The organism is Nakamurella endophytica (genome assembly GCF_014646215.1).
Classification (GTDB): domain Bacteria; phylum Actinomycetota; class Actinomycetes; order Mycobacteriales; family Nakamurellaceae; genus Nakamurella; species Nakamurella endophytica.
Window position 1 is genome coordinate 1 of the sequence record NZ_BMNA01000004.1, and the last position, 57,671, is coordinate 57,671.

At 76.2% G+C, this 57,671-nt stretch carries 51 protein-coding genes and 1 pseudogene (1 of these 52 running past the window's edge); 16 read left to right on the forward strand and 36 right to left on the reverse strand.

Annotation, left to right across the window (positions count from 1 at the left end):
- Positions 1-187 precede the first annotated feature (187 nt).
- The 5 genes from IEY37_RS10595 to infC all read right to left on the reverse strand — a co-directional run bounded on the left by IEY37_RS10595 (position 188) and on the right by infC (position 3,943).
- Positions 188-1,060: a peptidoglycan-binding domain-containing protein gene (locus tag IEY37_RS10595; protein WP_373298328.1), complete on the reverse strand. Its 873-nt coding sequence runs from the start codon at positions 1,058-1,060 to the stop codon at positions 188-190.
- A 517-nt stretch (positions 1,061-1,577) separates the two neighbouring features.
- Positions 1,578-2,459, reverse strand: a complete 882-nt coding sequence (locus IEY37_RS10600; RefSeq protein WP_188942267.1) for a TrmH family RNA methyltransferase — start codon at positions 2,457-2,459, stop codon at positions 1,578-1,580.
- Positions 2,456-2,836 (reverse strand): 50S ribosomal protein L20, encoded by a 381-nt coding sequence (gene rplT, locus IEY37_RS10605; RefSeq protein ID WP_188941556.1) that lies wholly within the window; start codon positions 2,834-2,836, stop codon positions 2,456-2,458. Before rplT ends, IEY37_RS10600 begins: the two co-directional genes overlap by 4 nt.
- 132 nt (positions 2,837-2,968) lie before the next feature.
- Positions 2,969-3,163 carry a 50S ribosomal protein L35 gene (gene rpmI, locus IEY37_RS10610; protein ID WP_188941557.1) on the reverse strand — a complete coding sequence of 65 codons (195 nt, stop codon included), beginning with the start codon at positions 3,161-3,163 and terminating at the stop codon, positions 2,969-2,971.
- Between the two features lie 177 nt (positions 3,164-3,340).
- Positions 3,341-3,943: a translation initiation factor IF-3 gene (infC, locus tag IEY37_RS10615; RefSeq protein WP_229674279.1), complete on the reverse strand. Its 603-nt coding sequence runs from the start codon at positions 3,941-3,943 to the stop codon at positions 3,341-3,343.
- Positions 3,944-4,264: 321 nt separating this feature from the next.
- Here infC and IEY37_RS10620 point away from each other — a divergent pair, with 321 nt between their 5' ends.
- A complete protein-coding gene (locus IEY37_RS10620; RefSeq protein WP_229674280.1) occupies positions 4,265-4,669 on the forward strand; it encodes a DUF1844 domain-containing protein in 405 nt (134 codons plus the stop codon).
- A 132-nt stretch (positions 4,670-4,801) separates the two neighbouring features.
- On the opposite strand, the gene IEY37_RS10625 is transcribed toward IEY37_RS10620, so the two are convergent.
- From IEY37_RS10625 to IEY37_RS10655, 7 genes and pseudogenes are all read right to left on the reverse strand, one after another.
- The gene (locus IEY37_RS10625) at positions 4,802-5,524 is read right to left on the reverse strand and encodes a PH domain-containing protein (RefSeq protein WP_229674281.1); all 723 of its coding nucleotides are present in this window, start codon (positions 5,522-5,524) and stop codon (positions 4,802-4,804) included.
- Positions 5,521-6,021: a 6,7-dimethyl-8-ribityllumazine synthase gene (gene ribH, locus IEY37_RS10630; RefSeq protein ID WP_188941558.1), complete on the reverse strand. Its 501-nt coding sequence runs from the start codon at positions 6,019-6,021 to the stop codon at positions 5,521-5,523. The genes IEY37_RS10625 and ribH overlap by 4 nt, the downstream gene beginning before the upstream one ends.
- 180 nt (positions 6,022-6,201) lie before the next feature.
- Positions 6,202-7,527 (reverse strand): bifunctional 3,4-dihydroxy-2-butanone-4-phosphate synthase/GTP cyclohydrolase II, encoded by a 1,326-nt coding sequence (locus tag IEY37_RS10635; protein ID WP_188941559.1) that lies wholly within the window; start codon positions 7,525-7,527, stop codon positions 6,202-6,204.
- Positions 7,524-8,273 (reverse strand): riboflavin synthase, encoded by a 750-nt coding sequence (locus IEY37_RS10640; protein ID WP_229674282.1) that lies wholly within the window; start codon positions 8,271-8,273, stop codon positions 7,524-7,526. The genes IEY37_RS10635 and IEY37_RS10640 overlap by 4 nt, the downstream gene beginning before the upstream one ends.
- A 296-nt stretch (positions 8,274-8,569) precedes the next feature.
- Positions 8,570-9,292: a ribulose-phosphate 3-epimerase gene (gene rpe / locus IEY37_RS10645; RefSeq protein WP_188942275.1), complete on the reverse strand. Its 723-nt coding sequence runs from the start codon at positions 9,290-9,292 to the stop codon at positions 8,570-8,572.
- Positions 9,293-9,462: 170 nt separating this feature from the next.
- Positions 9,463-11,043: an RsmB/NOP family class I SAM-dependent RNA methyltransferase gene (locus tag IEY37_RS10650; protein ID WP_188942277.1), complete on the reverse strand. Its 1,581-nt coding sequence runs from the start codon at positions 11,041-11,043 to the stop codon at positions 9,463-9,465.
- Between the two features lie 173 nt (positions 11,044-11,216).
- A pseudogene (locus IEY37_RS10655) lies at positions 11,217-12,134 on the reverse strand (methionyl-tRNA formyltransferase); the annotation flags it as partial.
- Positions 12,135-12,384: 250 nt separating this feature from the next.
- Between IEY37_RS10655 and IEY37_RS10660 the strand changes: the two are divergent.
- Positions 12,385-12,999: a GNAT family N-acetyltransferase gene (locus tag IEY37_RS10660; RefSeq protein WP_229674285.1), complete on the forward strand. Its 615-nt coding sequence runs from the start codon at positions 12,385-12,387 to the stop codon at positions 12,997-12,999.
- Positions 13,000-13,024: 25 nt separating this feature from the next.
- Here IEY37_RS10660 and IEY37_RS10665 read toward each other — a convergent pair whose 3' ends face one another.
- The 11 genes from IEY37_RS10665 to IEY37_RS10715 form a co-directional block, all read right to left on the reverse strand.
- Entirely contained in the window at positions 13,025-15,175 is a 2,151-nt protein-coding gene (locus IEY37_RS10665) for a primosomal protein N' family DNA-binding protein (protein ID WP_229674286.1), read from the reverse strand.
- 57 nt (positions 15,176-15,232) lie between these two features.
- Positions 15,233-16,444: a methionine adenosyltransferase gene (gene metK / locus IEY37_RS10670; protein ID WP_188941561.1), complete on the reverse strand. Its 1,212-nt coding sequence runs from the start codon at positions 16,442-16,444 to the stop codon at positions 15,233-15,235.
- Positions 16,445-16,668: 224 nt separating this feature from the next.
- Entirely contained in the window at positions 16,669-16,929 is a 261-nt protein-coding gene (gene rpoZ, locus IEY37_RS10675) for a DNA-directed RNA polymerase subunit omega (RefSeq protein WP_188942281.1), read from the reverse strand.
- A 168-nt stretch (positions 16,930-17,097) separates the two neighbouring features.
- Positions 17,098-17,823, reverse strand: a complete 726-nt coding sequence (gene gmk, locus IEY37_RS10680) for a guanylate kinase (RefSeq protein WP_188941562.1) — start codon at positions 17,821-17,823, stop codon at positions 17,098-17,100.
- Positions 17,824-17,845: 22 nt separating this feature from the next.
- Entirely contained in the window at positions 17,846-18,160 is a 315-nt protein-coding gene (mihF, locus tag IEY37_RS10685; RefSeq protein ID WP_188941563.1) for an integration host factor, actinobacterial type, read from the reverse strand.
- 286 nt (positions 18,161-18,446) lie between these two features.
- The gene (locus IEY37_RS10690) at positions 18,447-19,787 is read right to left on the reverse strand and encodes an acetyl-CoA carboxylase biotin carboxylase subunit (protein ID WP_188941564.1); all 1,341 of its coding nucleotides are present in this window, start codon (positions 19,785-19,787) and stop codon (positions 18,447-18,449) included.
- 203 nt (positions 19,788-19,990) lie between these two features.
- Entirely contained in the window at positions 19,991-21,193 is a 1,203-nt protein-coding gene (gene manA / locus IEY37_RS10695) for a mannose-6-phosphate isomerase, class I (RefSeq protein WP_188942283.1), read from the reverse strand.
- Positions 21,194-21,205: 12 nt separating this feature from the next.
- Entirely contained in the window at positions 21,206-22,489 is a 1,284-nt protein-coding gene (locus tag IEY37_RS10700; protein ID WP_188941565.1) for a hypothetical protein, read from the reverse strand.
- Entirely contained in the window at positions 22,486-22,749 is a 264-nt protein-coding gene (locus IEY37_RS10705; RefSeq protein WP_188941566.1) for a Trm112 family protein, read from the reverse strand. The genes IEY37_RS10700 and IEY37_RS10705 overlap by 4 nt, the downstream gene beginning before the upstream one ends.
- Before the next feature lie 248 nt (positions 22,750-22,997).
- Positions 22,998-24,452, reverse strand: a complete 1,455-nt coding sequence (locus IEY37_RS10710; RefSeq protein ID WP_188941567.1) for a phosphomannomutase/phosphoglucomutase — start codon at positions 24,450-24,452, stop codon at positions 22,998-23,000.
- Positions 24,453-24,924: 472 nt separating this feature from the next.
- Positions 24,925-25,284: a DUF3499 domain-containing protein gene (locus tag IEY37_RS10715; protein ID WP_188941568.1), complete on the reverse strand. Its 360-nt coding sequence runs from the start codon at positions 25,282-25,284 to the stop codon at positions 24,925-24,927.
- Between the two features lie 70 nt (positions 25,285-25,354).
- Between IEY37_RS10715 and IEY37_RS10720 the strand changes: the two genes are divergently transcribed.
- Positions 25,355-25,834, forward strand: coding sequence for a metallopeptidase family protein (locus IEY37_RS10720; RefSeq protein ID WP_188941569.1), 480 nt, complete (start codon positions 25,355-25,357; stop codon positions 25,832-25,834).
- Between the two features lie 50 nt (positions 25,835-25,884).
- Here the strand turns inward: IEY37_RS10720 and IEY37_RS22795 are convergent, their stop codons facing one another.
- Positions 25,885-26,316: a WhiB family transcriptional regulator gene (locus IEY37_RS22795; protein ID WP_373298307.1), complete on the reverse strand. Its 432-nt coding sequence runs from the start codon at positions 26,314-26,316 to the stop codon at positions 25,885-25,887.
- Positions 26,317-26,745: 429 nt separating this feature from the next.
- On the opposite strand from IEY37_RS22795, the gene IEY37_RS10730 reads away from it, so the two are divergent.
- The 5 genes from IEY37_RS10730 (at position 26,746) to IEY37_RS10750 (ending at position 32,879) form a co-directional block, all read left to right on the forward strand.
- Positions 26,746-27,510 (forward strand): site-2 protease family protein, encoded by a 765-nt coding sequence (locus IEY37_RS10730; protein WP_188941571.1) that lies wholly within the window; start codon positions 26,746-26,748, stop codon positions 27,508-27,510.
- A 235-nt stretch (positions 27,511-27,745) separates the two neighbouring features.
- Complete coding sequence (locus tag IEY37_RS10735) at positions 27,746-28,840, forward strand: 2-phospho-L-lactate transferase CofD family protein (protein ID WP_188941572.1); 1,095 nt, start codon at positions 27,746-27,748, stop codon at positions 28,838-28,840.
- Positions 28,827-30,212 carry a coenzyme F420-0:L-glutamate ligase gene (locus tag IEY37_RS10740; protein ID WP_229674287.1) on the forward strand — a complete coding sequence of 462 codons (1,386 nt, stop codon included), beginning with the start codon at positions 28,827-28,829 and terminating at the stop codon, positions 30,210-30,212. Before IEY37_RS10735 ends, IEY37_RS10740 begins: the two co-directional genes overlap by 14 nt.
- Before the next feature lie 19 nt (positions 30,213-30,231).
- A complete protein-coding gene (locus IEY37_RS10745) occupies positions 30,232-30,786 on the forward strand; it encodes an NUDIX hydrolase (RefSeq protein WP_188941573.1) in 555 nt (184 codons plus the stop codon).
- 113 nt (positions 30,787-30,899) lie between these two features.
- A complete protein-coding gene (locus tag IEY37_RS10750) occupies positions 30,900-32,879 on the forward strand; it encodes a DUF2142 domain-containing protein (protein WP_188941574.1) in 1,980 nt (659 codons plus the stop codon).
- Positions 32,880-32,895: 16 nt separating this feature from the next.
- Here IEY37_RS10750 and manB read toward each other — a convergent pair whose 3' ends face one another.
- Positions 32,896-34,014, reverse strand: a complete 1,119-nt coding sequence (gene manB / locus IEY37_RS10755; protein WP_188941575.1) for a mannose-1-phosphate guanylyltransferase — start codon at positions 34,012-34,014, stop codon at positions 32,896-32,898.
- Between the two features lie 638 nt (positions 34,015-34,652).
- Complete coding sequence (gene rfbA, locus IEY37_RS10760) at positions 34,653-35,534, reverse strand: glucose-1-phosphate thymidylyltransferase RfbA (RefSeq protein WP_188941576.1); 882 nt, start codon at positions 35,532-35,534, stop codon at positions 34,653-34,655.
- 343 nt (positions 35,535-35,877) lie between these two features.
- Here rfbA and IEY37_RS10765 point away from each other — a divergent pair, with 343 nt between their 5' ends.
- Positions 35,878-36,063 (forward strand): hypothetical protein, encoded by a 186-nt coding sequence (locus IEY37_RS10765; RefSeq protein ID WP_188941577.1) that lies wholly within the window; start codon positions 35,878-35,880, stop codon positions 36,061-36,063.
- A 207-nt stretch (positions 36,064-36,270) separates the two neighbouring features.
- On the opposite strand, the gene IEY37_RS10770 is transcribed toward IEY37_RS10765, so the two are convergent.
- The 3 genes from IEY37_RS10770 to IEY37_RS10780 all read right to left on the reverse strand — a co-directional run bounded on the left by IEY37_RS10770 (position 36,271) and on the right by IEY37_RS10780 (position 39,157).
- Positions 36,271-37,407 (reverse strand): glycosyltransferase, encoded by a 1,137-nt coding sequence (locus IEY37_RS10770; protein ID WP_188941578.1) that lies wholly within the window; start codon positions 37,405-37,407, stop codon positions 36,271-36,273.
- A complete protein-coding gene (locus IEY37_RS10775) occupies positions 37,400-38,530 on the reverse strand; it encodes a glycosyltransferase family 4 protein (protein WP_188942287.1) in 1,131 nt (376 codons plus the stop codon). Before IEY37_RS10775 ends, IEY37_RS10770 begins: the two co-directional genes overlap by 8 nt.
- 186 nt (positions 38,531-38,716) lie before the next feature.
- Positions 38,717-39,157, reverse strand: a complete 441-nt coding sequence (locus IEY37_RS10780) for a YciI family protein (protein WP_188941579.1) — start codon at positions 39,155-39,157, stop codon at positions 38,717-38,719.
- 229 nt (positions 39,158-39,386) lie between these two features.
- On the opposite strand from IEY37_RS10780, the gene IEY37_RS10785 reads away from it, so the two are divergent.
- A complete protein-coding gene (locus IEY37_RS10785; protein WP_188941580.1) occupies positions 39,387-42,566 on the forward strand; it encodes a hypothetical protein in 3,180 nt (1,059 codons plus the stop codon).
- 76 nt (positions 42,567-42,642) lie between these two features.
- Here IEY37_RS10785 and IEY37_RS10790 read toward each other — a convergent pair whose 3' ends face one another.
- Genes IEY37_RS10790 through IEY37_RS10810 form a run of 5 tightly spaced genes read right to left on the reverse strand, consistent with a single transcriptional unit; the run spans position 42,643 to position 48,734 of the window.
- A complete protein-coding gene (locus IEY37_RS10790) occupies positions 42,643-43,821 on the reverse strand; it encodes a glycosyltransferase family 4 protein (protein ID WP_188941581.1) in 1,179 nt (392 codons plus the stop codon).
- A gap of 9 nt (positions 43,822-43,830) precedes the next feature.
- Entirely contained in the window at positions 43,831-45,549 is a 1,719-nt protein-coding gene (locus tag IEY37_RS10795; RefSeq protein ID WP_188941582.1) for a glycosyltransferase family 2 protein, read from the reverse strand.
- A complete protein-coding gene (locus IEY37_RS10800; protein ID WP_188941583.1) occupies positions 45,546-46,772 on the reverse strand; it encodes a class I SAM-dependent methyltransferase in 1,227 nt (408 codons plus the stop codon). The genes IEY37_RS10795 and IEY37_RS10800 overlap by 4 nt, the downstream gene beginning before the upstream one ends.
- 55 nt (positions 46,773-46,827) lie before the next feature.
- Positions 46,828-48,423 (reverse strand): glycosyltransferase family 2 protein, encoded by a 1,596-nt coding sequence (locus tag IEY37_RS10805; protein ID WP_188941584.1) that lies wholly within the window; start codon positions 48,421-48,423, stop codon positions 46,828-46,830.
- Entirely contained in the window at positions 48,420-48,734 is a 315-nt protein-coding gene (locus IEY37_RS10810; RefSeq protein WP_188941585.1) for a hypothetical protein, read from the reverse strand. Before IEY37_RS10810 ends, IEY37_RS10805 begins: the two co-directional genes overlap by 4 nt.
- 314 nt (positions 48,735-49,048) lie before the next feature.
- On the opposite strand from IEY37_RS10810, the gene IEY37_RS10815 reads away from it, so the two are divergent.
- The 5 genes from IEY37_RS10815 to IEY37_RS10835 all read left to right on the forward strand — a co-directional run bounded on the left by IEY37_RS10815 (position 49,049) and on the right by IEY37_RS10835 (position 56,678).
- Positions 49,049-49,936 carry an ABC transporter permease gene (locus tag IEY37_RS10815; protein ID WP_188941586.1) on the forward strand — a complete coding sequence of 296 codons (888 nt, stop codon included), beginning with the start codon at positions 49,049-49,051 and terminating at the stop codon, positions 49,934-49,936.
- Positions 49,933-51,237: an ABC transporter ATP-binding protein gene (locus IEY37_RS10820; RefSeq protein WP_229674289.1), complete on the forward strand. Its 1,305-nt coding sequence runs from the start codon at positions 49,933-49,935 to the stop codon at positions 51,235-51,237. The genes IEY37_RS10815 and IEY37_RS10820 overlap by 4 nt, the downstream gene beginning before the upstream one ends.
- Positions 51,234-52,676 (forward strand): glycosyltransferase family 4 protein, encoded by a 1,443-nt coding sequence (locus tag IEY37_RS10825; protein WP_188941587.1) that lies wholly within the window; start codon positions 51,234-51,236, stop codon positions 52,674-52,676. The genes IEY37_RS10820 and IEY37_RS10825 overlap by 4 nt, the downstream gene beginning before the upstream one ends.
- Before the next feature lie 145 nt (positions 52,677-52,821).
- Positions 52,822-55,560, forward strand: coding sequence for a glycosyltransferase (locus IEY37_RS10830; protein WP_188941588.1), 2,739 nt, complete (start codon positions 52,822-52,824; stop codon positions 55,558-55,560).
- Positions 55,561-55,598: 38 nt separating this feature from the next.
- Positions 55,599-56,678: a glycosyltransferase family 2 protein gene (locus IEY37_RS10835; RefSeq protein WP_188941589.1), complete on the forward strand. Its 1,080-nt coding sequence runs from the start codon at positions 55,599-55,601 to the stop codon at positions 56,676-56,678.
- A gap of 71 nt (positions 56,679-56,749) precedes the next feature.
- On the opposite strand, the gene IEY37_RS10840 is transcribed toward IEY37_RS10835, so the two are convergent.
- A complete protein-coding gene (locus tag IEY37_RS10840; protein WP_188941590.1) occupies positions 56,750-56,953 on the reverse strand; it encodes a hypothetical protein in 204 nt (67 codons plus the stop codon).
- A gap of 197 nt (positions 56,954-57,150) precedes the next feature.
- Positions 57,151-57,579: a hypothetical protein gene (locus IEY37_RS10845; protein ID WP_188941591.1), complete on the reverse strand. Its 429-nt coding sequence runs from the start codon at positions 57,577-57,579 to the stop codon at positions 57,151-57,153.
- Here IEY37_RS10845 and IEY37_RS10850 point away from each other — a divergent pair.
- Positions 57,563-57,671, forward strand: partial view of a hypothetical protein gene (locus IEY37_RS10850; protein ID WP_188941592.1) — the beginning only. 311 nt of this gene lie beyond the right edge of the window; 109 of the gene's 420 nt are visible here — the first part of the coding sequence; its start codon is at positions 57,563-57,565; its stop codon lies off the right edge, out of view. The genes IEY37_RS10845 and IEY37_RS10850 overlap by 17 nt on opposite strands.

Here is a 57,671-nt window from a genome sequence, read left to right on the forward strand (position 1 = left end):
CCACCGGCGCCACCACACCGGCCACCACCGCACCGGCCACCAACCCGGCCCCGGCCCACCGGCGCCATCGGGACGGTCCGCCCGGTGGGGCGGCAGGTCGGGCGGCCGGTCGGACGGGGCGCTCGGTGCGGATCACGGGTGTCTCCTCGATCTGGTGATGGCTGGATGTCCGCGGGACGGCTGCAGGTCAGCGGCGCCGGTACTCCTCCCAGGTCCGGATCGGGATGCGTGGGCCGTCGTCGGCGGCGTGGTCCGCCAGCCCGTCCAGACCCAGGTAGTAGTCGCCGACCTGGTGCTGCGCGGCAGCGGAGAGATCGGTGTCGCTGATGGCGACGGCGTGGATGTGCCACGGCCAGTCCCCCTGGCGCGGGTTCCGCAGCCACGCCGCGAAGCCGACCCGGCGCAGCGCGGTGACGACGGCCGTCCGCGTGGCGGCCGACATGCCCGACACCGACACGTCGACCACGCCGCCACCGTCGTGGGTGCCGGCCGACGTCGGGTCCCCGCCGGGGTTGCACGAGCCCTGCGAGAGCACCAGCGAGCGTCCGGCCAGCTGCTCGGCGGCGGCAAGCATCGCCCGGGTGCGGGTGTCGACGACCGGGCCGCTGCCCGCCCAGTGCACGCGGCCGCCGGGCCGCAGCGGACGGGTCACGGCGTAGCGGCGGGCGCCGAGCGCGGTGAGGGACGCGATGCCCGGCAATCCTGTCGCCGCGAGGCCCCGGTAGCCCAGCGAGCGCTGGTAGGCGGCGTAGGCGGCGATCGTCGTGGTGCCGAAGTAGCCGTCGACCCACCGGGCGGCGAGCAGGCCGCGCGCCGCGAGCGCGCGCTCGACGAGCAGGACGCCCGCCCGGGCGCCGGCCGTGCGGGTGTCGTCGGGACGCCGGGGGTCGATCTGCGCGGCCTTGACGACCGCTTCCATGTCCACCGCGGGCAGGGCCGCCGGCACGGACGCGGCGGCCGGGGCCGGTCGTCCCTGGGCCACCGGGGTGGCGGCGCCGGCGGAGAGCGCCGTCGGCACCGCCAGCACCGCAGCGGTGAGCACGGCGGTGAGGGTCCGGATGAGCCGCACCGATCCTCCTCGGATCGACCGGGACGGCGGTCGTCGCCGGCGGCGGACCGGCCAGGTGTCGTCCACCGCGAGGGCAACCGTCGGCCGGTGCGGTGTTGTCCGGTAGCGGCCGCCGCCACCGGACAACACCGGACTGTCCGGCAGGGCTGTGAGCTGCACGAACAGCGGGGACGTCCGGCGGCCTGCCGTGTCCGACGGGCGTCCGGAGGCAGGGTCCGGACAGCATCCGCCGGCGGTCCCGGGGCCTTAGGGGCACCCGGGACGGCGTGAGGAGGGCGGAGCGGTGGACCGCGACGGTGTCAGGGGCGCGCAGCGGAGGACCGCGTCAGCGGGACGCAGCGGTGCGCCGGGCCGGCGTCAGCAGGACGCAGCGGGGAGCCGGGCCGACGTCAGGGGGACGCAGCGGGGAGCCGGGACCGCGTCAGCGGGGCACAGCAGTGGCCGCGTCGGGACTACACAGCGGTGCGCCGGGGTGCGCCCGGAGGACAGAGCACCGCGCCGGGCGGCGTCAGGAAGACAGAGCACCGCGCCGGCCCCGGTGGGCTCTCGCGCTGGCGTACAGGCAGACCGCGGCGGCGGTCGCCAGGTTCAGCGACTCGGCACGGCCGTAGATCGGGACCGCGACGCGCTCGTCGGCGCCGTCGGCGAGGTCGGCCGGCAGGCCGTGGGCCTCGGAGCCGAACAGCCACGCGGTGGGCAGGTCGAGCACGCCGCCGTCCTGGGCCTCGTCCAGGTCGACGGTCGCCGCGCCGGTGGTCGCCAGCACGGACAGCCCGGCCCCGGACAGCAGCGGGAGCAGCTCGACGACGTCCGGCACCCGGGCGACGGGCAGGTGGAACAGGCTGCCGGTGGACGCCCGGACGGCCTTGGGGTTGTACGGGTCGACGGCGTCACCCGCGAACAGCACGGCGTCCGCGCCCGCGGCGTCCGCCAGCCGGATGACCACGCCGGCGTTGCCGGGGTCGTTGGTGTCGACCAGCACGGCGACCAGCCGGGGGCCGGCGGCCAGCACCTCGGCCGCGGTCACGCCGGGCACGGTGCAGCGGGCCACCAGGCCCTGCGGGTGCACCGTGTCCGAGAGCGCCGCGGCCGCCCGCTCCGTCACCTCGGTGACCTCGATACCGGCGGCGTAGGCCGCCCGCACCAGGCCGACGTTGCGACCGGCAGCGGCCGCGGTCAGGTACAGCTCGCGGACGGTGCCGGGTGTCCGCCGCTCGGCGTCGACGGCCTCGCGGACGGCTTGCGCGCCCTCGGCGAGGAACTCGCCGGCCTGCTCACGACGGGACCGGCGGAGCAGCCGGTGCGCCGACTGGATCCGGCCGGCCCGCTCGGTGAGTGCACCGAGCGGGCTCTCGCCCGACCCGTCGGCCCCGGTGTCCTGGGAGGTCAGGCCGCGTCCGACTTGGACTCGGCCGGCAGGGCCGCCCGCGCGACCTCGACCAGCGCGGCGAACGCCGCGTCGTCGTGCACGGCGAGCTCGGCCAGCACCTTGCGGTCCACCTCGACGCCGGCGGCCTTGAGGCCCTGCACGAAGCGGTTGTAGGTCAGCCCGTGGTTGCGGGCCGCCGCGTTGATGCGGGTGATCCAGAGCTGGCGGAAGTCGTTCTTTCGCTTGCGCCGGTCGTTGTAGGCGTAGTTCAGGGAGTGGAGCACCTGCTCCTTGGCCTTGCGGTACAGCCGCGAGCGCTGCCCGCGGTAGCCGCTGGCGTGCTCCAGGACGGTACGGCGCTTCTTCTGCGCGTTGACGGCTCTCTTGACGCGTGCCATCGGGACACCTTGTCCTTCACTGTGGGGCGCCGGGCGGGCGCCGCGGGACCTTGCCGGTCCGGTCGGTCGGTGGGGGCGGTGCGGACGGTGGCCGCACCGCCGGGTCGCCGGGCTGGTGCCCGGCGGTCCGGGTCAGATGCCCAGCAGCCGCTTGATGCGGGGGGCGTCGACCGCGGCGATGCCCTTGACGCCGTCGATGCGGCGGGTCTGGCGCGACGACTTCTTCTCCAGGTTGTGCCGCTTGCCGGAGCCGGCGTGGACCAGCTTGCCGCTGCCGGTCACCTTGACCCGCTTGGAGATCCCGGAATGCGTCTTGTTCTTGGGCATGACTCCCTCTATCCCTGCTCGTCCGGTGCGCGCCGTGGCGCGCGTACTCACGGTCGCCCGTCGGGCACACCGAATCCTGTGACCACCGGCGGGGCCGGCGGTCGAGCCCGCCACCGTCCGGTGGCGGGCAGCACGACGCGCCCGGCCGACCTGGTCGGCCGGGCGACGCCGTCCGGGTCAGCCCGCGGCTGCGGTGACCGCCGGACGGGCGCGCTGCTGCTTGTGCGGCGCCAACACCATGATCATGTTGCGGCCGTCCTGCTTGGGTGCCGACTCGATCACGCCCAGCTCCGCGACGTCCTGCGCGAGCCGTTGCAGGAGCCGGAAGCCCAGCTCGGGACGCGACTGCTCGCGCCCGCGGAACATGATCGTGACCTTCACCTTGTCCCCGGCCTGGAGGAACCGCACGACGTGACCCTTCTTGGTCTCGTAGTCGTGCGGGTCGATCTTCGGCCGGAGCTTCATCTCCTTGATGACCGTCAGGACCTGGTTCCGCCGTGCCTCGCGGGCCTTCTGCGCGCTCTCGTACTTGAACTTGCCGTAGTCCATGAGCTTGCAGACCGGCGGGCGGGCGTCGGGCGCCACCTCGACGAGGTCGAGGTCGGCCTCCTGGGCACGGCGCAGGGCCTCGCCCGTCGAGACGATGCCGATCTGCTCGCCGGCCGCCCCGACGAGGCGGACCTCCGGAACGCGGATCCTGTCGTTGATGCGTGGCTCGACGCTGATTGAGTCCTCCTGGAGCCTGGTTCGGATGCTGTCTGCTGCGCTGCGGTACTGCACGTGGTGCGGGTGCTGCAGGCACCCGGCGGACGGCACTCCGCCGGGCCCGGGGCCACCCGCGTCACGCCCGACGGCGCCAACGCAGAAAGGTCCCGCTGCGAGGCAGGCGGGACCCGAGGGACGACCGGTCGGCGCCGTACGGCGCGCAGCACCGACGCATGTCGGTGAACCGGACCCGGCCGCCTGGTACTGCAGGGCTGCTCGGGTGGGAGTCGGGCTCCACTTGCCGCCCGGACCATCCCCGCCGGCAGGCGGCAGAGGTTCGACCCGGGCTGATCCCCGCTCGCGCAGGGATCGGTCGCACCTGACAGTCTACACAGGGTGAGCACCTCTCGGCCCCCGTCCGACCTGCCCGGCGACAGCGACCCCGGCGACGCACCTACCGTCGCACCCACCGGCGCCGCCGGTCCGGCCGACGCCGCGGCACCTCGCGAGCTGGTGGACATCCCGGCCGTCGAGGTGATCAGCCGGGCGGCCGTCCTGCTGATGTCGGCCGCCGCCGAGCAGCTCGGCCTGGCCTCGGACGACCCGCAGGACCCGGCGCACCGCGACCTCGACGAGGCCCGCCGCCTGATCACCGCGCTGGCCGGCCTGGTCCGCGCGTCGGCGCCGGACCTCGGCCCGCACGCCGCGGCCTTCCGCGACGGGCTGGACGCCCTGCAGCGCGCGTTCCGCGAGTACTCCGTGGTGCCGGACGACCCGGGACAGGGTCCCGGCGAGGCCTGATCTCCGGCCCCGCAGTGCGGTGAGGCCGGTGCCGGATCCGGCCGGACGACCGGGCGCGCGACCGGCTGCTGGCCGGACGCCGGTGCGACGGGCGGGCCGGACCTCGGGAGGACGGGCGGCCGGCCGCCGGCGTCAGCCGCGACGCCGCTGCTTGCCCGCCGCCTGCTTCTCCCGGTCGATGATCTCCAGCCGGCCCAGCGGGCGGTCCGTCGGCGGCTCGGTGAGCACCGGCACCGGCGCGGGCACCGGCGTACCGAGCCGGGCGTGCCAGGTCCGGACCGCCCGCAGCGAGGCCACCGCCCGGTCCCGGTCCAGCGCCTGGATGGCCATGACGGGGTGCGTCTCGTCGTCGGGCAACGCCAGCTGCGCCCAGTTGGCGCCTTCGGAGAACGCCACCCGCTGCACCAGCGGCCACGGGTAGAAGTTCTCCCCCAGGATGTTGCGGACGCGCAGTCCGGAGCGCTCCACCTGCAACCGCGGCCGGCCCATCAGCAGCACGCCGGCGCCGACCAGGATGCCGATCCCGATCAGTGCCACCTGGTCCGAGGTGCGGAACGAGACCCCGTCCTCGGAGCTCTTGAGCAACAGGCCGACGACGATCATCGCGGCCACGATCAGGGTCGAGGACACGGTGGCGTAGATCCGCATCCGGTGCGGGCGGACGGTGAGCAGGACACCGTCCGCCACGTCGGATGCCACGTCGGATGCCGCGTCCGGCCCGTCCGCCGGTCCGGCGGCCCCGGCCGTGCGCTCCCGCTCCCCCGCCGGTCGGTGCCCTGCCGGATCCACCCCCTCGGCGGCCGGGTCGACCGAGTGCCGGCCGTCGGCGGGTCCGTCCGGAACGGGGCCGGTCATCGCCCGAACCCGAGCGTCGCGGCCGGGGTGCGCAGGTCGCGCAGCACCAGTGCGGTGACCAGGGCGGCCGCCGCGGCCTCCGCACCCTTGTCCTCCGCGGCGCCGGGACCGCCGCTGCGGTCCACGGCCTGCTCGTAGGTGTCGCAGGTCAGCACGCCGTTGCCGACCGGCGTCCCGGAGTCCAGCGACACCCGGGTCAGCCCGGCGGTGACCGAGTCGCACACGTACTCGAAGTGCGGGGTGCCGCCACGGACGACCACGCCCAGCGCCACCACGGCGTCGTGGTCGGTGGCCAGCTGCTGCGCCACCACCGGCAGCTCGACGCTGCCCGGCACCCGCACCACCGTCGGCGGCCTCGTCCCCGCCTCGGCGCACAGCGCCACCGCCCGCTCGACCAGCCGGTCGGTGATCTCCGCGTGCCAGCTGGTGCCGACGATGCCGACCCGCAGGCCGGCCGCGTCGGGCGCCGCCAGCGCCGGACGGCCCTCGCCGCTCATGTCCGTCTCCTCTCGGTCACCATTCGCTCCCTCACGGTCGCTTCCTCACGGCTGCTTGCTCACGGCTGCTCCGTCACGGTCGCTCCGTCACGGCTGCTCCGTCGCCGTCCATCGGGTCGGGGTCGCCCGGCCACCGGCGCCGCGGTGCCGGAGCGCCCCCGCGCCGGCCGGCCGGGCACCTCAGGCGTGCCCGTAGCCCTCCAGCGCCGGCTCGGACCCCAGCTCGTCGATGACGTGCCCCATCCGGTCACGCTTGGTCGTCAGGTACCGCAGGTTCTCCGGGTTCACCGAGACCGCCAGCGGCACCCGGCCGACGATCTGCAGGCCGTAGCCCTCCAGCCCGGCCCGCTTGGCCGGGTTGTTGGTCAGCAGCCGCATGGACTTGATGCCCAGGTCGGCGAGGACCTGCGCACCGGTGCCGTACTCGCGCGCGTCCGCGGGCAGACCGAGCAGGAGGTTGGCGTCGACCGTGTCGACCCCCTCGTCCTGCAACTCGTAGGCCCGCAACTTGTCCAGCAGGCCGATCCCGCGGCCCTCGTGCCCGCGGATGTAGAGCACCACGCCGCGGCCCTGCGCGACGACGGCGTCCAGGGCGGCGTGCAGCTGCGGCCCGCAGTCGCAGCGCAGCGAGCCGAGCACGTCGCCGGTCAGGCACTCCGAGTGCACCCGGACCAGCACGTCGACGCCGTCGCCGATGTCGCCGTGCACCAGGGCGATCAGCTCCCGCCCGGTGATCTCGCTGACGTAACCCACCGCGCGGAAATCGCCCTGGGGCAACGGGAGTCGCGCCGACGCCACCCGGCGGACCTGCACCTCGCGGGCGCGCCGGTAGGCGACCAGGTCCGCGATCGAGATCAACGCCAGCCCGTGGTCGTCGGCGAACACCCGCAGCTCGTCGGTCCGCGCCATGCCCAGCGGGTCCTTCTCGCTGACGATCTCGCACAGCACGCCGACCGGCGACAGGCCGGCCATCCGCGCCAGGTCCACGGCCGCCTCCGTGTGCCCGGGCCGCACCAGCACGCCGCCCTCGCGGGCGCGCAGCGGCACCACGTGCCCCGGCCGGGAGAAGTCACCGGGCACCGACGCCGGGTCGGCGAGCTTGCGGATGGTGTGCGCGCGGTCGGCCGCGGAGATGCCGGTGCTGACGCCCTCCTTGGCGTCGACGGTGACCGTGTACGCGGTCCCCCGACGGTCCTGGTTGGTGTGGTACATCGGCGGCAGGTTGAGCCGATCCGCCTCGGACTCGGTGATCGGCACGCAGACGTAGCCCGAGGTGTACCGGACCATGAAGGCGATGAGCTCGGGCGTCGCCAGCTCCGCGGCGAAGATCAGGTCGCCCTCGTTCTCGCGGTCCTCGTCGTCGACCACGACGACGGCCCGGCCGGCGGCGATCTCCGCCAGCGCGTAGTCCACGGTGTCGAAGCCGGCCGCCGTGCGGGGACGGCGGGCCGCCTCGTCGACACCGTCGACGGGTCCGGCGGGCGGGACGGCGGTGGCGTCGCTCACCGGGCACCTGCCACGGCGACCCCTGCCGGGTCCGAGGCCGGGACGCCGGCGGGGGCGGCACCGCCGCCGGGGGCGGCACCAGCGCCAGGGGCGGCACCGACACCGGGGGCGGCACCGACTCCGAGAGCGGCCGAGCGGGCCAGCAGCCGTTCCACGTACTTGGCCATCACGTCCACCTCGATGTTGACCTCCGTGCCGGGATCGGCCAGGCCCAGCGTGGTGAGCGCCCTCGTCTCCGGGATGATGCCGAGGGTGAACTCCGCGGCGCCGGCCGGCCCGCCGGTGTCCTCGACGTCGATCACGGTCAGCGAGACGCCGTCCACCGCCACCGCGCCCTTGCCGGCGACGTAGGGGGCGAGCGCGGCGGGCACCCGGACGCGGAACTCGTCGTAGCCGCGGTGCGGGGTGCGGGCCACGACGGTGCCGACCCCGTCGACGTGGCCCTGCACGACATGCCCGCCGAGCCGGCCGTCCGCCCGGACGGACCGCTCCAGGTTGACCCGGCGCCCGGGCGTCCAGGACCGCGCGCTGGTGCGCTGCAGCGTCTCCCGCATGACGTCCGCCGTGAAGGTCCCGCCGGCCGCGTCGACGACGGTCAGGCAGACCCCGGACACCGCGATGGAGTCGCCGTGGTGGACGTCCGAGGTGACCAGTGGCCCGCGCACGACGACGCGGGCGTCGCCGCCGTCCGGGGCCACGTCCAGGGCGAGCACCTCGCCCAACTCCTCCACGATGCCGGTGAACATCCGCCCTGTCCGACCCTTCGCCGTGGGGCCGCCGCGCGCCGACCGGCCCGCGGGCCCCTGCCCTGCCCGCCGGCCACACGGCCGTGGCGGGTCCCTGCGTCCATAGTCCTCCACCCGGGGGACCCGCGGGCCACCCCGGGCGCCCGCCGGGGGCGTGATGCCCGTCCCCTGTGCCTCACGGCCGGGATCTGCTCGCGGTCGGCCACCCGGTCCCTCGTCCGACGCGCCGCGACGCGCCCCGACGGGAGGTCGCGTGGCCGGTCCGGGTCCGGGTCCGCGGCGGGACGGCGCGCCGGTCAGCCGGCCGACGCGTCCCCGTCCGGGGATCCACCGGACGGATCCACGGCGTCCGCCGGGTCGTCGGACACCGGGCGCGCCGCCTCGGCCCGCCGGCGCAGGTCCGCGACGGCCGCCGCCCGGTCGGGACTGCCGTAGACGGCGGAGCCGGCGACGAAGCAGTCGGCGCCGGCCTCTGCCGCCTGAACGACGGTGTCCGCATTGATCCCGCCGTCGACCTGCACGACCACCCGCAGGTGGCCGGTCTGCACCATGCGGCGGGCCCGGCGCACCTTGTCCAGGGTGTGCGCCAGGAACTCCTGGCCGCCGAACCCGGGCTCCACGGTCATCACCAGCAGGGTGTCGTAGCTGGGCAGCACGTCGACCCAGTCGTCCAGCTCGGTGTCCGGCTTGAGGGACAGTCCGGCCGTGGCGCCGGCGGCGCGCAGGTCGACCGCCATGGTGACCGGGTCCCGGACCGCCTCCGCGTGGACGGTGACGTTGTACGCGCCCGCCTCGGCGTAGCCGACGGCCCAGCGGTCCGGGTCGTCGATCATCAGGTGGCAGTCGAGCGGGATGTCGGTGGCCGCGTGCAGCGACTGCACCACCGGCAGCCCCAGGGTGAGGTTCGGGACGAAGTGGTTGTCCATGACGTCGACGTGCAGCCAGTCCGCACCGCGGACGGCCGCCGCCTCGTCGGCCAGCCGCGCGAAGTCGGCGGACAGGATGCTCGGCGCGATCAACACGGTCACCGGGCCAGCCTAGAGCGGCACCCCCGGGCCGCCGTCGCCCCCGCCGGACCGGCGGGCGGCCGCCGCGGGGGCCGGGCGCCGGTCCGCCGCGGCGCCGGACGGGCGGCCGCGGCGACATCGCAAGGGGTGGCCCGCGGCCCGGGCGGCGACCCGGCTCGGCGTCAGCCGGTCCGGCGCAACACGGCCAGGAACATGGCGTCCGTGCCATGGCGGTGCGGCCACAGCTGCACCGTCGGGCCCTCGCCCAGGTCTGGGACGCCGGGCAGCAGCGGCCGGGCGTCGACGAGCTCGAGCCCGGCCGGGCGCCGGGCCACCACGCCCTCGGTCTCGGACAGGTGCGGCGAGCAGGTGACGTACGCGACGACGCCGCCGGGCCGCACCAGGCGGGCCGCGGAGGACAGCAGTTCGCGCTGCAGCCGCACCAGCGGCGCGACGTCGGCCGGGGACCGGCGCCACCGGGCCTCCGGACGGCGGCGCAGCGCGCCGAGCCCGGTGCACGGCGCGTCCAGCAGCACCCGGTCGAACCCCGCCGCGGGCAGCCCGGGGTCGCGGCCGTCCGCGGTGTGCACGGTCACCGGCAGTCCGGCCGTGGCACGGCGGACCAGCTCGGCGCGGTGCGGCGCCACCTCCACGGCATCCAGCCGGCCGCCGCGCTCCGCCGCGATCGCCCCCAGCAGGGCCGACTTGCCGCCGGGCCCGGCGGCCAGGTCCAGCCAGCGCAGGTCCGGCCCGCCGTCAAGGTCTGCGGCGGCGAGGGCCAGGGCCACCAGCTGCGAGCCCTCGTCCTGGACACCGGCCCGGCCGTCGACGACCGGAGCCATCCGTCCCGGGTCGCCGCCCTCGCCGAGCACGACGCAGGTCGGCGCCCAGCGGCCCGGCGTCCCCCCGGCGAGCCGGGCCAGCTCGTCGCGGTCGACGCGGCCGGGACGGGCAGCCAGGTGCACGGCGGGACTGAGGTTGTCGGCCGCGAGCGCGAGCTCGAGCTCGGCCGCGGCGGCCCCGCCGAGCGAGTCGCCCAGCGCGGCGGCGATCCACCGGGGGTGCGCGGTGCGCAGCGCCAGCCGCTCCACGGGATCGGTGCCGGGTGGCGCGAGCAGGTCGAGCCAGGCGTCCAGGTCGTGGGCGCTCACCCGCCGCAGCACCGCGTTGACGAACCCGGCAGCGGACGGCCGGGCCCCGGCCCGCACCAGGTCGACGGTGGTGGACAGGGCGGCGTGCGGCGGGACCCGGGTGTGCAGGAGCTGGAAGGCGCCCATCCGCAGGGCGTCCAGGACCGGGCCGTCGAGCTCGTCCGGAGGCCGGTCGCTGCACCGGGCCAGCACGGCGTCCAGCTGGCCGGCCATCCGGGACGTGCCGTACGCCAGGGCCGTCGCCAGCGCGGCGTCGCGCTGGTCGAGCCCGGCGTCGGCGATCAGGTCGGGCAGCACCAGGTTGGCGTAGGCGCCGCGGTCGCGGACGGCGGCCAGCAGCGCCAGGACGGTGCGGCGGGCCGGGTCGTCGACGGGCGGGCGGGACGTCTGCGGGCGGCGGGGTGGACCGGTCCGCCCCGTCGCGCCGTCCGCCCGGCCCGCGCCCCGACCGCCGCGCCCGTCGCCCCGGCCACCGCCCGCGCCGCGCCGGCCGCCTCGTCCACCGGGTCCGCCGTGCCCACCAGGTCCGCCCTGTCCACCGCCGCCGGGGCCACCCCGGCCGCCCCGGTCGCCACGGTTACCACGGTCGCCACGGTCGCCGGACGGCGGCACGTGCGCGGGGCTCACCGGCCACCCGCCGGACCGTCGGTGGGGACGGCACTCGGGGCCGGCCCGCTGCCGGTCCCGGTGCCGATACCGGTGCCGGTGCCGGTCTCCGCGGCGCTGACGGCGCCAGCGCCGCGGACCGCCGTCGGGTCCGCCGGACCCTCGTCGTCCCCGCGGCCGAGCACCGTGCCGGGTTCCGGGCGGACACCGCGGGCCCAGTCCGCGGCCGGCATGCTGCGCCGCCCCGGCGCCAGCACGGACCCCAGCTCCACCGCCGTCGTGCCGGTGCCGGCCAGCACCCGGCGGCGTTCCACCCGCAGCTCGCCCGGCGCCAACCCCGTCACGTCCGTCGGCAGCACCGGGCCGAGGACCAGCCGGCCCCACGCGGACCCGGTCCAGGCGCCGGGTTCCGGGGTGACCGACCGGACGGCGCGGTCGACGGCGAACGCGGGTTCGGCCCAGCGCACCCGGGCGTCGGTCAGGGCGATCTTCGGTGCCAGGCTGACGCCGTCGGCCGGTTGCGGGACGGGCCGCGCCGACCCGTCGGCCAGCGCGTCCAGGGTGGCGACCAGCAGCGCGGCGCCGGAGACGGCCAGCCGGCCGAGCAGGTCGCCGGCGGTGTCCCGGGGCCCGACCGGCTCCGTCACCGTGCCGTAGACAGGGCCGGTGTCCAGGCCCTCCTCGAGCCGGAAGGTGCTCGCCCCGGTGATCGGGTCACCGGCGCGGACCGCGGCCTGCACCGGGGCGGCGCCGCGCCAGGCCGGCAGCAACGAGAAGTGCAGGTTGACCCAGCCGTGCCGCGGCACGTCCAGCACCGGGCGCGGCAGGATCGCGCCGTAGGCGACCACCGCCGCGGCGTCCGGCGCCAACCCGGCCAGCTCGTCGCGGAAGGCGGCGGTGCGGGCGGACGCGGGCTGCAGCAGCGGCAGCCCGGCGTCGGCGGCCACCCGGGCGACCGGCGACGGCACGGTGCGGCGGCCCCGGCCGGTGGGCGCGTCGGGACGGGTGACGACGGCGACCACCTCGTGCCCGGACGCCAGCAGTGCCCGCAGCGACGGGACCGCGGGATCCGGCGTGCCGGCGAAGACGATGCGCAGAGCGACCTCCCTGGGATGCCGCAGCAGTCTACGAACCCGCGCGGGTGCCGAGCCGGCGGCGGCCCCGACGCGCGGGCTCGACCGGGCACCGTCGGACACCGCCGGCCGCCGCCGGCCGCCGCCGGCCGCCGCCGGGCACCGCCGGGCACCGCCGGGCACCGCCGGGCACCCCCGCTGTACCCGGCGCCGAGGGATCGTCATCATGTCCGGTGCCCGCGGGGACCGCCCGCCCCCTCGACTGGAGGTCGACGTGACAGCTCAAGCCCCGGACGGACGCCCGCTGGTCGGCCGGTACGTCCGGCTCGACCGGACGACGCTCGCCGACGCGCCCGCCCTGTTCCAGGCGCTCGACGACGAGCGCGTCTACAGCGGCAACTACCTGGGCGGCCCGGCCGGCCGGCCGCGGTCCGCCGAGGACATGGCCGGCGTCGTCGGGGCGGCGCTGTCCAGCCGCGGCCGGACGCCGTACACGGTGCGGCTGCTGGCCGACAACGACTGGGGCGCCAGAGGTGCCGTCGTCGGCACGACCAGCCTCGGCGACCTGCACCTGGAGGACGAGCGCACCCACCTGGGCTGGACGGCGTACACCCCGGACGCCTGGGGGACGTTCGTCAACCCGGAGTGCAAGCTCCTGCTGCTGGGCCACTGCTTCGACGACTGCGGGTTCGGCCGGGTGAAGATCCAGACGGACTCGGTCAACGCGCGGTCCCGGGCGGCGATCGAGCGGCTGGGTGCGGTGTACGAGGGCACCCTGCGCCGCCACCGCCGCCGGGCCGACGGCACCTGGCGGGACACCGTCGTCTACTCGGTCCTGGGCACGGAGTGGCCCGGGGTCCGCGACGGCCTGCTGGAACGGCTCGGCTGACCGCCGGGCCGGGTGGGCGGCCGGGTCAGAACAGCGCGTCCGGGTCGACCTGGACCCGCAGGGCCACCGCGTCCCGGCGGGCGGACCGGTCCGCCGCCAGCGCGGCCAGTGCGGCGGTGAGTCCCTTGCGGTCGGCCTGCGGCACCCGCACCAGCAGCCGCGCCGCGGACGGCTCCGGGGTCCCGCGGACGCGGCCGGGCAGATCGGCCAGCGGCACCGGGCCGAGCAGCTCGGGCGGCCGGGCGGCGGCGCGGGCGGCCAGCTCCAGCAGCTCGTGGGCGGCGGCCTGCACCGCGGACTCCGGTCCCTCGACCGACGCCATGGCCACCGCCGGCGGGAAGCCGAGCTCGGCCCGGGCGTCGAGCTCGGCGTCGGCGTGGCCGGCCGGGTCCCAGCGGATCAACGCCTGCACCGCTGGCAGCGACGTGTCGGCACCGACCACCACCCGGCCGCCGGCGGCGGCGGGGCGGACCAGCGCGGCCGCGCCCATCCACCGGCGCAGCGCCTCCTCGGCCGCCCGCAGGTCCGGCCGGCCCAGCAGCAGGCCGCCGTCGAGCAGCAGCGCGGCGCCGTAGCCCGCGGGCGCCGCGGGCTCCGTCCCGGGCGTCGCCACGACCAGCGCCGGCCCGTCGGGCACCACGGGCCGCTCCTCGTCCCCGGACGAGGTGAGCACCGGGACGCCCGGAAACGCTCGGCCGAGTTCCTCGGCGGTGCGCCGCGCACCGACGGTGGTGGTCCGCAGCCGGTCACCACCGCAGGCGCCGCACACCACGTGGGCGTCGCTGACACCGCACCAGCGGCAGCTGGGCGGCCGGTCCCGGCCGGAGACGGCCAGCGGCCCGTGGCAGCGGCGGCACCTGCTCGGCCGCAGGCACCGGGCACAGGCCAGCCCCGGCAGGTAGCCCTGTCGCGGCACCTGCACCAGCGCCGGGGCGCCGGCGTCGAAGGCGCGCCGGGCGGCGTCGAACGCGGCCGGGCTCAGCCGCGCGCGGGCCGCCGCCGACTCGGCGCCCGCCGCGTACCGGTCACCGGCGGCCTCGATGCGCGGCGCGGCCTCCCGCAGCACGGCGCGCGGGGCCACCACCTCCCTGGCCCAGCCGGAGCGCACCAGCAGGGCCGCCTCCGCGGTCCTGGCCCAGCCGCCGAGCAGCAACGGCACCCGCTGCAGGGACGAACGGAGCATCAGGACCTCGCGGGCGTGCGGGTACGGCGCCCTGGGCTCGGCGTAGAGGTCGTCGCCGTCGTCGAAGAGCGCGACCAACCCCAGGTCGGCCACCGGCGCGAAGGCGGCCGCACGGGTGCCGGCCACCACCCGGACGGCCCCGCGGCGGACCGCCAGGAACCGCCGGTACCGCTCCGGTGGTCCGAGGTCCGCGGACAGCGAGGTGTGGCTCCCGGCGGGCAACCGCTCCGCCAGCGCGGTTCCCAGCAGCTCGAGGTCGGTCGCGTCCGGGACGAGCAGCAGGGCCCCGCGGCCGGCGGCGTGCGCCGCGGCGGCGGCGTCGGCGAACCGGGCGGCCCAGTCCTCCCCCGGCAGGGCCTGCCACACGGCGCGCGCGGGACGCCCGACCCGTACCGACGCCAGGAAGGCCGGGCCCGCGGCGTACCGCGCCCAACCGCCGGGTTCCCGGTCGGCAGTCGGCGCCGCAGCGTCCGAGGTGTCGGGGTCCGGGCCGGGCCGGGCGGACTCGACGCGGGCGTGCCGGGGCGGGACAGCCAGCCGCAGCACGTCGGCGAGGGTGCCGGCGTACCGGTCCGCGACCGCCCTGGCCAGCGTGCGGATCTCGGGCGCCAGCACCGATTCGGCGGACACGACACGCTCGAGGAAGCCGAGCCGGCCGGCGTGGTCGGACCGGTCGGACCGGTCCAGCAGGAAGCCGTCCACCAGCCGGCCCGCGAACCGGACCCGCACCCGGGCGCCGGGCACCGCGTCCAGGTCCTGGTCCCGGTCGACCAGGTAGTCGAACGGCCGGTCCAGGTGCGACAGCGACACGTCGACGGCCACCCGGGCGACGGGCAGGGTGGCCGCGGCCTCCCGCGCCGCCGGCGGGGTCCGCCGCCCGGTGGCCGCGCGCCGCGTCGGGGTGGCCGCTGCCTGCACGCTCGCTGCCGGGACGCCCGCTGCCGCGGCGGCGCCCGGGGCGGCGGGCGCGGCGGTGCTGCGGGCGACGGTCACCCGTCGTGGATACCAGAGGGCACCGTCAGTGCCCGGGCGCCGGGGCGCCGGTGCAGGTCAGACGCCGATCAGGCTCTTCAGCGCCTCGACCCGGTCGAGCTGCTCCCACGGCAGCTGGACGTCGGTGCGGCCGAAGTGGCCGTAGGCGGCCGTCGGTCCGTAGATCGGCCGCAGCAGGTCCAGGTCACGGATGATCGCGCCCGGCCGCAGGTCGAAGACCTGGCGGATGGCGTCGGCGATCTTGTCCGGGTCGACCTGCTCGGTGCCGAAGGTCTCCACGAACAGGCCCACCGGGGCGACGTGGCCGATGGCGTAGGCCACCTGGACCTCGATGCGCTCGGCCAGCCCGGCGGCGACGGCGTTCTTGGCGACCCAGCGCATGGCATAGGCCGCCGACCGGTCCACCTTCGACGGGTCCTTGCCGGAGAAAGCGCCGCCGCCGTGCCGGGCCATCCCGCCGTAGGTGTCCACGATGATCTTGCGGCCGGTCAGGCCGGCGTCGCCCATCGGGCCGCCGATCACGAACCGGCCGGTCGGGTTGACCAGCAGGTTGTAGTCGCCGGTGTCCAGCCGGCCGTCCAGCTCGGCCAGCACCGGCTCGACGACCTGCTGCCGCACGTCGACGGCCAACAGGTTGACCAGGTCGACGTCCTCGGCGTGCTGGCTGGAGACCACCACGGTGTCCAGCCGGACGGCCCGGTCACCGACGTACTCGATGGTCACCTGGGTCTTGCCGTCCGGACGCAGGTAGGGCACCGCTCCCGCCTTGCGGACCTCGGTGAGCCGGCGGGCCAGCCGGTGGGCCAGCGCGATCGGCAGCGGCATCAGCTCGGGGGTGTCCGAGCAGGCGTAGCCGAACATCAGGCCCTGGTCACCGGCGCCCTGGCTGGCCACCGGGTCGTCCGCCGGGGCCTCGACCTCGCCGGTGCGGGTCTCGTAGCCCACGTCGACGCCCTGGGCGATGTCCGGCGACTGCGCGCCGATCGCCACGTTGACCCCGCAGGACGCACCGTCGAAACCCTTGGCCGACGAGTCGTAGCCGATGGACAGCACCTTGTCGCGGACGATCTTGGGGATGTCGGCGTAGGCGGACGTGGTGACCTCGCCGGCGACGTGCACCTGACCCGTGGTGACCATCGTCTCCACCGCGACGCGGCTGGCCGGGTCCTGGCGCAGCAGCTCGTCGAGGATGGAGTCGCTGATCGCGTCGCAGATCTTGTCCGGGTGTCCCTCGGTGACGGACTCGGAGGTGAACAGGCGGGAAGTCACGACGGGGGCTCCTAGGGATGTTCAGGTCGTCGGCGGCCGGCCGCTGCCCCACCGCGCGCCCGCTGAGGGTACGCGGTGGCCAGCGGCGCACCTCGGCGCCACGACGGGACGGGTCCGGACGGCGTCCCGCGCCTCCCGGACCGTGTCCCGGACGGCAGGGGACGGCGCAGGACGGCACGGGGGCGGCACGGGCGGTCAGCGCCGCGGCGTCCCGCCCGGTGGGCTCACTCGCCCTCGGTGTGCTCCAGCAGGCCGGCGTTGATCTCCCGGAGGGCGATCGACAGCGGCTTCTCCTTCGGCAGCGGGTCGACCAGCGGGCCGACGTACTCGAGCAGGCCCTCGCCGAGCTGGGCGTAGTAGTCGTTGATCTGGCGGGCGCGCTTGGCGGCGTAGATCGAGAGCCCGTACTTGGAGCTGGTGCGGGCCAGCAGCTCGTCGATCGGCGGGTAGGTGATCCCGGCGGCGGCGATCTGCGACGGGGTCATGGAGGCCGACGCGGCGGGCAGGTCGGCGGCCGCGGTGGCGTCGGTGCCGCTGACGGCGGCGGGGATGGCTTCGGTCACGGGGTACTCCTGTTGTCTGGTGGGGTACTCCCCACGGCTGTCGTCCACAGTCCTCCGTACAGCCGGCCCCGTGCGCGCCCGACCGTGCTGTCAGGACGTGGCGGGGGGGCGGCTGCCGTGGCCGCCCGTCGACGCGCCGTCGACGACGGCGGCGTCCGATCCGGCGGCCGGGTGCGGACCAGCCATCAACGATACCAATCCGCGGGCGGCGGCAGGCACGTCCGTGTTCACCACGGTGTGGTCGAACTCCCGCTCGGCGGCGATCTCGTCGCGGGCGGCGGCGAGCCGGGCCTCCGTCGCGGCCGGATCCTCGGTGCCGCGCCCGGTCAGCCGGCGTTCCAGTTCGGCGAACGAGGGCGGCGCCAGGAACACCAGCACGGCGGCGGCACCCAGGTCGGGGTGCCGGCGGACCTGCCGGGCGCCCTGCACGTCGATCTCCAGCAGCACGTCCTCGCCGGCGGCCAGCCGCTCCTCGACAGGGCCGCGGGGGGTGCCGTACCAGTGGCCGGCGAACCGGGCGTACTCGAGCAGGTCGTGCGCCGCGACCATCTCGCGGAACCGGTCCTCGGTGAGGAACAGGTAGTTGACCCCGTCCCGCTCACCCGGCCGGCGCGACCGCGTGGTCACCGAGACCGAGTACCACAGGCCGGGCAGCTCCCGCCGGAGGTGGGCCAGCACGGTGCTCTTGCCGACCCCGGACGGGCCGGAGAGGACGAACAGCCGGCCGCGCCGGCCGTCCGTCTCCGGACAGGCGGCCCGGTCGGCGGGTCCGGGGCCGGGCGGCGCGCCGGCGTCGGCCCCGGGACTGGGGTTCACCGGCGGCGCGGTCCCGGCGTCCTCAGGACCCGAACTCGGCCAGCAGGGCCTGCCGCTGGCGCTCGCCGAGCCCGCGGACGCGGCGGCTCGGCGCGATCTCGAACTGCTCCATCAGCGCCGCGGCGCGGACCTTGCCCACCCCCGGCAGGGACTCGAGCAGCGCCGAGACCTTGAGCTTGGCCAGCGCCTCGTCCGTCTCCGCGTCGGCCAGGACCTGCTGCAGCGTGGTGCCACCGCGCTTGAGCCGCTCCTTGAGGTCGGCCCGCACCCGGCGCGCAGCGGCCGCCTTCTCCAGGGCCGCCGCCCGCTGCTCGTCGGTCAACTGGGGCAGTGCCACGTCGGTGCCTCACTTCTCGTCGTATGTCGATGCGCAGTCGTCGTCGTGCGGCGCTGTTCGGGTACCCGAGCGCCGGCGGGCCAACCGTGCCGCCCGCTGCCGAACCCGCCCCCGCTGCCGGCGCGCGCCGCGCGGGATCCGGTCGGGGCGGTGGACGTAGCGAACCTACCTAGCGCTCCTGCGGGGAGCAAACACCGACCCGGCTCCGCTGCTGGTCGCCGGCCGCCGCCCCGCCGACCGTGACCAGCACCGACGGCAGCGGCCGCGGCCGGCACACCGGCTCCGGTCAGCGGGCACGCATCCGGGCCACCAGCGCGGTGTCGTAGTCACCGGAGACGAACTCCGGGTTGTCCAGCAGCTCGGCGTGGAAGGCCAGGTTCGACTTCGGACCGGTGATCACGAAGTCCCGCACCGCGCGCCGGGCCAGCTCCAGCGCTGCCGGACGGTCGGCCGCGTGCACCACCAGCTTGGCCATCAACGAGTCGTAGGCCGGGGTGACGGTGGTGCCGGCGGCGTACCCGGAGTCCACCCGGACGCCTGCGCCGGACGGCTCGACCCACTCGGTGATCGCGCCGGGTCCGGGCAGGAACCGCTTGGGGTCCTCGGCGTTGATCCGCAGCTCCACGGCGTGGCCCTGCGGGCGCACGTCCGGGTCGAAGCCCGGGTCCTCTCCGGCGGCGATGCGCAGCTGCGCGGCCACCAGGTCGATGCCCAGCACCGCCTCGGTGATCGGGTGCTCGACCTGCAGCCGGGTGTTCATCTCCAGGAAGTAGAAGTCGCGGGTGGCCGGGTCGAGCAGGAACTCGACGGTGCCGGCTCCGCGGTAGTCGACGGCCTCGCCGGCCCGGCGGGCGGCCGCCAGCATCCGGTCGCGCAGCTCCTCGTCGAGAGCCGGCGACGGGGTCTCCTCCGCGACCTTCTGGTTGCGCCGCTGCACCGAGCAGTCGCGCTCCCCGAGCGCCAGCACCCGCCCGTCGGCCAGGCCGAGGATCTGCACCTCGACGTGGCGGACCCGCGGGAAGTACCGCTCGACGAAGACCGCCGGGTCGCCGAAGAGCCGCCCGGCGAACGCGGTCACCTTCTCGTACTCGGCGGCCATGGCGTCGGGCCCGTCGACGACGGTCATCCCCATGCCGCCGCCGCCCGCCGCGGCCTTGATCATCACCGGGTAGCCGATGCCGTCCGCCGCGGCCCTGGCGGCCTCCGCGGAGGTGACCGGGTCGGTGGTGCCCGGGGCGACCGGCACGCCCGCGTCCGACATCAGGTTCCGGGCGGCGATCTTGTCACCCATGGCGGTGATGGCCTCCGGGGACGGGCCCACCCACACCAGCCCGGCGTCGACCACGGCACGGGCGAACGCGGCGTTCTCGGACAGGAACCCGTACCCGGGGTGGACGGCCGCGGCGCCGGTGCGCCGCGCCGCGTCCAGCACCGCGTCGGCGTTCCGGTAGGACCGTGCCGGGTCGGCCGGCCCGAGCAGGACAGCCTCGTCGGCCTCCCGGACGAACGGCAGGTCGGCGTCCACCTCGGAGTGCACCGCGATGGTGCGCAGTCCCAGGTCGCGGGCGGTGCGCAGTACCCGGCGGGCGATCTCGCCCCGGTTGGCCACCAGCAGGGAGTCGAACATCGGTGGGGCAGGTCCCTTCGCAGTCACGGTGCGGCGCGGACCGGCGCGCCGGAACGGCAGGTCCGTCGCACCGGTGCGCACCGGGACCGGGACGGCCGTCGGGGGACGGCCGGTCGCCGCCGGGCGTGCCCATCCTGCCCGGCCCCGTCGGCACCGGCCCGGCGGGGCACGCCGGGCGGCTCAGCGTGCCGGACCGGCAGCGCTCAGGGAGCCAGGCCGTCCATGGCGCGGTAGGCCACCCCGGTGCCGTGCACCGTGACGCCGCGGTCCGCGGCGGGCACCCAGACCGACCGGCCCCGCGGGACGGTGAGCGCCGCCCCGTCCGCCGCGACCAGCTCGGCCGTGCCCTCGGTGACCAGCAGGATCTGCGGGCCGTCGTGGTCGAGCCGGTAGGGACGGTCGGACAGCTCCAGCCGGGACAGCCGGAACTCGGGGACCGGCGTGGTGTAGACCAGCTCGCCGTCCGGCCCGGCGTCGCCCCCGAGCACCGGGACGTCCCCGGCGGTGAAGTCGAGGACCCGCATCAGCTCGGGCACGTCGACGTGCTTGGGGGTCAGGCCGCCGCGCAGCACGTTGTCCGAGTTGGCCATGATCTCGACTCCGACGCCCTCCAGGTAGGCGTGCAGGTTGCCGGCGTCCAGGTACAGCGCCTGGCCGGGCTGCAGCGTCACCCGGTTCAGCAGCAGCGACGCCAGCACCCCGGGGTCGCCGGGATAGCGCTCGCCCAGCTCCAGCGCGGTGCGGTACTCGGCGGCGAACCGGGAGCCGGCGCGGACCCGCGCCACGCAGGCCTGGAGCACCGCCGCCAGCAACGGGTCGAGCAGCGAGGCCGGCACGGTGACGATCGACGAGAACAGCGCCCGGACGCCGTCCCGGTCCGGCTGCCCGGACAGCAGCGACAGGTAGTGGTCCAGTTGCGGCACGGCCAGTTCGGTCAGCAGCTCGACGGTGACCGCCGGGTCGCGGAATCCGCACAGCGCATGGAACTCGGTCAGCGCGCAGACCAGCTCGGGCTTGTGCCAGGAGTCCTTGTAGTTGCGGTCCGGCGAGTCCAGCGGGACGCCGAGCCGCTCCTCGAGCTCGAAGCCGTGCGCCGCCTGCGCCGGGGACGGGTGCGCCTGCAGGGACAGCGGCTCCGCAGCCGCCAGCACCTTGAGCAGGAACGGCAGCCGGGCGCCGAACTTGGCGGCCACGGCGCTGCCGAGCATGGCCTCCGGGTCGCGGTCGACGGCGTCGGCCAGCGTGACGGTGCCGTCCGACCCGAAACCCTCCAGCACGGACGGGTCGCCGGGGTGCGCACCCATCCACAGCTCGGCCTCCGGGTGCGGGGCCGGCGTCGGCCGTCCCAGCAGCTCGGAGATGGCCGTGCGCGACCCCCACGCGTACGGCCGCACCTGGTTCCTCATCAACCACACGGGTCAGTCACCTCTCTCGCCGCGCGGTGGCGCGACCGTCGCGGGACGGACCGCCCAGTGGGCGGTTCCCCGGCGTCCCAGTCCTTGCGGGTAGTCCCCGGGCAGCGGCGCCGCGGTGGCCAGACCGAGGTAGACCGCGGCGAACGTCAGCTGCAGTCCGGCGGCCAGCACGGCGGCCAGCGCGTCCGGCCGCGCCGGCCGCTCCGCCCGGTACAGGTCCGGCTCTTCCCCGGGCCCGGGGCCGCCGCGAGCGGGGCCCCGGAGCGTTCCGGGCGGCGGTGGCGGCGGGACGGGCTCCCAGCCGGTGCCGGCGTCGGTCGCGACCGGCTCCGCGGCCGCCGCCGGGCCGTCCACGTGCATCGCGGAGGGCAGTGCCCGGCGCAGCGCCGACAGCCGGCCGGCGTCCCGGGAGGGCAGCACCGGGTCGACCGTGGACACCAGCACGGGCCGGGCCGGGACCGCGGCGGCCGGGTCGTCGAACGGGTCGGCGAACAGGTCCCGGGTGCCGGCGGCCCGGGTCAGCACCGCCGGCGACGTCTCCGCGGACGCCGACGGCAGCACCGCGGCGGGCACGCCGGCGACCTCGCCGAACACCGCCGCCGCGTGCTGCGCCAGGGCGTCGGCGAGCGGATCGGCGCCGACCAAGAGCGGCACGCCGTCCAGCAGGTATTCCGCCAGGTTGACCGCGGGGTTCAGGAACGTCTCGGCCGCCGGGTGCACGGTGACGGCGACCCGGTCGAGCAGGTCGGCCAGGTCCGCCGGCTGGCCGTGCGGTAGCAGCCCGCTCGCCGCGGCCACCCCGGTGACCAGCGCCCACCGGCCCGGCGCCGCCAGGGCCTCGGGCACGGCCATCGCCGGCGGCAGCAGGGCGGCGCCGGCGGCCAGGGCCACCGGCCCGTCGGCGGACGCCCGCACCACGGTGCGGGCGCCGCGGTGCAGCGCGGTCGCGGCGGCCAGCGCGGCCCGCTCGTCGTCAGGGCGGCCGGCGAGCACCACCACGAGATCCAGGGGCCCGACCCAGGCGGGCACGTCCGGCAGGCCGAGGACCGGCGTGCGGGCCGCCTCGCCGGCCAGCGCCGCCAGCACCGCGGCGTCCGTGCCGGCGGTCGGGCCGACCAGCACCAGGGCGCGCGGCCGGTCCACCGGGCCCAGCTCGCGGACCTGCTCGGCGACGGACCGCACCTGCGCCCCCGCCGTCCCGGCCGCGGCGAGCAGGGCGGCGGCGTCGGCCGCCTCGACCGCGGCGCGGTCGCGCAGCAGGTCCGCGCCGGTGGGCACGCCGGTCACGGCTCGGTCGCCGGCACGGTGGGCGTGGGCGGCACGGTGGGCGGCACGGTGGGCGGCACGGTGGCTGTCTCGTCACCGCCGACGGCCTCGTCCAGCAGCAGCACCGGGATGCCGTCCCGGACGGGGAAGCGGCGCCCACACAGCGTGCAGGTGAGCGCGTCGGCCTCCGGGTCGTCCGGGGTGCCGACCACCAGCGGGGCGTGGTGGTCCGCAGGGCAGGCCAGCACATCCACCAGCACCGGGTCCAACCGCACTGCCACGGCGCGCTCCTCTCCACGGTCGACCGGACCGGATCCGGTCCGCCTGTCAGGTCTCACTGTGCCGCCCGGGGACGGCGTCCTGCCACCGGCACCCCGGCGGCTGCTGCAGACGACGATGTCGGCGACACCGCCCGACCGCACCGCCCGACCCGTCCGGCAGCGGGCGCGCGTCCCCCCCACAGTGCCCCGAGCGCGCCGGCCCGAGCGCGCCGTGCGCGACATCGGCGGCAACAGCGACGTCAGCGGCGTCAGCTCCGCAGTAGTGCCAGGATCTCGTCCCGCAGCTGCGCCATGGCCGGCTCGGTGGCCGCCTCGACGTTGAGCCGCAGCAGCGGCTCGGTGTTGCTGGGGCGGACGTTGAACCACGAGCCGTCCGGCAGCTGCACGGTGATGCCGTCCATGTCGTCGGTGGTGGCGTCGTGGGCCTGCGCCCAGTCGTGCACCGCGGCGATCCGGCCGGGGACGTCGGCGACCTCCGAGTTGATCTCACCGGAGGCGGCGTAGCGGCTGTAGCCGGCGGCCAGCTCGGACAGCGGCACCTGCGCGGCACCCAGCGCCGCCAGCACGTGCATGGCCGCGAGCATGCCGGTGTCGGCGCGGAAGAAGTCCTCGAAGTAGTAGTGGGCGGAGTGCTCGCCACCGAAGACGGCACCCGTCCTGGCCATCTCCGCCTTGATGAAGGAGTGACCCACGCGGGTGCGGACCGCGGTCCCGCCGGCCTCGGTCACCATCTCCGGCACCACCCGGCTGGTGATGAGGTTGTAGAGGATCGTCGAGCCCGGCTTGCGGGCCAGCTCGCGGGTGGCCACCAGCGCGGTCACCGCGCTCGGCGACACCGGCTCGCCGCGCTCGTCGACCACGAAGCAGCGGTCGGCGTCGCCGTCGAAGGCCAGACCGATGTCGGCGCCCACCCGGCGCACCTCGGCCTGCAGGTCGACCAGGTTGGCCGGCTCCAGCGGGTTGGCCTCGTGGTTGGGGAAGGTGCCGTCCAGCTCGAAGTAGAGCGGATCGACCTGGAGCGGCAGGCCCTGGAAGACCTCGGGGACGGTGTACCCGGCCATGCCGTTGCCGGCGTCGACCACCACGTGCAGCGGCCGGATGCCGGTCAGGTCGACGAGGGTGCGCAGGTAGTCGGCGTACTCGGCGAGCACGTTCCGCTCGCTGACCGTGCCGGGGGTGGCGGCCCGGGGCAGCTGGGCGGCGCCGTCCAGCACGGCCTGCGCGTCGTCCCGCATCCGGTCCAGACCGGTGGCCAGGCTGATCGGCACGGCGCCGGCCCGGCACAGCTTGATGCCGTTGTAGCGGGCCGGGTTGTGCGAGGCGGTGAACATGGCGCCCGGCAGGCCGAGGTGGCCGGAGGCGAAGTAGAGCATGTCGGTCGAGCCGAGCCCGGCCATCACGACGTCCACGCCGGCCGCGGTGACCCCGTCGGCGAACGCCGACGACAGCTCCGGGGACGAGTCCCGCATGTCGTGGGCGATGACGACGGACAGCCGCTCGCCGGGATCGCCGGTCTCGCCGCCGGCCTCACCGAGCAGCAGCGTGGCGAAGGCGCCGCCGAGCGCGCGGGCGACGCCCACGGTGAGTTCGACGCCGACGACGCCGCGGACGTCGTACGCCTTGACGAAGCGGCTCAGGTCGATGCGGGGGGCGTCCGGGCCCGTCCCGCTGTCGACGGCCGGCTGGGCGGTGGCCTGCTGCATGGAGGGTCTCCTGGGGTCGCGCGGGCGACGACCTCCGGTCCGCCGTGGCCTGGCCGACCGGAGACCGGCGGGAAGGTCCTGGGCAGACTACCGGCGCCGGGTGGCCGTGACGGGTGGCGAAGACGACACTGCACCACCCGGAGGTGGAGTGTCAGCCGTCGGAGCGGCGACCGACCGGGGGCTGACCGGGGAGCGCGCGGGTCGGGCGGGTGAACGAGCGGGTGCCGCCCACCCGGCGGGGAGAGCAGGGTCACCGCGAGACAGGCGTCACAGGCGGCGGCGCCGACGGCTGGCTCGCCGATGCGGGTGCGGTGGGCCGAAAGAACCGGCCCGTACCGGCCGGCCGGGCAGGGACGGGCGGCGGCTCCGTGCCGTCCGCGGTTCCTCGAGCACGACCGGCAGGGATCGGGCCAGGACCTCGAGGCCGGATGCTCCGGCCGGATCCCCCGGATCCCGAGGCCGGATGGCGAGGTCAGACCTCGGGGAAGCGCAGCACCCGCAGATGCCCGCGGCGGCCGGTCGGCGCGGCGGAGCGGTCCGCCGCGGGCGCCGAGCGGTCGGGGCGGCCGGCTTCGCGAACGGCGTCGGCCAGGGCCTCGAGGTCGTCCGAGCCGCGACCGGGCTCGGGCAGGTCGGCGTCGGGCCGGACCACCTCCCACCCCTTGGGCGCGGTGAGCCGCAACGCGTGGCGGGCGCACAGGTCGTACGAGTGCGGCTCCGCGGCCGTGGCCAGCGGGCCGACGACGGCCGTCGAATCGGCATAGGCGTAGGTCAGTGTCGCGACAGCGGGCTCGAGACACCCCGTCCTCGAGCACTTCCGCGTTCTGGCCACGAGCGGAAGATAGAGCACCGTGGCGTCGCGCCGGGAACGGCACGCCGACGCTCGTAGACTCGGCCGCCTGATGAGCGACCCGCACACCCTCTCGACCGCCCGGGACGGCGGCGCTCCGCGGCGCCGCCGCCGCGACCGCCACGGGCGGGGACTGCGCTGGCCGCTGCTGCCGGCGGACCTGCCGGGCGCGCGCAGCCGGGCCGAGCAGTTCGACGACGCGGTGATCGACGCGACCGCCGACCTCGAGGAGCGGTGGCCGCGGGAGATGAAGGAGATCGACTTCGCGGTCGACGACGTGCCGCCGCTGCCCGCCGGGGAGGTACTGCCGTCGTCGGACGTGGTGCTCGACGGTGGCGTGCCGCTCACCCGTTTCGTGCCACCGGGAGTGGACGGCCGGGGGCGGGCCACCAGGGCCCGGATCGTGATCTACCGCCGGCCGCTCGAGGTCAGGGCCGAGGACGCCGGCGATCTAGGCGATCTCGTGGCCGAGGTGCTGACGGAACAGTTGGAGGCGGTGCTGGGCGAGTCGTCGGGATCACCCGACGACTGACCCGGTGGCGCGGGCCGGCGGGCCGGCCGTCCGCCGTGGGGACGGCAGGCTCAGCTGGCCTGCCGCTTGAGGCGGCGACGCTCCCGCTCGCTCAGGCCGCCCCAGATGCCGAAGCGCTCGTCGTTGGCCAGCGCGTAGGACAGGCACTCGGCGCGGACCTCGCAGCCGGTGCAGATCTTCTTGGCCTCGCGGGTCGAGCCACCCTTCTCCGGGAAGAAGGCCTCGGGGTCGGTCTGCGCGCACAGCGCCCGGTCGTGCCAGTCGACGTCCTCATCGGTGGTGGGCAGCAGGGTCAACCCGCTCTGCCAGCCGTCGAGAACTGTGACGTCCCCCGGTTGCGACATGGGTGCAGGTCCTTTCGCCGTGACGGTGATGCGCTGAACTGCCCCGACCACCGGTGGTGGTCGCAGCGAGACGGCCGGGGCCGAGACGTCCTGCGGGGGTCGCGCGGTGGTGCGGGCGGTGTGACTGCCAGCGACCACCGGGACGCGGCCGCCGCAGCTGCCGGCCGTGCCGCGGAACCCCTCGACGACGGGCCGGAGAGCCCGGGCGGAGCCGGAGAATCACACCGATGTGATTACACAGGTGTGTCCCGCGCGTCGTCAAGCCGGTGGCGTGCTATCCGCCTGATTCCCCCACGTAGGCCCGCGTGTCGCCCTTGCGGTCACGGTGTGTCACCGCCAGGTCGCTCCACCGGGGGACGCCGGCCGCCGGTGGCCGACCGGCCGGCACCCGGTCGGGGCGGCAACCGCCCCGCCGCGCCGGCACCCGCCAGGAACGCGAGCGACCGTTCGCCCGCACGGCGGCCCCCCGGGTCGGGCGCGACACCCCGTGGGACCCGACCGGCAGGGCCGCGGGCACCGGTGGGGACGACGGGCGGTACCGGCGTCCCACCCCGGCACACTGGACGGATGACCGGAGCCATCCGCCGCCGCTCGCTCGGCGCCGCCGTCTTCCCGGCGGTGGTGCTCCTCGGCGTCGGGGCCGGCATCGCCGCGGACCGCGGCGCCTCCCCCGTCGGACTGTGGGTCTTCGTATTGGTGCTGGCCGGCTGGGTGATCAGCCTGTGCCTGCACGAGTTCGCCCACTCGGTGGTCGCGCTGGCCGGCGGCGACGTGTCGGTCCGGGCCAAGGGGTACCTGACGCTCAACCCGCTGCGATACACCGACCCGGTCTTCAGCCTCGTCATCCCGGCACTGCTGCTGGCCGTCGGCGGCATCCCGCTGCCCGGTGGTGCGGTGCTCATCGAGAACCACCGGCTCCGGTACCGCTGGTGGCCCAGCCTGGTGTCGGCCGCCGGACCGCTGACCAACCTGCTGGCCGGCATCGTGCTGACCCTCGCCGCGGCCGGGTCGACGCACGACGACCGGATCACCGCCCTCGGCGCCGGGCTGGCCTTCCTGGCGGTGCTGCAGTTCGGCGCGGCGATCCTCAACGTGCTGCCGGTGCCCGGCCTCGACGGCTTCGGCATCCTCGCGCCGTTCCTCTCGCCGGCCGCGAACCGCGCCATCGCGCCGATCCGCCCCTGGGCCGGCCTGGCGCTCTTCGCCGTCCTGATCTCGGTGCCGCAGGCGTCCGGCTACCTGTTCCGCGGCGCCTTCGCCTTGTTCGACCTGTTCGGCGGCAGCCGCGGCGCCGCGGCCATCGGCCAGGGCCTCTTCCACTTCTGGAGCTGACGCCCGTCGGGGCGGGCATCGAGGCCACCCGACCAGCGAGGAAGCATCGGCCACCGGCCGCCGGATCCCGCGCCTGCCGGATCCGGGCCCGCCGGGTCCCGGCTCGGGCGGCGACAGGTGCGGTGGCGGGTCGGTGGGCCGGGTCGGTGCCCGGTCGGTGCCGGGTCGGTGCCGGGTTGTGCATCGGGTCGGCGGCCCGCGGCCCGGTCCGGGCGGTCTGGCAGGATCGGCGGCCGTGAGGATCTGCGTGCTGACCGGAGGTGTCGGCGGCGCCAGGTTCCTGCTCGGCGTCAAGGCCTACCTCGGCTGGGATCCGGTCGGCCCGCGGCCGGACGGGTCCGCCGACCGCGTCCAGGCCGTCGTCAACACGGCGGACGACATCCGCCTACACGGTCTGCAGGTCTGCCCGGACCTCGACTCCTGCCTCTACACCCTGTCCGGCGCGGCCGACGTGCAGCGCGGCTGGGGGCGGGTCGACGAGACCTGGACGGTCGCCGGCGAGCTGGCCGCCTACGGCGCCGAGGCCCCGTGGTTCTCGCTCGGCGACCGGGACATCGCCACCCACCTGGTGCGGACCCGCATGCTCTCGGCCGGGTACCCGCTCTCCCAGGTGACGGCGGCGATCGCGGAGCGCTGGCAGCCGGGTGTCGAGCTGCTGCCGATGACCGACGACCGGGTCGAGACCCACGTCGTCGTCGCGGACCCCGCCTGGCGACCGCCGGCCGGGACCGGCACCGGCACCGATGGATCGCCGGCCGGCAGGGGCACCGACGGATCGCCGGCCGGCACCGGCGGGGGCGCCGCGGGAGCGGCCGGGGCTCCGCCGGTGGCGCTGCACTTCCAGGAGTGGTGGGTGCGGTACCAGGCCGCGCTGCCGGCGCAGCAGATCCTGCCGGTCGGCGCGGACGCCGCGCGGCCGGGCCCGGGCGTGCTGGACGCGCTGCGCGAGGCGGACCTGGTGCTCCTCGCCCCGTCCAACCCCGTCGTGTCCGTCGGGACCATCCTCGCGGTGCCCGGCATCCGCCAGGCGCTCGTCGACTCTCCCGCGCCGGTGGTGGCGGTGGCCCCGCTCATCGGCGGCGCGCCGGTCCGCGGGCACGCCGACGCGTGCCTGGCCGCGATCGGCGTCGCCAGCACCGCCGAGGCCGTCGGCCGGTACTACGGCGCCCGGTCGGCCGGCGGGCTGCTGGACGGCTACCTGATCGCCGAGGGCGACGACGCCGACGTCCCCGGCGTGCGGGTGGCGCAGGCGCCGCTGCTGATGACCGGACCCGCCGCCACCGCCGCGATGGTGGCCCGCTGCGTGGAGCTCGCCGGTGTCCGCCGCTGATCCGGCCGGCGAGGGGCCCGGCCCGACCACCGACCTGTCCGTCGCACCGGCGCCGGCCGGGCTCAGCGTCCTGCCGGTGACCGGCCTGCCCGACTTCCGCCCCGGCGACGACCTGGCCGGGGCCATCGCGGCCGCGGCGCCGTGGATCGCCGACGGCGACGTGCTCGTCGTCACCTCGAAGGTGCTCAGCAAGGTCGAGGGGGCGCTGGTCCCGGCCCCGACCGATCCCGAGGAGCGGGACGCGCTGCGGCGCCGGTTGATCGACCAGGAGACCGTCCGGCTGGTCGCCGCGGTGGGCCGGACACGGATCGTGGAGAACCGGCTCGGCATCGTCGCGGCGGCCGCCGGCGTCGACGCCTCGAACGTGCACGGCGACGAGCTCGCCCTGCTGCCGGCCGACCCGGACGCGTCCGCCGCCGCCCTGGTCCGCTGGTTCGCCGACCGCGGCCGGCGGGTGGGCGTCGTCGTCACCGACACCCAGGGCCGGGCCTGGCGCAACGGCGTCACCGACGTCGCGATCGGCGCTGCCGGCGTGCTGGTCCTGGAGGACCACCGCGGCGGGGTCGACCGGTTCGGCAACGAGCTGGTGGTCACCCAGGTCGCGCTCGGCGACGAGATCGCGGCCGCCGGCGACCTGGTGAAGGGCAAGCTCGCGGGCGTGCCGGTCGCCGTGCTGCGCGGGTTGGACGCGCCGGGCGCGCCCGCGGCAGGTCCCGGCGCCGCCTCGCTCATCCGGCCCGCCGCCGAGGACCTGTTCCGGCTCGGCACCGACCTGGCCGTGGCGCAGGGCCGCCGGGAGGCCGTGCTGCTGCGCCGGACCGTCCGCGAGTTCGCCGACGAGCCGGTGGATCCCGAGGTCCTGGCCCGCTGTGTGGCCGTCGCGCACACCGCGCCGGCGCCGCACCACACCGACCCGGTGCGCTTCGTGCACCTGGTCGACCGCCGCCAGGAGCTGTTCGAGGCGTTGCTCGCCGACTGGCGGGCCGACCTGGCCGCCGACGGCTGGCCGGACGACCGCATCGAGCGGCGGGTGGCCCGCGGGCGGGTGCTGTGGGACGCGCCCGCCGTGGTCCTGCCCTTCGTCACCGGCGACGGGCGGCACGACTACCCGGACCGGCGCCGCCGGGACGCCGAGCGGACCATGTTCACGGTGGCCGGCGGGGCCGCCGTGCAAGCCCTGCTGGTGGCCCTGGCCGTCGAGGGTCTGGGCTCGGCGTGGATCTCGTCCACGATCTTCGCGCCGGACACGGTGCGCCGGGTGCTCGACCTGCCCGCGGACTGGGAGCCGCTGGGCGGGGTCGCCGTGGGCCGCCCGCGCTCCCCCGTCCCGCTCCGGCCCGCGCCCCAGCAGGACCGGCTGGTGCGCCGGTGACGCGCGCACCGTCGCCCCGATGACCGCGGCGGCCCTGCACCGGGACGCCCGCCGGGTGCTCGCCGGCTGGCGGGCGCCGGACCGGTCCCAGGCGGCGCTGGCCGAGGCGTACCTGGGCTTCCTGGACGCCCGGGAGGACGCCTGCTCGCGGTCGTGCGTGCCCGGCCACCTGACCGCCAGCGCCCTGGTGCTGGACGCGAGCGGCCGGTCCGCCCTGCTGACGCTGCACCCGCGGGTGGGCCGGTGGCTGCAGCTGGGCGGGCACTGCGAGCCCGCGGACATCGGTCTTGCGGCGGCCGCGCTGCGGGAGGCGACCGAGGAGTCCGGCATCGACGGCCTCGAGTGGGTCCGGCCCGACCCGGTGCACCTGGACGTGCACCCGATCACCTGCTCGCTCGGTGTCCCGACCCGGCACTTCGACGTCCAGTTCCTGCTGCGGGCGCCGGCCGGCGCCGTCCCGGTGCGGTCCGCCGAGTCGCACGACCTGGCCTTCCACCCGCTGGACCGGCTGCGCGGCGCCGGGGACCTCGATCCCGGCCTGCGGGCGCTGCTCGCGGCGGCCGCCGGCGACTGACCACCGCGCCGGACCTGGCGCGCCGGCCCGGGACCGTGTCGCAGGACCGGCCGACCCGTCGGTCCGACCTGCGGTGACGGTGGCCGTCCAGGTCGCGGTGCTAACTTCCGTCCGTGCAGCACAGCCCCGGTGACGGCGGACCGGCCTCCCGGGACGAGAGCTCCACGGCAGGGCAGCCGGACCCCGGCGGGCCGCTCCCGACGGACCCGCAGGGTGCCCGCTCCGGGCCGGACACCGACTCCCTGCCCCGCGTCGCCGACGCCACCGCACCGGCCGGCGGGACCGACCTCACCGCCACCGGCAGCGCCGCCACCGACCTCATCACCACCGGCAGCGCCGAGCCCGCGACCGTCCCGACGCCCACCGTCCCGGCACCGACCATCCCGGCACCGGCACCGGCCGGCACCGCGGTGTCCTCACCCGACGGCCGGCCGGTCCCGTCCGGGTCGCACCCGGCCAGCACCCCGCCCGCCCTTCGCCGCCGGGCGCGGCTGGCGGTGACCGCGGCCACCCTGCTGTTCGCGGCGCTGTGCCTGGGCTACCTGGTCAACACGCCGCCGCTGGTGTCGCCGGACGAGCTGTACCACTTCGACCGGGTCATCGCCGCCGAGCACGGGCAGATCGTCCTGGATCCCACGGAGATCAACGTCAGCAAGGGCGCCCGCGGCGTCGAGGGCCGCCTCGTGGTCAGCCTGATGCGCCGGTCCGGGCCGTCCTGGGCGCAGTTCACGCCGTTGATGCGGGACCAGCGGCCCTCGCTGGACGCGCTCGGCGGCAACTCGCGGTCGCCGAAGCGGGACGTCTCCAACTACATGACGCAGCACCCCCCGCTGTACTACGCGCTGATGGGTGCCGTCGCCTGGGCGCTCCCGGGCGCCGACCGGATGGCTGCCGACAAGCTGATCTTCCTGCTCCGGCTGTTCAACGTGCTGCTGCTGCTGCCGTTGCCGCTGCTGTTCCACCGCGCGGCCCGCAACCTGCTGGGCGAGGGGCCGGTCGCCATGACGGCGGCCTTCCTGCCGCTGCTGGTCGCCGGACTGGCCCGGAGCGCCGCCACCATCAACAACGACAACCTGGCGTTCCTGCTGGGCGCGGCGGTCTTCGCGCTGTCCATGCGGGTGCTGCGCGGCGACACCGGCGTGCGTACCGCGGCCTGGATCGCCGTGCTGTGCGTGGCGGCTTCGCTGACCAAGTCGACGGTGCTGATGGTGCTGGTCGTCGTGCCGATCGCCTACGGCATCCGGGCGCTGCGAGCGCGGCGGCTGCCGCGCTGGCCGACGCTCGCCGTGCTGGTCGCCGGAGCGGCGGGCGCCGCGGTGTGGTGGGTCCGCAACCTGGTGCTGTTCCACGCCGTGCAGCCGAACGCCTGGGGCAGCCAGTTCGCCAGGGCGCAGGGCAGCCCGCGGACGCCGGACAACCCGCCGGACTGGGACCGGTTCTGGTCGACCGTCCGCTTCGCGCTGCCCAGCCGGCTCTGGGGAGCGCTCGGCATCCTCGAACCGCCTCGGCTGCCCACACCGATGGTCGTCACCCTGACCACCGTCACCGTGCTGGCCGCGCTGTTCGCCGTGGCGACGCAGCGCGGGCTGCGCTGGGAGTTCGCCGCACTGTTCGCCGTGCCGCTCGCGTCGCTGGTGATGGTGGTGTGGCAGTCCTACCGGCACTACCTGGCCTACGTCGCCATCGCCGCGATCCAGGGGCGCTACGCCTACCCCGCCCTGATCGGCCTGCTGCTGCCGATCGCGGTGCTCGTCGTGGCACTGCTGGGCAGGTTCCGGCGCTGGGCGCCGGCGCTGGTGGCGGCGGCCGGGCTGCTGGTCACCGGTTGGGGGCTCTACGCCTCGGTCGAGTACACCTGGCTGGTCCGCGGCCGCGCGCTGGTGCCCTCGGACTGGGGCACCGCGCTGCGCAATCTGGCCGGCTTCTTCCCGTGGGCGCCGTGGGTGCTGGGCGGCATCGGCGTGGTCACGGCCGCGCTGGCGGTGGCCGGCGTCGTCGCGACGGTGCTCTCCTGCCGCCGCCTCCCGCCCGGCCCGCCGCCGGCGGCACCGGCGGACGGGTTCCGGCCGGTGCCGGCGGCGGTGGGCGCCTGAGGCGGGCGCCCGACCGTCAGGACGCGTCGGAGGAGAACCGGACGCCGGCCTCGGGCAGCTCGACACCGGGCCAGACCCGGATGCCGCCCAGCAGCTCGCACCGAGGGCCGACCACGGCGTCGTCACCGATGACCGCGTCGGCGACGACGGCGCCGGCGCCGATCCGGGCCCGCGCGCCGATCACCGACCGGGTCACCGTCGCCCCGGCCTCGATGACCGCACCGTCGAACACGACCGATCCGGCCACCGCCGCGTCGTCGCCGACGGAGACGTCGCGGCCCAGGGCGGTGCCGCCGGTGAGCGTGGCCGTCGGCGCGACAACCGCCCCGGGCAGCGTCAGCACGTCGCCGGCGGGGGCGGGCAGCGCGGAGGTCGGGGCGATGCCGCGGACCAGGTCCGCCGAGCCCTGGACGAACGCGGCCGGGGTGCCCAGGTCCAACCAGTACGACGAGTCGACGTAGCCGTAGACGCGGGCGTCGCCGGCCAGCAGGCCGGGGAAGGTCTCGCGCTCGACGGAGACCACCCGGCCCGCCGGGATGGACTCGATCACCGTCCGCTGGAACAGGTAGCAGCCGGCGTTGATCTGGTCGGTCGGCGGGTTCTCGGTCTTCTCCAGGAACGCCTGCACCCGCCCGTCCGGATCGGTGGGCACGGAGCCGAACGCGGACGGGTCGTCGACCTTGGTCAGGTGCAGCGTGACGTCGGCCTGCTGGCGGCGGTGGAAGTCGATCATGCCCGTCAGGTCCACACCGGACAGGATGTCGCCGTTGAAGATCATCACGGTCGGCGCGGAGACCCGGTCGAGCACGTTGCGGATGGCGCCGCCGGTGCCCAGCGGGGAGTCCTCGATGACGTAGTCGATCTCCAGGCCGAACCGGGAGCCGTCGCCGAAGTAGCCGGAGAAGGTCTCGGCGCGGTAGCTGGTGCCCAGCACGACGCGGCGGATGCCGGCGGCGCGCACCCGGGACAGCAGGTGCTCGAGGAACGGCGCGCCGGCCGTCGGCAGCATCGGCTTGGCCGCCGACAGGGTCAGCGGGCGCAGGCGGGTGCCCTTGCCGCCGACGAGGATCACCGCCTCGACGTCGTCCGCGCCGTCGGCCGGGCGGATCGGGTCACTGGTCACGGCATCGCTCATGTCGGGTGTCGTCCCTGCTCTCTCGGGTCGGTGGCTCGAGGTCTGGTGCGGTTGCGGTTGCGGTGCCGGCGGCGCACTGCCGGGGCCGTGGCGGTGTCGCCCGTGGGCGGCCCGCGGGCGGGCACGGTCGAGGAGTCGCGACGACACCCTCTGGTTCGCCGGGCGGGGCTCCGGCGTTTCGCCGACGGTGGCCCACCGTGGCCGCCGCACTGCGCGGGGTGTGCGGAACGGCCCGCGACGGGACCGTGGGCACGGCCGGGGCGGCCGGACGGCGGCGCCGGTCGCGGATCGCAGCACCGCGACCGCCGGAACCCGCGGGCATCGGTGCCCTCGGCCACTATGGCGGCCCGGGCCGCCCGCGTCGAGCCGGTGTGACCCACTTCCGGAACGGACACCAGGCACCCGGCGACGCCGTCGGCCGCTCCGACCGGCCCGGATCGGCGGGCATCGCCGCAGCCCGGAGCGCCCGCCATTGTGGCCGCACGGCCGGGGCGGACCGGCGGTCGGAACCAGGGGTGGGCGTCGGGGCAGCGGTGCCGGGCGGGCGGCGACTTGGCGGGCGGCGACAGAGGGCGGACCCGCCGGCCGTGCGACGCAGCGTCCGACCAGGCGGTCCGGAAACGGAGCCTGCGAAGGGCTCAGCCCGTGGCGCCGGCGTTCCGGGCGACGTCGATCACGTACTGGCCGTAGGGCGACTTGCCCATGGCCCGGCCGAGCCGCAGGCAGGTGTCGGCGTCGATGAACCCCTGCGCGAGGGCGATCTCCTCCAGGCACGAGATCCGGATGCCCTGCCGGTGCTCGAGGACCTGCACGAACTCCCCGGCCTCGAGCAGCGAGTCGTGCGTCCCGGTGTCGAGCCAGGCGAACCCGCGGCCCAGATCGACCAGCGACGCCTTGCCGGCCTGCACGTAGATGTTGTTCAGGTCGGTGATCTCCAGCTCGCCGCGGGCGCTCGGCTGGAGCGTCGCGGCGTGGCCGAGCACGTCGTTGTCGTACAGGTACAGGCCGGTGATCGCCAGGTTCGACTTGGGGCGCGCCGGCTTCTCCTCGATCGAGACGAGGCGGCCCTGCTCGTCGCGCTCGCCGACGCCGTAGCGCTCCGGGTCGCGGACCGGGTAGCCGAAGACCACGCAGCCGTCGATGTCGGCGGCGGCCCGCCGCATCGTCGCGGAGAAGCCCTGGCCGTAGAAGATGTTGTCGCCCAGCACCAGGGCGGCGGAGTCGTCCCCGACGTGGTCGGCGCCGATGATGAACGCCTGCGCCAGGCCGTTCGGCTCGGGCTGCACCGCGTAGCTCAGGGTGAGGCCCCAGTCGCTGCCGTCGCCGAGCAGGCGCCGGAAGCCGGCGTTGTCCTCGGGCGTGGTGATCACCAGGATCTCCCGGATCCCGGCCAGCATCAGCACGGACAGCGGGTAGTAGATCATCGGCTTGTCGTAGACCGGCAGCAGCTGCTTGGAGACCGCCTTGGTCACCGGGTGCAGCCGGGTCCCGGCCCCACCGGCCAGCACGATGCCCTTCATCCGCGGTCCTCACCTCTCGTCGACGGCCACGGCGGATCGGCTCTGGCCGCGGACCAGCCCGGACCCTACCGGAGCGGTCCGTGAGGGCGGCTCACCGTCCGTCGTGAGGTCCGGCCGCCCGCCGGCCGGCCGGGACCGCGCGTCCGCCGGCCGGAATGGTCAGTAACGACGTCGACAGCGCGGGCCGGCCTCTACCCGTCCGGACCACCGTCGCCGCAGCGAAACCCTCGGTCCGTCCGGTACCGCTGGGACAGGCGGTACTGGTGGGACACGCCGGACGACGTCCCCCGCGCCCTCGGCCGGCGTTCCTAGCCTTGCCGGCACGGGGCGATCGGAGGCAGCGATGCGCGGTGTGGAACGGGCCCAGCGGATCCTGGACGCGGCACGCGCCCGGCACGCCGGCATCGCGACCCCCGGGTGGGTCACGTCGCCGATGGACACGTCCGGGACGGTGACGCTGTCCGCGGCGTTCATCGCCTCCTGCGAGCCCGGTGCCGCCGCGCGGCGCCGCCCCGGCAGCACGGACTGACCGCCGGCGCGGATCCTCGGCGTCGTCCGGAGCGTCCGCGCGGTCGGGATCCGGGCACGCGGCGCCGCCGCGCGGTCCGCAGGGGCGGGTGACGAGCAGCGCCGGCGGGCCACCGCGGGCCGGTGGACGGCAGCACCTGGGCCACCACGGGCGGGTGGCCGGCAGCACCTGGGCCACCGCGGGCGGGTGGCCGGCAGCGCCCCGGGATCACCAGAGCCCGGTGACCAGCAGCGCCGCCAGCACCACCCGGTCCCGCGGTCGCCGGCGCAGCTGCCCGACTCGCAGCGCCAACCGCCACCGGCTGCGCAGGTCGCGGCGGGACAGCAGATCCACCATCACGGCCAGCTCGTCGGCCGTCGGCGGCGGGACGGCGGGCCGCGCCGAGCTCGCGGCCAGGGTGTCGATGCCCGCCGTGGCGTCGGGCCGGTCGCTGGCAGGACGGGTCGCGGAAGCGGTCGGGGCGTCGGCCACCGCGCCGGTCACCGGTTCGGTCGCCGGGCCGGTCTGCGGGTCGGTCGCCGGGTCGGTCTGCGGGTTGGTCGGGGTGTCCACCGGGTCCCCCGCGGCCCGCGCCACCTCGAGCGCGGCGCGCGCCACCAGCAGCGCACCCTCGCGATGCCAGCCGCGCCGGATCATCCGCAGCCGCTCGACCGCGGACCGCAGCCCGACGTTCGCCCCGAGGTGGTTGTGGGCGTGCTGGCGGTAGTCCACCGTCGACCGGTCGAGGATGGTCCACCGCCACCCGCGGGCCCGGCACAGCGCGTACACCAGCCAGTCGTGCAGGCCGACGGCGGCGGCCGGCCCCGCCCGGTCGGCCAGTGCGGCCCTGGCCAGATCGACCATCCGCGGCGACAGCAGGAACGTGCAGCCGGGGCCGGCGCTCTCCAGCAGGTAGTCCCACCGGCGCTGGGGTTGCGACTTGCGGATCGGCGCCCGCCGCCCGTCCGGCCAGAACGCCGTGACGTCCGAGGACACCCCGTCGGACCCGGCGGCCAGGGTTGCGGCTTCGGCGGCCAGCTTGTCGGGCAGCCACCGGTCGTCCTGGTCGGCCAGGGCCACGAGCTCGCCGTCGGCCAGCCGGACGTCCCGCAGCAGTCGGTGGAAGTTGGCGGCCACCCCCGACCCGACATGCCGGGACAGCAGCTCGACGCGGGGATCGGCGGCCGCCCGGTCCACCAGCCACTCCCAGGTCCCGTCGGTCGACCCGTCGTCCGAGACCACCAGGCGGACCTGCACGCCCTGCTGCCCCAGCACGGTGTCGACCTGCTCGGCGATCCAGGGCCGCCCGTCGAGCGTCGCCATCAGCACGGCCACCCGGGGCGGTGCCGCGCCGGGGTCAGGCACGGGACCGGTCCGTGCCGGCCGCCCGGCGGTAGGCGTCCCGGTGCACCCGGGCCGTCGCCTCCCAGGTGAAGCCGGCCGCCCGGGCCCGCGCCGCGTCGCCCAGCCGGGCCCGCTCGCCGGGCGACGCCAGCAGCGCCGCGATGCCGTCGGCGATCGAGCCGGCGTCCACCTCGACGTACCGGACGGCGTCCCCACCCACCTCGGGCAGCGCCAGCCGGCGGGTGGTGAGCACCGCGGCGCCGCAGGCCATGGCCTCGAGCACCGGCAGGCCGAACCCCTCCCCCAGGCTCGGGTACGCCACCAGCTCGGCGCCGCCGAGCAGGCCGGGCAGCAGCCCCGCCGGCAGGTGCCCGGGTCGCAGCACCGCCAGCTCGGCGGGGACCGCGGCCACCGCGGCGTCGATCGCCTCGTCCCAGCCGGCGGCGCCGGCGAGCACCAGCGCCGGAGGGTCGTCCGTGCCGGCGCAGGCCCGCACGTAGCCGCGGACGAGCTCGGGCACGTTCTTGCGCGGCTCGAGGGTGCCCAGGAAGGCGATCCAGCGCCGGTCCCCCAGCCCGAGCCGGTCCGCGACCGCGGCCCGCCCGGCGGCGTCCGGGACGTGGAACCGGGACAGGTCCACGCCGTGGTGGGCGACCGCCAGCCGCTGCGGGTCGGCGCCGGCGCAGCGCTCGAGCTCGGCCACGGTGGCCGCGCTGGGCACCACGGCCACCGCGGCCCGGTGCAGCGCGACGCGGGTCCAGGTGCGGAAGAAGCGCTGCTTGAGGCCGCCGTGCAGGGCGGGGTCGGTGAAGAAGGTGGCGTCGTGCAGGGTCACCACGACCGGCCGGCCGGCGGCCACCGGCACGGTGTAGTGCGGCGAGTGGACGACGTCCACGCGGAGCCGGCGGGCCAGGACCGGCAGCCCGGTCTGCTCCCACGCCAGTCGCAGCGGCCGGGACCGCAGCCGGGCGGGCACCGGCACGACCCGGGCGCCGGGCGCCAGTGCGGTGAACACGTCCGCGTCGTGGGGTTGGCAGGCGACCGTCACCGGGAAGCCGATGCGGTCGAGACCGCCGACCAGGCCGTCGACGTAGCGGCCCACGCCGCCCCGGTCGGCCGGGATCGCGGTGGCGTCCAGCAGCACCGAGGGCTCACCTCGCGCCTGCGCCACCCGTCACCGCCTCCTGCCGTTCGCCGCCCGCACCGGGCGCGGCCGCGGTCGCGGCGCCGCCGATCGTACGAGGGCGACGGCGGCGCCCCGGGCGCCGCGCGGGACCGGCGGTGCGTGACCGTCCGGCCGCCGGCGCCCGACCCCGGCTCGGGCGGGACGTCAGGACCGCTCGGTGACCTGGTCCAGGAACCCTGCCATCTCCCCGGCGTCGGACGGCGCCCGTTCCAGCAGCGGCCGCACCTGGATCGGCTGCCGGGTGGGCCGGCCACCGCGACCGGGGACCGCGGACACCCGCGCCGCGATCTCCACCGCCCGCTCCTGGGATGCCACGTCGACGATCTGGAAGCCGGCGATCCACTCCTTGAACTCCTGGAACGGCCCGTCCTGGACGCCGGTGTGCCGGCCGTCGGAGCGCACCACCAGGCCGCGGTCGGGTCCGGTCAGCACGACCGAGTCGACCAGCTCCCCGGAGGCCACCAGTTCGTCGTGCAACCGGTCGTAGTGGGCCAGGTGGGCGTCGATCTCCGCGGGCGTCCACTCGGACATCGGCGTCTCGTCGTCGCCGCTGCGGAAGTCCACGGCGAGCAGGTACTTGGTCATCTCACTCCTACAGCGTTCGGGCCGGACGGTCCGGCGCACGGTGGTCGGCGTGGCCCGCCGCACCTCGACATACCCGGCGACCGCGGGCCGTCGGGCCCCTGGGCCGGTCCCTCGTCCGCCCAGCCTCGGGCGGACCGGAGCGCCGTCCCGGGCGCGGCGGCGCACCGGCCCGGCGCCGGCGCCCGGGTACGGTTTCGCAGGACCCGCACGCGACCGGGAGGACAGCACCATGCCTCAGGGCGAGCCGCCGCGCTCGACGGCGGCCGGCCCCACCCCGGCGCACGGCAGCACGCAGGCCGCCGAGGCGGCCGGACACCCGGACCCGGCGCACGGCAGCACGCAGGCCGCCGAGGCGGCCGGACACCCGAACCCGGCGCACGGCAGCACGCAGGCCGCCGAGGCGGCCGGACACCCGGACCCGGCGCACGGCAGCACGCAGGCCGCCGAGGCGGCCGGACACCCGGCCGGGACGGCCGGGGCGGACGGCGCCCGACCGGTGCACGCCGGGGCCTCGCCGCTCGGTGCCGGCGCCCTTGCCGGCTCCCGCGGGCTCCGCCGGCGCCTGGCCCGGACGCACCCCGTGGAGCTCGCCGGCCTGCTCGCCGTGCTGGTGTCGTTCGTGGTGCTGCTGGCGATCCGGATCGGGCCGGCCCTGGTCGGCGCCAAGGTGTTCGGCGGCCTGGACCTGCTGATCTCGCGGGCGCCGTGGACCACCGGGCTGCCGGTGCCCAAGGCGATCAACCCATTCGTCGGGGACACCGTCGACTCGGCCTTTCCCGCCTACCTGCAGATCCACGGTCGCCTGTGGTCCGGCGACCTGGCGTGGTGGTCGCCGCTCAGCGGCGCGGGCACCGCCCTGCTGTCCCAGCCCGGCATCCCCACCCTGACGCCGACATCGATCTGGATGGCGGTGCTGCCGCCGTCCTGGGCGGCCGGTTTCGTCAAGCTGCTGCAGGTGGCGATCGCCGCCGCCGGGATGATGCTGTGGCTGCGCCGGCTGGGCACCGGCCGTGCCGCCGGGCTGATCGGCGGCCTGGTCTACGCGGGCTCCGGCTTCTTCGTCGCCTGGGCCAACTGGCCCGGCCAGGCCTCGGTGTCCACGATGATCCCGGTCCTGTTCTGGGTCGTCGAGCGGTTCCTGCAGGTGCGGACCGTGCGGGCGGCGCTCGCCGTCCCGCCCGTGGTGGCGTTCCTGCTGCTCGGCGGCTTCCCGGCGGCCGCGGGCCACGCACTGTATGGCTGCGTCGGCTACGTCGTCGTCCGGCTGGTGATGCTGCGCCGGGAGCTGGGTACGGCGGGCGTGCTGCGGACGCTGGGCCTCGGCGTCGCCGCCGCCGTGGTGGGCGTGCTGCTGTCCGCGGTGCAGGTGCTGCCGATGGCGCGGGCGCTGGCCGACACCGACCTGGCCTACCGCCGGGCGCAGTTCGGCGTCACGCAGCCGCTGCGCTCGTTCATGTCGCTGTTCTTCCCGCAGGCGATGAACGGCGCCGGCTACCCCGGCTCGAACGCCATCGAGGCCTACGCGTTCGTCGGCATCGGCGCGCTCGGTCTGGCCGTGCTGGCCGTCTGCGCGCCGCGCACCGTGCCCGGTGGCCGCGGCGTCGTCTGGTACCTGGCCGGCGGCTTCCTGCTGTCCGCAGCCCTGGTGTGGAAGCACGGGTGGTGGACGAACTGGCTGGCCGACGTGCCGGTGTTCGAGGGCAACCCCTCCAGCCGGCTCCGCGACATGGTCGGGTTCTTCGGCAGCGGGCTGGCCGGTCTCGGCGCGCAGCTGCTGTTCGACCCCGCGCTGCGCGACCGGCGGCGCCGGACGCTGGTCCGGCTGGCCGCGGTCGGCACGGTGCTCGCCGCCGCCTTCTGCGTCGCCGCCTTCCTGCGGTACCGGGCGGCCGTCGACCACGCCACCTTCGCCGTGGACGCCGGACTGGGCGTCGCCACGCTGGTCCTGGTGGTCGTCGCGCTGGCCGCGGCCGGCACCCGCCGGACGGCGGTCCGCGCGGTCTCGGCGGTGGGCGTGGTTGCGCTGCTGGCCGTGCAGGCCGGCAACTCGGTCGCGTTCTTCTGGCCGATGACCCCGCCCGACGAGTTCTACCCGGAGAACGGGGTGATCGCCGCGGCCCAGGCCGACGAGGGTTCCGGCCGGGTCGGGCAGATCGGCACCTTCCTCGGGTCCACCGCCGCGGCCTACGGGCTGCGCACCGCCACCGGCCACGGCTTCCAGCCGACGACGTGGCAGGAGTACCTGCGGACGATCGACACCAACGCCTACAGCGGGGTGGGCAGGAGCCCGACGAGCCCGGTGCTGGCGTTGTCGCTGACCGACCGAAGCCTGCAGAACCCCTTGCTCGACCGGCTCGCCATGACCGCCGTCGTGGTGGCGCCCAACCAGGAGATCCCGGGCCCGGTCGTCCGGGCCGGAGGCGGATCCCCCATCGGCCCCACGGCATCGGTCGTCCCGTCGCCGGGCACCGTGTCGCTGCCGCGGGACGGGACCGTGTCCGTGCCGCTGGCCGCGCAGCCGGTGCGCGCCGTGCAGGTGTTCGTCGCCGCCGGAGCCGGTGGCGGGCGCCGCGGGCTCACCGTCACCGCGGCGGTCACCGACGGCGCCGGACGGGTGGTCGCCTCGGGCGCCGTCGGCCGCGGGACGCTGGGTCGCGGCTGGTTGCAGATCCCGGTGGCGGGCGAGTCGCTGGCGCAGGCGGCCGGCCCGCTGACGCTCCGGCTGGGGATGGCGACCGGTGCCGACGGGGCATCGGCGTTGACGCTGGGCGGGACGGGCGACACGGCGGACGTGCTGGTGGTCGGCCGGCAGGACGACGGGCTGGTGGAGCGCTACTCCGACATCCACGGCACCGTGTGGAGCCGCACCACCGCCCTGCCCCGGATCCGGTGGGCCGGCCGGGACGTCGTCGGGACCACCACGCAGCAGCGCATGCAGGCCCTGGTGAACGCGGCGCTGCCCCGGGACACCGTGGTGCTGGACGCGCCGGGCCCGCAGCTGTCCGGCGCGACCGCCACGCTCACCACCACCGCGGACGCCGGCGACCGGGTCGAGGTGTCGGTCGACGCCACCGGCGGCGGCTACGTCGTGCTGGCCGACGGCGTCCAGCAGGACTGGCGGGTGCTGGTGGACGGCCGGGTCGCCCCGCTGGTCCACGCCGACCACGCCTTCGGCGCCGTCTACGTGCCCGCGGGGACGCACCGGGTCGAGTTCCAGTTCTGGGACCGGGACCTGCGCAACGGCCTGCTGCTGTCCGGCGCCTCGCTGCTGCTGCTGCTCGCCGGGGTGGTGCTGACCGGCCGGCACCGCCCGTGGCGACGGCGCGCCGCCCCCGCACCCGAGCGACGGCGGCGCGCCGAACCGGACACGACCTTCCCCACGGATGGCGTCGCTCCGGGTCCGGCCTGACGGTCTCGCGACGCCCGCGCCGGCACCGCACGCCGGGCGTCGACCCGCCGATCCGGTGCCGGACGGTGCCTCGGGTTCAGTCCCGGCCGCGCCGGTCCCGCACCCTCAGGTGCAGGTCCCAGGTCGCCTCGGCGGACCGGCCCCAGTCGAAGTCGCCGGCCCGCCGACGGCCCCGCTCGGACAGCGTCGCGGCGAAGTCCCGGTCGGCCGTGACCCGGTGCAGCGCCGCGGCCAGCGCCCGCTCGTCGCCGCGCGGCACCACGACGGCGGCGCCGCCGGCCACCTCGACCAGGGCGGGCGCATCCGAGTGCACCACCGGCACGCCCGCGGCGAAGGCCTCCAGCACGGGCAGCCCGAAGCCCTCGGCGCGGCTGGGCGCGACCAGCGCCGCGGCGCCGGCGAGCACGGCCGCCAGGTCGGCGTCGGGCAGGCCGCCCAGCAGCCGGAGCCGGTCCGGCGACACTCCGGCGCGGCGCGCCAGCTCGACCGGGTCCAGGCCGCCCCAGCCGGGCCGGCCGGCCACCGCGAGCACCATCCCGGCGCATTCTGGGCGGCCGAGGGCGCCCAGCAGCACGTCGAGGCCCTTTCGCGGTTCCAGCGTGGCCAGGCTGAGCAGGTAGCCCGGCGGCAACCCGAGCGCGACCCGGCGGCGCTCCGCGTCGTCCGGCACCGCAAGCTCGGTGACCCCGTGCGGGACGACCGCCAGCCGCCCGCCGAGCTCGGGGAACAGCGCGGTCAGCTCGTCGCCGACCGTCCGGCTCGGCACGACGACGGCGTCCGCCTCGCGGACCGCCCGGGCGACCACTGCCCGGTGCCAGGCGACGCCGCGCGGGGTGAGGGTCTCCGGGTGCGTCCACGGCACCGTGTCGTGCACCGTCACCACCACGGGCCGGCCGGGGCGGCGCCGCCGTCCGGAACCGTCGGTCGCCGACGCCCGCGCGGGCCGGGCGGGCAGCACGAGCCGGCGCGGGAACAGCGGCGTGGTCGCGTGCACCGACGCGCCCAGCGGCCACGGTGGCAGGCCGCGCTCCCACAGCAGCGTGAGCGCCCGGCGGCCGACCGGCAGCCGGCGCGGCCCGCGGACGCCCGGCACCCGGGCCGCGGTCACGTCGCGGTGCCAGGCGGCCACCGACCGCACCCGCCAGCCGGCCGGCGCGGTGCGGACCAGCGCCGCGGCGATCTGGGCCGCGTACCGTCCGGTCCCGCCCGGCACCGGGGCCAGGCACTGCTCGACGACGACCACCAGCTCGGGCACGGCGGCGGGTCAGCCCCTCGGCGGGGACGGCGGCGCCGCGGCCAGCGCCGCCTGCAGACCGGCCGCGACCTCGGCCGGATCGTGGTGCCAGTACGGGTCCACCAGCAGCCGGTGGTCCCAGCGCCGCCGCAGGGTCAGGACCTCGGAGGAGGCGACCGTGCGCTTCCGGGTGCGCGACTCGAAGTGGTGCAGCACCGCGAACGGCGTCACCAGGATCCGGTAACCGGCCCCGGTGATCTTCAGGCTGAGGTCGACGTCGTTGAAGTTGACCGGCAACGCCGAGGACAGGCCGCCGACCTCGTCGAACACCTCGCGGCGCAGCAGGGCGCAGGCGGCGGTGACACCGGACACCTCGCGCTCGACCAGCAGGTCGGCCACCGGTCCCGGCCAGTCCGCCGGGGCGCCCGCGGCGACGTGCGTCACCTCACCGCCCTCGTACAGGTGGCCCAGGTGCTGGAGCGTGCCGTCCTCGTACAGCAGCTTGGCGCCCACCATGCCGACATCCGGCTGCACGGCCAGCGAGACCATGGTCTCCAGCCAGTCCGGGGTCAAGACCTCGACGTCGTCGTTGAGCAGCAGCACCAGCGACCCGGAGGATCGCTGCACGCCGATGTTGCACTTGGCCGAGAAGCTCCACGGCCCGTCGTAGGGCACCTCGACCAGCCGGTCCCCGGCCACGGCCCGCAGGTCCGCCAGCACCTGCGGCGGGGTGGCGGTGTCCGCCACCACCACGAGCTCGTAGTCGGGGTAGCTGCTCCGGGTCACCACGGACCGCACCGCGTCCAGGACCATGACCCGGTCGGCGCCACGGGTGAACCCGCGGGACCCCCGGGTCGGGATGACGATCGACACCCGCGGCCACCGGTCCAGCCGGCGGCGGATCCGGTACACGCCCACGGCGTGGACCTGCTCGACGGTCCCGTCGACCCCGGTCCGCTCGAGGTGGTCGGCCAGGGCACGGCGGGCGGCGTCGAACACCGGCGCGTTGTCCGACCGGTGCGACACCGACTCCGGATGGATGCGCCAGTGGTACAGCACCTCCGGCAGGTGGACGACGGACCAGCCGCGCGCGGCCGCCTCCTCGGTCGCCCGCAGCGCCAGGTCGTAGTCCTGGCTGCCGTCGTAGCCCCGGCGCAGCCCGCCGATCGCGGTCAGCAGGTCGCGGCGGTACACCGACAGGTGTCCCAGGTACATCTGCCCCCGCAGCCGCTCCGGGGCCCAGTCGGGCTTGCGGAAGGCGGCCCGGTACTCGCCGTCCGGGTGCAGCTGGTCCTCGTCGGTGTACAGCACGCCGACCGGCGGGTGGCCCGCGGCCGCCAGGCCCTCGACGTGCTCGCGGACCCGGCGCAGCGCGGCCGGTGCGAGCAGGTCGTCGTGGTCGAGCAGGGCGACGAACCGCCCGCGGGCGGCGGCGAGCCCGGCCGCGGTCGCGGCCACGATGCCCTGGTTCACCGGCTGGCCGAGCACGACGATCCGCCCGTCGGCGGCGGCGGCGTCCTGCAGCGCCGCCGACAGGTCCGGATCCGCGGACCCGTCGTCGACCAGCACGAGCTCCCACGACGGCTCCTGCTGCGCCCGGACCGAGTCGATCATCGGGTGCAGGTACTCCGGCGGCGTGCGGTAGACCGGCACCAGCACCGAGAACAGCGGCGCGCCAGCCGGTCCCCCGGGCAGCCCGTCGGGGGAGTCGGCGGCGTCGGCGGCGCTCGCGGCGTCGGCGGCGGTCATCGGCGCAGCAGCCGGCGCAGCGCGGGCTTGACCCCGCGGACCGGGAACAGCACCGCCCGGCCGACCCGCCAGCTGGCCGACGCGCGGAACTCGGCCTCCTTGGCGGCGACCGCCGCGGCGGCGTCGGTCGCCCGGTCCCGGGTCCGGTCCAGCTCGTCCTGCAGCGCGGCGACCACCGCCCGCAGCCGCTCGGCGTCCCGCCCGGCCGCCGCGACCGAGGTCTCGGCGTGCACCCGCACCTGCGCCAGCTCGGCCCGGAGCCCGACCAGCTCGTCGGCCATGGCCAGCCGGTTCATCCGCTCGGCCTGCAGGTCCGCGGCGCCGAGCGCGTCGAGATGCGCCTGCAGGGCGGCGATCTGCTCGTCGTCCCGGGCGATCCGCTCGTGCAGCGGCGCCGTCTCGTCGGCCACCCGGCGGGACGCCGCGGCCAGCTCCTCGCGCAGCCGGTCGGTCTCGGCGCGCGCGGCGGCCAGCTCGGCCAGCGCCGCGTCGCGGGCGCGGAACGCCGGGCCGCTCTGCTCGTCCAGGTCGCGTTGCACCGACAGCAAGGCCTGCCGCTTGGCGACCACCTCGCGCAGCACCGGCGTCAGCGCGGTCTCGTACAGGCCGACCACGTCGGCCGGCGTCATCCGGGCCCGGGCGAACACCACCGCCCAGGGGGAGACGAACGAGGCGTCGACGTCCGCCCGGCGGAAGAACCCGTGCCGGGCGAACGACCGGGCCCAGTCCGCGGGCGGCCGGACGTTGACGTGGGTCGGCTCCTCGTACCCGTCGGGCGTGGTGGACAGCACCACGACGTCGGTGGCCGCGCAGATGTTGGCGATGGCGGCCTCGGAGTCCTCGCTCGCCATGTGCTCCAGGACCTCGATGCACGTCACCAGGTCGTAGCGGTCGGCGAACGGCTCGGTGAGGTCCTTGACCTCGAGATGCTCGGCCAGTCCGGGCGGCGCACCCTCGATGGCGTGCGCCGAGATGTCGCCCCCGCGGGCGTCGACACCGCGGGCCAGCAGCTCGCGGACCAGCAGTCCCTTGGCACAGCCCGCGTCGTAGGACGTCGCCGGCTCGAACAGCTCGATCAGCCGGTCGGCGATCTCGCCGAAGAACCGCTTCCAGTGCGGCTCCTCGTAGCTGTACGGCGCGCCGGCGTACGTCTCGTAGTAGTTCTCGGCGTAGTCCCCCGCGACGGTGGTCGGCTGCCCGGCGAAGCTCCGGTTGTCGGTCATCGACCTGCCATCTCCTGTCCGCCGGACCGCGACGTCGCGGTGCGGTCCACCGTGCTCAACCTAGGTTGAGGACCGGGCCGTGGGGCCGCGGCCGCAGCATCTCGTTCCAGTACGGATCGGTCTCCAGCTGGTACAGCCAGCGCCGCTGGATGCGCTGCATCTCGACCTCGCCGACCTTGGGCACCCGGGTCTGCGACTCGTAGTGGTACAGCGTGGACCACGGCGTGTAGACGATGCGCAGACCCTCCGCCCGGATCTTCAGACACAGGTCCACGTCGTTGAAGTTCAAGGGGAACAGCTCGGAGAAGCCGCCGACCCGGGCGAAGACGTCCGCCCGCATCAGCAGGCAGGCGCCGGTGACACCGGATCGCTCGCCGGTCAGCTGCGCGGCGCCCCCCAGGTCCAGCGAGTCGGCCGGCTCGCCGAAGAGCAGGTGCCCGGGCGAGCCGCCGTTGTAGACGTGCCCGGCGTGCTGCAGCGTGCCGTCGGCGAACAGCAGCCGCGGCCCGACCGCGCCGACCTCCGGGTCGTCGAGCAGGTCGGCGAGCTCGGCCAGCCAGCCCGGGTCGACGACGTCCATGTCGTCGTTCAGGAAGCACAGGTACTCGCCGGTGGCCACCAGGGCGCCGGCGTTGCACTTGCGCGAGAAGTGGAACGGGCCGTGGAACTGCAGCGACGTCCAGTGTCCGGACGTCACCTTGTCGATCTGGTCGAGCACCGCCGGCGGCGTCGCCTCGTCGTGCACGACGACGATCTCCAGGTCGGGGTAGCCGCCCGGCCGGCTCAGCCCGTCGACCAGCTCCGCGACGTGCCGCCGGGGGAAGCCGTGGGTCAGCGACGAGCCACCGCGGGTCGGGATGACGACGCTGACGCGCGGCCGCCGGCCGGGCCGGCGGTGCACCCGCTGACCGACGGCCTGCCCGCCGACCTCCACCGGGGACACCTCGTCGACCGCGATGCCCACCCGGGCGCAGTGCTCGGCGACGACCGCGCAGCGGGCGGCCGCCGGGTCGTCGACGTACGGCGGCCGCAACCGGCCGCCGGCCGGCAGCGAGGACGGCGTGGCCCGGACCAGGTAGGGGCCGGGTACGTGCGCCGGCGCACCGGCGACCTCGGACACCCGCAGGACCAGGTCGTACCAGGGCGCCGGGCTGGACCGCCGGAAGCCGCCGACGGCCGCCGCGACCGCGGCCGGCACGGCCGCCAGGTACAGGGCGTAGGGCTGGCTGCGCAGCAGCTCCGGCGACCAGTCCGGCTTGAGCCAGACCCCGGTCGGGTTGCCGGCCTCGCCGCGCACCGACTCGTCGGTGTAGACCCACTCGGCCCGGGCCAGGCCGCGGCGCAGCGCCGCCACCGCACCGGGATCCAGCGTCGCACTCTCGGGCAACCAGGACAGGTGGGCGCCGGAGGCCAGCTCGGCCGCGGCGGCCGGGACGTCGGCGGCCGCGACGGCGGCACCGTCCAGCCCGCGGACCCGGTCGTGGGCTGCGGCCAGACCGACGACGGCCGCGCCGGTGCCCGGCTCCGCGTCCGGAGCGGCGACGACGCACCACTGCCAGTCCACGTCGTCCTGGGCGTCGAGCGAGGCGAGCATCGGAACGAGCGCGGCCGGCGACCGCAGCACGGACAGGAAGCTGACGAACGGACTCACCGGGCCAGCCTGCGCAGCCGGGTCAGCGCGGCGGCGGTGACCTTGCGCGCCAGGTGCGCCTCGAGGTCGTCGACGCGGTTGCGCAGCCGGTCCCGCTCCTCGCGGGTGCGGTCGAGCGCGAACTGCAGCGCCGCCACGTCCTCCGAGCGCAGCCGGTCGGACCGGGTGGCCAGCGCCCTGGCGTTGCCGGCCTCGGCCTCCAGCCCCTTGATGTGGTCGCGGAGCAGCAGCGCGGCGTCCGCGGGGATGCTGTCCAGGATCTCGTCGACGCCGACGGACCCGTCCAGTCGGCTGCTCACCTGCTCGGCCATCGGTGTCTCCGCCGTCCGTCTCTCGATCCGCCGCTCCGGCACGTCGTGCGCCTGGCGCAGTCCCCCACCCGCCGGTGGCGGTCGGGCCGGCGGGCACTGTCCGGCTCCCGTGCCGCACCGGAATTCCACCACGGGGCTGCGCGGCCCCCGGTCACTGCATCACCCCCGGCGGTGACGGGCGCCGCACCGACCGGGTGGCGACGGACGCCGCTGCGTCCCCGGCCGGTGACCGGTCTGGTTCTACCATGTCCACGGGCCGGGAGGTCCCGGCCCCGATGCCCGGCGGCCGCCCGAACTGGAGGACGACGCACCGTATGGCCGGCGCCCACACGACCGCACACCCGACACCCGCGGACACCCGTCCCGCGGTGGGGACGGCCGGGCGACCCGGTGCCGGAGCCGGACTGTGGCAGCGGCTGCGGCCCAGCGAGCTCCTGCTCAACCTGACCTCGCGCGAGATCAAGGCGCAGTTCAAGCGCACCGCGCTGGGCCGGCTGTGGTCCTTCATCAACCCGATCGCGACCTTGAGCATCTACACCGTCGTCTTCGGCGTGCTGCTCAAGTCGACACCGCCGCCGGGCGCCGACGGCGAGCGGAACTTCACCCTGTTCCTGGCCGCCGGGCTGATCCCGTGGACGTTCATCTCGGCGTCGATCATGAACGGGATGAGCGCGCTGGTCGCCAACTCCGGGTTGCTCACCAAGGTCTACTTCCAGCGCTGGACGCTGGTGGTCTCCTCGATCCTGGCGCTGGCGAACACGTTCCTGATCGAGCTGGCCGTCGTGGTGGCCATCATGGCCATCTTCATCGGCCCGCAGGTGCTGCTGTTCATCCCGCTGCTGCTGGTGCTGGTGGCCATCACCATCGCGTTCTGCTCCGGCATCGCGCTGATGCTGTCGGTGGCGCTGGTCTACTTCCGCGACACCCAGCACTTCATGGCGATCTTCATGCAGCTGTGGTTCTACGCCACGCCGATCATCTACTGGATCCAGCTGATCCAGGACCGCGCCCCGGGCCTGCTGTTCTGGTACCGGGCGAACCCGGCGGAGCGGCTCATCTCGGCGTACCGGTCGATGCTCTACGAGTTCCGGGTGCCGCGCTGGGACGACTGGGCCTGGTCCATCGGCTGGGCGGCGGTGGCCCTCTTCGTCGGCGTGCAGGTCTTCCGGCGGTTCTCCGCGCGCATCGTGGAGGAGCTGTGACGCTGCTGTCGGGCGACCCGTTCAGCCGGACGCTGACCGGCAACACGGCGGTGACCGTGGAGCACGTCAGCAAGTCGTTCCGGGTCTACGCCGAGCGCAACCAGACGCTCAAGTCGGCGGTGCTGCGCCGCCGCCGGTCGTCGTACCAGGACTTCTGGGCGCTGCGCGACGTGTCCCTGGAGATCCCCGAGGGCACCAGCTTCGGCCTGATGGGCCACAACGGCTCGGGCAAATCGACCCTGCTCAAGTGCATCGCCCGGATCCTGCAGCCGAACGAGGGCAGCATCCGCACCCGCGGCCGGCTGGCCGCGATGCTCGAGCTCGGCTCCGGGTTCCACCCCGAGCTGACCGGGCGGGACAACGTCTACCTCAACGGCTCGATCCTGGGCATGAGCCGGCAGGAGATCGACGCCAAGTTCGACGCCATCGCCGAGTTCGCCGGCGTCGGTGACTTCATCGACCAGCCGGTGAAGAACTACTCGTCCGGCATGTACGTGCGGCTCGGCTTCTCGGTGGCCATCCACGTGGAGCCGGACATCCTGCTGGTCGACGAGATCCTGGCCGTCGGCGACATGCAGTTCCAGCAGCGCTGCGCCGAGAAGTTCGCCGAGTTCAAGGACCAGGGCCGGACGGTCGTCGTGGTCAGCCACGGCCTGGCCGACCTGCGGACGTTCTGCGACACCGCCGCCTGGCTGGACCACGGGCGGGTGGTCGAGGTCGGGCCGGCCGCGCGGATCGTCGACCAGTACATCGAGGCCGGCCACCAGGCGCGCGAGGTGGCCAGCGGCGGCACCCGGCACGGCAGCGGCGAGATCGAGGTGGAGCGGATCGAGCTGCTCGGCCCGGGGGACGGCGCCGGCGCGACCGACGGGGCCGCGACCGACACGCGGCAGTTCCGGACCGGGGAACCGGTGACGATCCGGCTGCACTACAAGGTCTCCACCCCGGTGCGCCGGCCGGTGTTCGGCGTCTCGATCCACTCCATCGAGGGCATCCACCTGTGGTCGCACCACACCCTGGACGCCGGCTACCTGCCGGAGTGGCTGGACGGCAGCGGGTCGCTGGACGTGCGGATCCCGGCGCTGCCACTGCAACCCGGCTCGTTCGACGTCAACACCTCGGTGGTGGACGAGAGCCTGTCGCACTCCTACGACCAGTGGGCCAGGGGCGTCCGGTTCGACGTGCTGCCCGGCCGCCCGCGCGAGTCCGGCGGCCTGCTGGTCATGCACAGCCGGTGGGAGAACCTGCAGCCGCCGACCGCGATGGCCGCGCCGGATCCCGACGCCGGGCTCGGCAGGTGAGCCGGCAGCGGATCCTGGTCGTCACCGACGACGCCGTCGGCGAGCGGATGGCCGGCCCGGCCATTCGGGCCTGGAACATCGCCGCGGTGCTGACGCCCGAGCACGACGTCTGCCTGGCCTCGACGCTGCGGGCGCCGGACCTCGGCCCGGACGCCGCCGGGGCGGCCGGGTTCGAGGTGCGGGACGGCAGCGGCGAGCGGCTGCGCGCGCTGGCCGCCGGCCGGGACGTGTTGGTGCTGCAAGGCTTCACGCTGCGCAGCCACCCGTGGCTGGCCGGGCTCGGCGCGCACGTCGTCGTCGACCTCTACGACCCGATCCACCTGGAGATGCTGGAGGGCGGCGCGGACGCCACCCCGGCGCAGCAGACCTTCATGCTCTCCGGCGGGCTGGACGCGCTGCGGATCCAGATGGAACGCGGCGACTTCTTCCTCTGCGCGTCCGAGCGGCAGCGCGACCTGTGGCTGGGCCACCTGTCGGCGCTCGGCCGGGTCAACTTCGCGGCCTACCGGCAGGACGTCACCCTGCGCAAGCTGATCGACGTGGCGCCGTTCGGTGTGCCCGACGATCCCGCACCGCGGCGCGCGGTGCCGGGACCGCTGCGCGGCGGGCTGCCCGGCGTCGGCGCCGAGGACCGGGTGCTGCTGTGGGCCGGCGGGGTCTACAACTGGTTCGACCCGGTCACCCTGGTCGACGCCGTCGGCGACCTGACCACCGGCCCGGACGCCCTCACCGACGTGCGGCTGGTGTTCATGGGCACCAAGCACCCGTCGGTGGAGGACCTGTCGACCGTGGTGCTGCGGCAGGCGGTGGACCGGGCCGCGGAGCGCGGCCTGCTGGACCGGGTGGTCTTCTTCCGCGAGGGCTGGGTGCCGTACGCCGAGCGCGGCCGGTTCCTCGCCGACGCCGACATCGGGGTGTCCACGCACTTCCTGCACGTGGAGACGGCGTACAGCTTCCGCACCCGGATGCTGGACTACCTGTGGGCGGGGCTGCCGATCGTCTGCTCGGACGGCGACGAGTTCGCCCGGCTGGTCGCCGCGCGCGACCTGGGCGCGGTGGTCCCGACGGAGGACCGGGCCGCCCTGGCCGTGGTGCTCCGCGGGCTGCTGGTCGACCCGGCGGCACGGGCCAGGGCCGCGGCGCGGGTGCGGGCGGTGGCGCCCGAGTACCACTGGTCGGTGGTGCTGGCGCCGCTCGTCGCCTACTGCCGGGACCCGTGGCGGGCCGCCGACGGGGGCGCCCACCGGCGCCCGGCCGGCCGGTTCGGCGCGTTCGGGGCGCGGCTGGACACCCGCATCGACCACCTGAAGATCTACGCCGACCCCGCGGCGCGGCGCCGGCTGTTCGTCGACGGCCGGTGGAAGGTCATCCTGCGCCGGGAGCTCGGCAAGGTCGGTGCGGCGCTGACCCGCCCGCTGCGCCGGCCGTCCCGCCGCTGACCCCGCCCGCTGCCCCGGCCCACCGGCCACCGACCCGTCACCGACCCGCCACTGCGCGGCCGCCCGGCATCGAGCCAGACGCCCACCGACGCCCATCCCGACGCCCACCCGCCGCCGACCGGCACCAGAAGGGACCGTCCACCGCGTGCGCATCGCCCTCGTCTCGGCGCACTACCCGCCGAACTTCGTCTCCGGCGGCACCCTGGTCCCGCAGCGGTTGGCCCGCACCCTCGCGGCCCGCGGGCACGACGTCCGGGTGTTCGCCGGCGAGCTGCTGCCCGGGGAACCCGACCTGGCCGTGCGGGTCGAGCGGGACGCCGGCGCCCCGGCCGATGCTGGCGGTGGCGTCGAGATCACCTGGGTGTCCAGCAACGGCTTCCTCGGCTGGGACGACGACCGGAACTGGGACAACCCGGCGGTGGAGCGGCTGTTCATGGAGTTCCTGCGTCGGGTCCGACCGGACGTCGTGCACCTGCACACCCTGCAGGGGCTGGGCGGCGGCCTGGTGCCGCTGGCGGCGGCGTCCGGGGCGGCGACCGTGGTCACCCAGCACGACCTGTGGTGGTGGTGCGCCCGGCAGTTCCTGGTGCAGGAGCTGCCCGGCCGGTCCGGGGATCTTCGGCCCTGCGGGTCCGTCGTCGACTGCAGCGTCTGCCCGTGCTCGGTGGACGAGCCGTGGCGGCGGCGCCGGGACGCGGCCCTGGCCGACCGGCTGGCGGCGGCGGATCTGGTGCTGGCCCCGTCGGCGCCGATGGTCGAGCTGCTGGCGGCCAACGGGGTCGACCCGGCCCGGCTGGCCCTGGACGAGAACCCCGCCCCCGACGACGTCCGGGACCGGGCGGCCCGCACCGCCGGCGCCGCGACCACCGCCGCGGTTCCGCACCGGGACCCGGGCGGGCCGGTGCGGTTCGTGTTCGCCGGCGGCCGCTACCCGGTCAAGGGCGGCGCGCTGGCCGTCGAGGCCGCCCGACGGCTCGCCGGCCTCGACGGCTGGACGCTCGACCTGTACGGCGTCGAGCACCGCGGCCCGCTGCCCGCCGGCGTGACCGTGCACCCGCCCTACCCGGCGGAATCGGCGGCCCGGGTGCTCGAGGGCTACGACGTGCTCGTGCTGTCCTCGATCATGCTGGAGTCCTACTCCTTGCTCACCCGCGAGGCCCTGGCCGCCGGCTGCGCCGTCGTCACCGGGGACAACCCCGGCCCCGTCGAGGTGGTGCGGGACGGGGTCAACGGGCTCGTCGTCCCCCGCGGGGACGCCGACGCGCTGGCCGCCGCGCTGCGCCGGCTCGTCACCGACCGCGCGCTGCTGGACCGGCTGCGCCCGGCGCCCGGCTCGGTGGCCCTGCGCTCCCTGGACGACCAGGCCGACGGGCTGCTGGCGCACTACCGCCGGATCCTCGACGAGCGCCCCGCCGCCCCGGTGCCGCCGGCCGCCGGGGACACCGGGTCCGGCGACCTCGCCGACGACCTCACCGGGGACCGGGCGCGCGGTCCCGGCAGCGGGGACGGCGGCGCGCGGAGCGACGGCGGGACCGGGCTGCCGCGGATCCAGCGGGTGCTGCTGCTCACCGGCATCGACGGCGCCCCGCTGCGCTACCGCGGGCACCTGGCGGCCGAGGCGCTGGCCGCGGTGGGCGTCCACATGGACGTCCGGCACTACCGCGACCCGGCCGCCGCCGACCTGGCGGTCCGCGCCGACGCCGTCGTGGCCTACCGGGTGCCGGCCACCGACCAGGTCCTGGAGCTGCTCGCGGCGGTACGCGCGCTCCCCCGGCCGGTGCCGGTGCTGTTCGACATCGACGACCTGGTGGTCGACCCCGGCGTGGCCGCCGAGCTCGATCCGGTGCTGATCGCCGCGGGTGTCGACCTGGACCTGTACTGGCAGGGCGTGCGCCGCTACCGGACCACCCTGGAGCACTGCGACGCCTACATCGGGTCGACCGAGTACCTGTGCCGGCGGGTCGGTGAGCTGACCGGGATGCCGGTGCACCGGTGGGCCAACGGCGTCGGCCGAGAGCTGGGCCGGGCCAGCGACGCGGCGCTGCGCCGGGACCGCGCGCCGGGGCCGCTGCGGATCGGCTACTTCTCCGGGACCAACACCCACAACGAGGACTGGGCGCACATCGAGCCCGCGGTCGCGGAGCTGCTCGCGTCCCGGCCCGACGTCGAGCTCCACCTCGGCGGCCTGCTCGAGCCGTCCGCCGCCCTCGCCCCGTTCGGCAGCCGGGTCGTCCGGCTCCCGTTCACCCCGTGGTACGACCTGCCGGCCCGGCTCCGCGACCTGGACGTCAATCTGGCGCCGCTGGCCCCGGGACGCACCTTCAACGAGGCCAAGAGCGCCATCAAGTGGCTCGAGGCGGCGCTGGTCGGCGTCCCGACGGTCGCCTCGCCGACCCAGCCGTTCCGGGAGGCCGTGGACGACGGCCGGACCGGCCTGCTGGCCGGCGACCCGGACGAGTGGTCGGCGGCGCTGCGCCGGTTGGTCGACGACCCGGTGCTGCGGACGTCGGTCGGCCGGCAGGCCCGGGACCGCGCGCTGCTCGAGCTGTCGCCGGCGCGCCAGGGCCACCGGTACCGCGACCTGTTGCAGGCGGCGCAGCGCGACGTCGCCGCCCGCGGGCACCGGCCCCCGGGCGGCTGGCCCGACGAGACGCTGTCGGAGCCGCCGACGACCGTCCACCTGGAGCACTACGGGCCGCTGGACATCCGGGACGGCCGGATCCGCCCGGCGGCGCAGCGCGGGGTCCGGGAGCTCGCGGTGGCCTACCGGGACGCGGCCCGCACCATGCTCGCCGAGCAGGGGCTGGTCGCGACGGCCCGGAGAGCGCTGTCGGTGGCCCGGCGGCTGCGCCGCACCGGGCTGGCCCGGCTGCGCAGCCGGTGACCGGCGCGGTTCCGATGGCCGGCGGAGCGAAGGACACGGTGGGAACGTCGCCGCCCGGCCCGGTCGTCGTGGTGGTACCGACCTACCGGGGCCGGGACCGTCTGGAGAGCTGCGTCGAGTCGCTGGCCGCCCAGGACGTGCCGGGACTGACCGTCGTGGTCGTCGACAACGCCTCGACCGACGGCAGCGCCGAGCTGCTCGACCAGCTGGCCGCCGAGCTCGCCGTTCCGCTGCGGGTGCTCCGGCAGCCGGTCAACCGGGGCTTCGCCGGCGGGGTGAACGCCGGGATCACGTGGGCCCGCGCCGCCGGCGCGTGGGCCGTGGCGCTGTTCAACGACGACGCCGTCGCGGACCCCGGGTGGCTGTCCGCGCTGGTCGCCGTGCTGGCCGGGGACCCTGCGGTGGGCATCGTCACCGGCCGGCTGCTGGACGCCGACGGCGCCCGGATCGACAGCACCGGTGAGGCCTTCTCGGTCTGGGGGCTGTCCTACCCGAGGGACCGCGGCGAGCCGGCGTCCGTGCAGCGGCCGGCCGGGCCGGTGTTCGGCGCGACGGGCGGGGCCAGCCTCTACCGGATGGCGATGCTGGACGCTGTCGGGGACCTGGCCGAGGACTTCTGGGCGTACTACGAGGACGCGGACCTGTCGTTCCGGGCGCGGCTCGCCGGCTGGCAGGTCCGGTTCGAACCGGCCGCCTCGGCCCGTCACCGGCAGGGGGCGACGAGCGGCTCGCTGCCGGGGTTCCTGGTCCGGCAGACCTTCCAGAACGTCCCGCTGCTGGTGGTCCGGGACGTGCCGCGGGGGCTGCTGCCCGCCGTCGCCGGACGGCTGGCCCTGCTCTACCCGTTGATGCTGGCCAACGCGGTCCGCAAGGGAGCGGGCGGGGCGGCGCTGCAGGGGGCCGGCCGCGGCCTGCTGCTGTGCGCGCGGCACGGGCTCCGCGACCGGCGGGCCATCCAGGCCCGGCGTACGGTGCCGGTCGCCGACGTCCGAGCGGTCATGACGCCGGAGCTGCCGCCTGGTCAGCACGGGATGCGGGCACTGGTGGGGGCGGTGACCCGGCCGGCCCGTCTGCTCCGCGGCGTCCGCGCCGGGCGGGTCGGTCGTCGACGACGCTGACCGGCAGCGGTCCCGGGCCCGGACCCGGGCCCCCGGTTCGCTCGTCCTGCCGGGGGTGGGGCCGTGCGGGGTCAGGACGGGCTGGGCACCGACGTGCAGACGTACGGCTCGTACCGGACGGGCGCGGCCGGGCCCCCCGCAGTCCGCACCGCGGTCCGCCCGACCGGCCGGGCCTGACGGATCCGCACCCGGTCGGCGTGGTACTCGCACAGCAGCCAGACCCAGGCCCCGAGCAGGGCGGCGGGCGCGGAGAGCATCCAGACGGTGAGCACCACGGTGTCCCCTCCCCTGCTGTCTCTGGCGGCCGGCGGGCGGTGCGGTCGTGGACGGAGCGACTCCCGTCGCTCACCGTTGGATGCCCGTCCACGATGCGTGACTGACATCATGATCACTTCTCCGGGGTCGCTGTCAAGACGGACGAGCCCCGGGGAGCCGGCCGGCGACGTCCCGCCGCCCGGCCGACCGGCTGCGCTCAGCCCTGCAGCGGCTTGCAGGCCGGGATCTTCTTGGCCAGCGACGCCAGCTCGCCGTTCTGCAGATCGCCCAGGGCGTCGCTGTCGTTGGCGAGCGCGGTGACGTCGGTGTCCACCTTGTCGTTCACCGCCCGGATCGCCGAGAGGTCCTGCGCCGACGAGATGTCCAGGACGGCGTTGTAGAAAATGTCGACCAGACCGGACAGGAACGACCGGTAGGCCTTGTCGATGGCGGCACCGTTCGGCACGTCCGGCGCGCCGACGGCCTCGGCGTGGTCGACGGCGTCGCCGACGGTCTTGCTCGACGCGGCGTAGTAGTCGACGAGTGCCTGGCGGACCTCCTCGAGGCCGGCCGTCGACGCCAGCTTCGGCTGGTTCTCCTGGATCTGGCGCAGGATCGCGGACAGATCCGTGCACGTCGAGGTCACCCAGGCCGTGGCGTTGTCCCCCACTGCGCCCGTGCTCGGGTCGTCGCCGGTGCTCGGGTCGTCGCCGGTGCTCGGGTCGTCGCCGGTGCTCG

Excerpts from the sequence above, each read along its gene's own strand:
- IEY37_RS10785 (WP_188941580.1), top strand. The coding sequence starts at position 39,387 with ATGCCTCAGGGCGAGCCGCCGCGCTCGACGGCGGCCGGCCCCACCCCG.
- manB (WP_188941575.1), bottom strand. The coding sequence starts at position 34,014 with ATGAGCGATGCCGTGACCAGTGACCCGATCCGCCCGGCCGACGGCGCG.
- IEY37_RS10745 (WP_188941573.1), top strand. The coding sequence starts at position 30,232 with ATGACCGCGGCGGCCCTGCACCGGGACGCCCGCCGGGTGCTCGCCGGC.
- rpmI (WP_188941557.1), bottom strand. The coding sequence starts at position 3,163 with ATGCCCAAGAACAAGACGCATTCCGGGATCTCCAAGCGGGTCAAGGTG.
- IEY37_RS10710 (WP_188941567.1), bottom strand. The coding sequence starts at position 24,452 with ATGCAGCAGGCCACCGCCCAGCCGGCCGTCGACAGCGGGACGGGCCCG.
- rfbA (WP_188941576.1), bottom strand. The coding sequence starts at position 35,534 with ATGAAGGGCATCGTGCTGGCCGGTGGGGCCGGGACCCGGCTGCACCCG.
- IEY37_RS10800 (WP_188941583.1), bottom strand. The coding sequence starts at position 46,772 with ATGACCGACAACCGGAGCTTCGCCGGGCAGCCGACCACCGTCGCGGGG.
- IEY37_RS10625 (WP_229674281.1), bottom strand. The coding sequence starts at position 5,524 with ATGACCGGCCCCGTTCCGGACGGACCCGCCGACGGCCGGCACTCGGTC.
- IEY37_RS10720 (WP_188941569.1), top strand. The coding sequence starts at position 25,355 with ATGAGCGACCCGCACACCCTCTCGACCGCCCGGGACGGCGGCGCTCCG.
- rpoZ (WP_188942281.1), bottom strand. The coding sequence starts at position 16,929 with ATGACCCCGTCGCAGATCGCCGCCGCCGGGATCACCTACCCGCCGATC.
- IEY37_RS10765 (WP_188941577.1), top strand. The coding sequence starts at position 35,878 with ATGCGCGGTGTGGAACGGGCCCAGCGGATCCTGGACGCGGCACGCGCC.
- IEY37_RS10810 (WP_188941585.1), bottom strand. The coding sequence starts at position 48,734 with ATGGCCGAGCAGGTGAGCAGCCGACTGGACGGGTCCGTCGGCGTCGAC.
- IEY37_RS10815 (WP_188941586.1), top strand. The coding sequence starts at position 49,049 with ATGGCCGGCGCCCACACGACCGCACACCCGACACCCGCGGACACCCGT.
- IEY37_RS10690 (WP_188941564.1), bottom strand. The coding sequence starts at position 19,787 with ATGTTCGACTCCCTGCTGGTGGCCAACCGGGGCGAGATCGCCCGCCGG.
- IEY37_RS10730 (WP_188941571.1), top strand. The coding sequence starts at position 26,746 with ATGACCGGAGCCATCCGCCGCCGCTCGCTCGGCGCCGCCGTCTTCCCG.
- IEY37_RS10795 (WP_188941582.1), bottom strand. The coding sequence starts at position 45,549 with ATGACCGCCGCCGACGCCGCGAGCGCCGCCGACGCCGCCGACTCCCCC.
- rplT (WP_188941556.1), bottom strand. The coding sequence starts at position 2,836 with ATGGCACGCGTCAAGAGAGCCGTCAACGCGCAGAAGAAGCGCCGTACC.
- IEY37_RS10640 (WP_229674282.1), bottom strand. The coding sequence starts at position 8,273 with ATGTTCACCGGCATCGTGGAGGAGTTGGGCGAGGTGCTCGCCCTGGAC.
- ribH (WP_188941558.1), bottom strand. The coding sequence starts at position 6,021 with ATGAGCGGCGAGGGCCGTCCGGCGCTGGCGGCGCCCGACGCGGCCGGC.
- manA (WP_188942283.1), bottom strand. The coding sequence starts at position 21,193 with ATGAGGAACCAGGTGCGGCCGTACGCGTGGGGGTCGCGCACGGCCATC.
- IEY37_RS10780 (WP_188941579.1), bottom strand. The coding sequence starts at position 39,157 with ATGACCAAGTACCTGCTCGCCGTGGACTTCCGCAGCGGCGACGACGAG.